Genomic DNA, 57,671 nt, shown 5'->3' with positions numbered 1-57,671 from the left:
ATTACCTGGCCAAGCCCATCGACCTGGATCGCCTGTTTTCCCTGATTCGCGTGTGGCTGCCCAAAATGGAACGTATTTGAATGGACCGACTCAATTGAGCACTTCCATCCACCCGTCAGGTTGTACCGATGGCGCCTGAACCGAACACCGATATTGAATTGCGCTTGTTGATCGACGCGATTTATTCGAAGTACAGCTATGACTTCCGTGATTACTCGGGCGCGTCGGTCAAACGGCGGGTCAGTCATGCCCTGCGCCAGTTCGAATTGAAGACGATTTCAGCGTTGCAGGAGCGGGTGTTGCACGATCCGTCGGCGTTCATGCAATTGCTGCAGTTCCTGACGATCCCGGTGAGCGAGATGTTTCGCGACCCGTCGCACTTCCTGGCCATTCGCGAGGAAGTGGTACCGCTGCTCAAGACCTATCCGTCGCTGAAGATCTGGATCGCCGGCTGCAGCACGGGCGAAGAGGTCTACTCGATGGCGATTCTGCTGCGCGAAGAAGGCCTGCTTGACCGCACGATTATCTACGCCACGGACATTAACCCGCGGTCGCTGGAAAAAGCCAAGCAGGGTATTTTCGCCATGGAAAACATTCGCGGTTACAACGAGAATTACCTGAAGGCCGGTGGCAAGCGGGTGTTCTCCGAGTACTACACGGCCGCCTACGACTACGCGATCTTCGACAAGAGCCTGCGCGAAAACGTGACGTTCGCCGACCACAGCCTGGCGACCGACAGCGTGTTTTCCGAGACCCAGTTGGTGTCGTGTCGCAATGTGCTGATCTACTTCAACAAGAAGCTGCAGGACCGCGCATTCGGCCTGTTTCACGAATCGCTCTGCCATCGTGGCTTTCTGGTGTTGGGCAGCAAGGAAACCCTGGATTTCTCAGGCTACAGCAAGCAGTTCGAACCCTTGGTCAAACCTGAGCGGATCTACCGCAAGTCATGAAAACAGCGTTTCCTGATGTCGGCCCCGAGGCCGACCCGGTCCCCGCGCCATTACCCGCGGTCGACGCCATTGTGGTGGGTGCCTCTGCGGGCGGCGTTGAGGCATTGCTGAAGATCTTCACCCTTTTGCCCAAGGGCTACCGCTTGCCCATCATCACTGTCCTGCATGTGCCCGACGAGCGTCGCAGCCAGTTGGCGGAAGTGTTCACCGCGCGCCTGCGCATCCCGGTGAAAGAAGCCGACGACAAGGAAGCGCTGGCGCCGGGTACGCTGTATTTCGCCTCACCGGGGTATCACCTGTCCGTGGAAGCGGACATGACGTTTTCCTTCAGTCAGGAAGAGCGCGTGTTTCACTCCAGACCCAGTATCGACATCCTCTTCGATTCGGCGGCCGATGCCCTCGGCCCCCGCCTGGCCGGTGTGTTGCTGACCGGCGCGAACAGCGATGGCGCAAACGGTCTGGCGCGGATCAGGCATGAGGGCGGACTGACGGTGGTGCAAGACCCTGACACCGCTCAGGCCCGCACCATGCCCGAAGCGGCCCTTGCCTTACAGACCCCGGATTACCTCCTGCCTTTGCACGACATTGGCCTATTGCTTGTCGAGCTGGAACGAACCGCATGCTGAGTGAAATTAAAGCCAAACTGTTGATTGTCGACGATTTGCCGGAGAACCTGCTGGCCCTCGAAGCGCTGATCAAGCGCGAAGACCGTCAAGTGTTCAAGGCGTTGTCCGCCGACGAGGCGCTGTCGTTGTTGCTGGAACACGAGTTCGCCATGGCGATCCTCGACGTGCAGATGCCGGGCATGAACGGTTTCGAACTCGCGGAAATGATGCGCGGCACCGAGAAGACCAAAAACATCCCCATCGTGTTCGTCAGCGCCGCCGGCCGCGAACTGAATTACGCGTTCAAGGGCTACGAAAGTGGCGCCGTGGACTTTTTGCACAAGCCGCTGGACATCCACGCGGTGAAAAGCAAGGTCAACGTGTTCGTCGACCTCTATCGCCAGCGCAAAGCACTCAAGCAGCAGCTCGAAGCGCTGGAGCGCGCGCGGCAGGAGCAGGAGGCGCTGCTCACCCAGTTGCAGTCCACCCAGAACGAGCTGGAGCACGCGGTGCGTATGCGCGATGACTTCATGTCCATCGTCTCCCACGAAGTGCGCACGCCGCTCAATGGCCTGATTCTGGAAACCCAGCTGCGCCAGTTGCACCTGGCCAAGGACAACGCGTCGGCGTTCACCATGGACAAGCTCAAGGCCATGGTTGATCGGGACGAGCGGCAGATCCAGAGCCTGATCCGCCTGATCGAAGACATGCTCGACGTGTCGCGCATCCGCACCGGCAAGCTCTCGATCCGCACCAGCGCGTTCGACCTGGCCGAGCTGGTGGTCAACCTGGTGGAAAGCTATTCGGCGCAGATCGCGGCGGCCGATTGTGTGGTGACGCTGCACGCCAGCGAACCGGTGATTGGTGTCTGGGATGAGTTCCGGATCGAGCAGGTGGTGGCGAACCTGTTGACCAACGCCTTGCGCTACGGCGCGCACAAGCCGATCCACGTCAAGGTCTACGCCCACGGCGATGAGGCGAGGGTGGACGTGGTGGACAACGGCATCGGCATCAGCGCGGAAAACCAGAAACGCATCTTTCAGCAGTTCGAACGGGTCTCGGCTAAACATGCGGTGGCGGGGCTGGGGTTGGGGTTGTTCATTTCCGAGCAGATTGTCGCGGCGCACGCCGGGTCGATCAGCGTGGAAAGCGAAGAAGGCAAGGGTTCGTTGTTCCGCGTGAGCCTGCCCCTCTGACGCTGCGCTCGACCGATGCTGCCTGTCAGACAGCCACCGGATGGCGGCGTGCAGATGGGCGGAAAAGTGTTCGACAATTTATCTGAAATATCGCGCAACCTCCGCCAGCCGGGGCTGTCGTACATGCAGCTATCTATAGATCAAAGGCGTTCCAATGAGCTCTGATGCAGAAAATGTCGTACTCATCGTCGAAGACGAACCGTTGATTCTGATGCTGCTGGCCGACTATCTGTCCGGCGAGGGCTATCGGGTATTGCAGGCGGAGAACGGTGAGCAGGCATTCGAAATCCTCGCCACCAAACCCCACCTGGATCTGATGATCACCGACTATCGCCTGCCAGGGGGGATTTCCGGGGTGATGATTGCCGAACCCGCCGTCAAATTGCGGCCCGAGTTGAAGGTTATTTTCATCAGCGGCTACCCGGCCGAAATCGTCGAGTCCGGCAGCCCCATCGCCGCCAAAGCTCCCATTCTCGCCAAACCCTTCACCATGGACACCCTGCATTCGCAGATCCAGCGCCTGCTGAACTAAGCCCCGCACGCCAATCCTCAACGATGATGATCGTCCCCACGCTCTCGTGGGAGTGCACGCCCGCGACGCTTTGCGTGGAATGCCAAGGACGCAGAGCGTCCGGTGCGGCGTTACCACGCGGAGCGTGGGAACGATCAAGGAGTGTCAGGCACAACGATTCGCGGACACGTTTGCGCCTACAGAATAGATGATCGTTCCCACGCTCTGCGTGGGAATGCACGCCTGCGACGCTCTGCGTCGAATGCTGAGGACGCGGAGCGTCCGGTGCGGCGTTACCAAGCGGAGCGTGGGAACGATCAACCTGTAGGAGCCAACTTGTTGGCGAACGGGTTTTGCGTCAAACGTTGCTCAAACCCTCAGCTTTGGATCATCTCCCGCACCTTGGCGGTGAGGTTGTCGAAGGCGAAGGGCTTGGTGATCATCTGCATGCCGGTGTCGAGGAAGCCGGCCCTGACGGCGGCGTGTTCGGCGTAGCCGGTGATGAACAACACTTTCAGGTCCGGCCGCAGTTGCCGGCCGATTTCCGCCACTTGCCGACCGTTCATACCGGGCAGGCCGACGTCGCTGATCAACAGGTCGATCCGTTGATCCGACTCCAGCACCGGCACCGCACTGGTGCCATCGCTGACTTCCAGATACGCATAGCCCAACTCACTCAGCACTTGGCTCACCAGGGCGCGCACGGCCGGGTCGTCCTCGACGATCAGCACCGTTTCGCCCGGCTTGGCCTGCACCGCATCGCTGGCGATAGACGGTGCGGTCTCCTCTTTATTGCCGTGGAAGCGCGGCAGGTACAGGCGCACGGTTGTCCCTTCGCCCACGGTGCTGTCGATGGCGACATGGCCATGTGATTGCTTGGCGAACCCGTAAATCATCGACAGCCCCAGGCCGGTGCCCTGGCCGATGGGCTTGGTGGTGAAGAACGGGTCAAAGGCGCGACGGATCACGCTTTCCGGCATGCCGCTGCCGGTGTCGGACACGGCCAGCACCACGTAATCCCCGGGCAGCAGGTTCTCGTAAGCATTGGTGAACGTGCGATCCAGATGCCGGTTGTAAGTCTCGATTCTCAGCATGCCGCCGTCGGGCATGGCGTCACGGGCGTTGAGCACCAGATTGAGCAGGGCGCTCTCCAGCTGATTCGGATCGGCCTCGGCCGTCCACAGCTGTTCTCCCAGGTTCATCTCCAGCCGGATGCTTTCGTTCAGGCTGCGGTTGAGCAGTTCGCCCATGGAATGCACCAGCCCGTTCATCTCCACCGGCTTGGAATCCAGCGATTGCCGACGCGAGAACGCCAGCAGGCGATGGGTGAGGGCGGCGGCGCGGTTGGCTGACGTCACGCCCAGGTCGATCAGGCCGTCCAGGTCCTCGGTCCGACCACGAGCGACCCGCCGGCGCAGCAATTCCAGGCTGCCGATGATGCCTGTCAGCATGTTGTTGAAGTCGTGGGCGATGCCGCCGGTGAGCTGGCCCACCGCTTCCATTTTCTGCGACTGACGCAGCACTTCTTCGTTCTGCCGAAGCTGCGAGGTGCGCTCCTCGACTTGCTGCTCCAGCGTTTCATTGAGCTGCAACAGCTGGGTTTCTGCCAGCTTGCGCTCGGTGATGTCGGAACTCACCCCGGCCAGCCGACTGACCCTGCCGTTTTTGCCCCGGATGGCCCGGGCCCGCACATCGACCCAGTTCAACGAGCCGTCCGGCCACACGTTACGAAACTCCATCACGAAATCGGCACCGGTTTCCAGGCTGTGCTGCAACGCCGCCCGCATGCGCGGCTGGTCGTCGATGTACACGGCTTTGAGCCAGTCCTGATACGCGAATCCAGCGTTTTCGTCGCAGCCATAATGGGATTTGCTGGTGGCTGAGCATTCCAGCTTCAGGAACTCGGTTTCCAGTTGCCACGAGCCCAAGCGGCCCGCCGTGAGCGCATCCTGCAGGCGCCGTTCGCTTTCGAGCATGTCTTCCAGACGACTGCGCGCCTCGTACTGGCGACGACGGCTGCGCACGGCGGTGGTCACCAGACTCACCAGCGTGGCCGGATGAAACGGACGCTCAAGGAACGTAACGTTGCCCAGCAGGCTGCCAAAGCGCGCCGACGGGTTTTGCTCCGGTCCGCCGTGGTGGGTGAGCAGCACAATGGGCAGGTCGGACCACGCCGGTTGACCGGCCAGGTGCGTGAGCAGTGGCTGGATGTCGGCGCCGCGCAGGGCCTCGTCGGCGATGATCGCCATTCCGGCACCGGAGGCCAGTTCCTTGCTCAGGTCGTCCAGGTCGTGGGTGATCAGCGCAGGAAAACCAGCCTCCTGCAGAATCATCAACGCGATCTGGCTGTCCCGGCCACGAGGCGCCAGGATGATTGCACGTTCGGATAACAGTCCCGGGGTACTCACGCGTCCTCATCCTGCAACAATGGATTGCTTTCACCTAAATATTGAGGCACGCCGCGCAGGACGCCCTGAAACTCGCTGAGCGGCTCGCCGATCCGCAGGCCTTTGCTGCTGATGCGGTATTCGCGAATGGTGGATTCGTGGGTGCCGGTGCGTTTCTTGATGATGGAAATCGCCCGGCGCACCTGGCCCAGTGCTTCGAAGTAGCGCAACAGGATCACATTGTCGGCCAGGTACGTGATGTCCACCGGGGCGCGCATGTCGCCCACCAGGCCGTGCTGTGCCACCGTCATGAACGTCGCGGCGCCCTGACGGTTGAGGTACAGCAGCAGTTCGTGCATGTGCAGCACCAGCGCGTTCTCTTCCGGCATCGCCGCCTGATAGCCGTTGAGGCTGTCGATCACCACGGTGCGGATGCCTTTCTGGTCCACGCTGCGACGTACGCGATGGGAAAACTCCCCCGGCGACAGTTCAGCGGCGTCCACTTGCTCGATCACCAGATTGCCCGTGGCTTGCAACGCCTCCAGGTCGATGTTCATCTTCTTCACGCGCTCGAACAGCAGGCCCATTTCCTCGTCGAAAATGAACAGCCCGACCTTCTCGCCGCGGGCTACGGCCGCCGCGGCGAACACCAGAGAGATCAATGATTTGCCGGTACCGGCCGGGCCGAGGATCAAGGTGCTCGAGCCGCTGTCGATGCCGCCGCCCAGCAAGGCGTCCAGCTCACCGATGTGGCTGCTCAGTTGATGGCGTTCAAATCGATTGCGGTGTTCGGCGGCCACCAGGCGCGGGAAGACGTGAATGCCGTCGCCCATGATGGTGAAGTCGTGATAACCGCCGCGGTACTTCTGGCCACGGTATTTCACCACCCGCAGGCGGCGACGTTCAGCGCCGTAATTGGGGGTGAGCTCTTCGAGCCGGATCACACCGTGGGCGACACTGTGGACGGTCTTGTCCAGGGCCTCGGTGGTCAGGTCATCCAGCAACACCACGGTGGCGTCGTAGCGGGTGAAGTAGTGCTTGATCGCCAGAATCTGCCGGCGGTAGCGCAGGGAGCTTTGGGCCAGCAGGCGGATTTCCGACAGGCTGTCGATCACCACGCGTGTGGGCTTGACACGCTCGACCACGTCGAAAATCTGCCGGGTGGCTTCGCCCAGCTCCAGGTCAGAGGAGTAGAGCAGGCTCTGCTGGCGCTCGGCGTTGAGCAGGTTCTCAGGAGGGGTCAACTCAAAGATCGTGATGTTGTCGTCCAGCTCCCAGCCATGGGAACGGGCGCCATCACGCAGTTCGTTCTCGGTTTCGGACAGCGTGATGTACAGGGAGCGCTCGTCCTGTGCGGCGCCCGCCAGTAAAAACTGCAGCGCGACGGTGGTTTTGCCGGTTCCGGGTTCTCCTTCGAGCAGGAAGACGTGGCTGCGGGACAGGCCACCTGCGAGGATATCGTCCAACCCGGCAATGCCGGTTGCTGCTTTAGTAATAGTCAAGAATCGCCCTCTTGCGACCTGAGAAATAAGCGAGCATCGATGACTCTTTCGATGCCCAGGCTGCGGTTTACCTGCGCGCTTTGCGAAGGCTGGCTGCCAGATCACTGGACCTCGCCTGTACCGCAGCGTTCAGTATATTTCACGGCGCTGGGGCTGGCCGGGTATTGCGTCCGGCAAATGGCACATGCGTGGCCTGCGGTGCGCCGCGGGCCCTTGCTATAGTCCAGCGCGAGCCCTTTGTTTCCCCTGACTTCCAAGGAATGCCATCGTGTCAGACTACACCGCGTTCACGGTCCGATTGACCGATCATATTGCCCACGTGCAAATCAACCGGCCGGACAAAGTGAACGCCATGAATGCGGCGTTCTGGCGCGAAATCATCGAGATCTTCGACTGGGCCGACAGCACCGACGAGGTGCGGGTGGTGGTGCTCAGCGGCGCCGGCAAGCACTTTTCGTCCGGCATCGACCTGGCGCTGCTGGCCTCGGTGGCCAATGAGATGACCCAGGACGTGGGCCGTAACGCGCGTCTGCTGCGGCGCAAGATTCTGCAGATGCAGGCTTCTTTCACCGCGGTGGATCGGTGCAGCAAGCCGGTGCTTGCGGCGATTCAGGGGTATTGCATCGGCGGCGCCATCGACCTGATTTCCGCCTGCGACCTGCGTTATGCGGCAGACGATGCGCTGTTTTCAATCCGCGAGATCGACATGGGCATGGCCGCCGACGTCGGCACGTTGCAACGCCTGCCGCGCCTGATTGGCGACGGCATGATGCGCGAGATGGCCTACACCGGCCGCAACGTGGACGCCGCCGAAGCCCAGCGCATCGGGCTGGTCAACCGCACGTTTGCCGACCTGCCGCAGTTGCTGGACGGGGTGTTCGCCATCGCCCGGGACATCGCGGCGAAATCCCCCATCGCCATCCACGGCACCAAACGCATGATCAGCTACATGCGCGACCACCGGATCGATGATGGCCTTGAATACGTTGCCACATGGAACGCTGCCATGTTGCAATCCCCGGACCTGAAGCGGGCGGTGATGGCTCACATGAGCAAGCAAACGCCCGTCTTCGACAATTGATAGCAGACTGGCCTGCGCTGCGTGACGCATTGACGCTTACGCGTTGTATCCGTGTGGCCGGTTTGCCCCAGAGGAGTTTTTTCATGACGCGCCCCAGGCGTTGGAGCACCGCTGTCCTTGATACTCAGGCGGCCGGTGGCATGGCCGTGGTCCACGGCGATCAGGGTTTCCTGCTGGATGACAACGGCGTGATGTTTCCCCGGGAATGGCTCTCGCGTCAGGATTTGCCGGTGGTGAGCGAGCACGGGATCGGGCATTTCGACGGGGAGCCGGTTTACCTGCTGGTGCTGGAAAAGTCGGTGCCGGTGGCAGGCGCCGGTTGGCAGACGCTGCGCCAGTTCATGCTCAGCGATGACGCTGACCTGTATCAGGTGCTCGGTTACGCGGCGCAAATCAGCACCTGGGCCCGGGAGCATCGTTTTTGCGGCAACTGCGGACGCCCGGCGGTGCAGGTGCCCGGCGAACGGGCGATGTATTGCAGTCACTGCGAGTTGCGCCATTACCCGCGCATTTCACCGAGCATGATCGTGCTGATCACCCGGGGCGACGAGGTGTTGCTGGCCCGGTCACCGCGCTTTGTCACCGGTGTCTACAGCACCCTGGCCGGTTTCGCCGAGCCGGGTGAGTCCGCCGAAGACTGCGTGCGCCGCGAGGTGATGGAAGAGGTGCAGATCACGGTCAAGAACATCCAGTACAAGGGCAGCCAGTGCTGGCCGTTCCCGCACTCGATGATGCTGGGCTTTCACGCCGAATACGACAGCGGCGAGATCGTGCCCCAGCCTGACGAGATCGAGGACGCGCAGTGGTTCAGCATCCACGACCTGCCGCCGCTGCCCGCCAGCCGGTCCATCGCCCGTTACCTGATCGAGCTGTATCTGGCGCAGCGGTCAGGCGCTGCCGAACCCGTATTGCCAGGCTAGGCGAACCAGTGCTGCCAGGCTAAACGTACGGTCAGTCCAAGCACGACGGTAATGAAGACCGGGCGGATGAACTTGGCGCCGCCCTTGATCGCCGACCGGGCACCGAAAGACGCGCCGGCCATCACCGCCAGGCCCATGCACAAGCCCAGTGCCCAGTCCACCTGGCCGTTGAAGGCGAAGATCGACAGCGCAGCGGCGTTGCTGACGAAGTTCATGCTGCGCGCCACGCCGCTGGCCTTGACCAGATCGATGGGGTAGATCAGCAGCGTGCTGACAGTCCAGAACGCCCCGGTGCCAGGGCCTGCCACGCCGTCGTAAAAGCCCAGGGCCACCCCTTGCGGCAATTGCCACTTGGTTTTGATCGGCGCGTTGCTGTCCAGCGGGGCCTTGGGCGTGCCGCCGAACAACAGGTACAGGCCGCAACCGAACACAATCACCGGCAGCATCTGGTTCAGCCATTCGGCCGGCAGGTAATGGGCGACCACCGCGCCGATCAGCGCACCGACGGCGGTGCCGATCAGGGCGTGCTTCCACTGAGCCGGATGAAACAGCTTGCGGCGATAGAAGGTGAAGCCGGCGGTGGCCGAGCCGAAGGTCGAGCTGAGCTTGTTGGTGCCGAGCACCAGATGCGGTGGCAGGCCCACGGTGAGCAGGGCCGGTGTGGTCAGCAGGCCGCCGCCTCCCGCGATGGCGTCGATGAAACCGGCAATGAAAGCCACGACGGCAAGCACTGCCAGCGTGGTGAGGTCAACACTGAGTTCGAAAGGCATGGGATGGCTTATTTGGCAGTCGGGCAGAAGGGTTGCCCGGAAGGGGGGCATTCTACCTGTAAGCGTGCCTGAATCGCAGATCGTCGTGTCTGTTTGCAGGAGCGCGCTTGCCCGCGATTATGGTTTGTCTGACTGAACCCGGTTGCCTGGCACATCGCAATCGCGGGCAAGCGCGCTCCTACAGGGTCAGCGTACGGCACGGGGGTGAGGCCGAGCGCGGTCATTGTGGGAGCGGGGAGTGCCAGCGTCACTGTCGGCAGCGCGCTGGCTCAAACCTCATCCAGCGCCACCCACCGTTGTTCGCCGGCCGCCAACCGGATCGCCGCCGCCAGCCGTTCCACCTGCCAGGCTTCTTCGAAGTCCGGGCCGTCGTTACCCTGGCCGCAAACTGCCTGAATCAGCGCGTGCACTTCAAGTGTCTTCAATTCGTTGTAACCGAGCTGATGCCCCGGCGCCGGGCAGAAGGCGGCGTACCCGGGCAGCGCCGGACCAGCCAGCACCCGTTGAAAGCCGTCGCGCTCACCCACGCGGCACACCCGCAGTTCGTTGAGGCGCTCCTGATCGAACGCCAGCGTGCCTTGGGTGCCACTGATCTCGAAGCTCAGGTGATTCTTGTAGCCGTGCTTGAGCCAGCTGCTGCTGAACGTGCCACGGGCGCCGTTGGCAAAGCGCAGCAGGGCGTGGGTCTGGTCATCGATGGCGATCTCACGGCGTTGCTGGCTACCGGTCGAGGCCGGGCGTTGCGTGTGAACGGTGTTGGCATCGGCGCAGACCGACGCGATATCGCCCAACAGGTAACGGGCCATGGCCAGCAGGTGACTGCCCAGGTCGGCCAGCGCACCACCGGCGAGGGCGGCATCGCAGCGCCAGGACCAGGGCGACAGCGGATCGCCCATGAAGTCTTCGCTGAACTCGCCCTGAAAACTGATGATCTGCCCCAGTTCGCCGCTGTCGATCATCTGCCGGGCCAGACCGATCATGGGGTTGTGCTGGTAGTTGTAGCCGGCCCGGGTGACCACGCCGGCTGCCTTCGCCGCCCGCTGCATCTGATCGGCCTGCTCAAGGCTGACGGCCAGCGGCTTCTCGCAATACACCGCCTTGCCAGCCTCCAGTGCGGCCATCGCCATGGGGAAGTGCAAGTGATTGGGCGTAGTGATCGCCACCAGACCGACCTCGGGGTCGCTGATCAGCTGTTCCCATTGCGCGTGACTGCGCGCGAACCCCCAGCTCTGGGCGCAGTGCGCGGCCCTGGCGGCGTCCGCATCGGCCAGGGCCACGAGTTTGAGCTGCACCGGCAAATCGAAGGTGGAACGGGCGTTGTGGAACGCCATCGCATGGGCCCGGCCCATGAAGCCGGTACCGATCAGGCCAACGCCTAGAACAGGAAGAGATTCGCGCATGACAGCGTCCTTGGGGGATTGTTGTTGTGCGCAAAATGTAGGGGGTGAGGGGGTTGGGATGGAATCTTTATTCCATCACAAAGACCTCAGGTTAGCCTCAGCCGAACTCGCACTGTAGGAGCGCGCTTGCCCGCGATGCGGTGTATCTGTGACCACAACATTGCCTGACACGCCCCAATCGCGGGCAAGCGCGCTCCTACAGGGTTCAAGCGAGATACCCCCCATCCACATTCAACGCCACGCCCGTGGTGTAGCTCGACGCCTCACTCGCCAGATACAGCACGGCGCCGGCCATTTCGCCGGGGGCGGCTACGCGCTTGAGCGGGATCTGGGCCAGTGCCACGTTGAGGATCTTCTCGTTGCTCACCAGCGCCGAGGCGAATTTGGTGTCGGTCAGGCCTGGCAGCACAGCGTTGCAGCGGATGCCGAACGGCGCGCATTCCTTGGCGAAGACCTTGGTCATGTTGATCACCGCCGCTTTGGTCATCGAATAGATCCCCTGGAACGCCCCCGGCGACACGCCATTGATCGACGCCACGTTGATGATGCTGCCGCCGCCGTTTTCCCGCATCAGCTTGCCGGCTTCCACCGACATGAAGAAATACCCGCGGATGTTCACGTCCACGGTCTTCTGAAAGGCGCCGGGGTCGGTGTCCAGCACGTTGCAGAACTGCGGGTTGGTGGCGGCATTGTTCACCAGGATGTCCAGCCGCCCGAATTGCTCGCGGATCTGCGCGAACGTGGCGCTGATCTGCTCCAGTTCGCCGATGTGGCAGGCCAGCGCCGTGGCCTGGCCACCGTCGGCGATGATCGCGTCGGCCACGTGCTGGCAGCCGTCGATCCGGCGGCTGGAGACGATGACGTGGGCGCCCTGTTGGGCCAGCAGCCTGGCGATGGCTTCGCCGATCCCGCGGCTAGCGCCTGACACGAAAGCGATCTTGCCGTCGAGATCAAACAGTGGGGTCTTGGACATAGGGGTTCCTCAAGAAAGTGTTGGCAGCCCGTTCACAGCGCGGAGCGGTCGATGACCTGCAGGGCCATGGTTTCCAGCAGGGCGTTCATCTGGATGAACGGCGCAAAGCGTTTGTCCTGGGTCTGGCCGTGGTAGTAGCGGTAGTAAATCTGCTGCACGATCCCCGCCAGACGGAACAGACCGTAGGCGTAGTAAAAGTCGAAATTGTCGATCCGAATCCCGGCGCGCTCGGCGTAGTACGCGACGAATTGCGCCCGGGTCAGCATGCCCGGCGCATGGCTGGGCTGGCGGCGCATCAACTGCACCGGGGCCGGGTCATCCGCCTGAACCCAGTACGCCAGGCTGTTGCCCAGGTCCATCAGTGGATCGCCCAGTGTGGTCAGTTCCCAGTCCAGCACGCCGATGATCTGCATCGGGTGGTGCGGGTCGAGGATAACGTTATCGAAGCGGTAGTCGTTGTGCACCAGGCTTGCGGTTGGGTGATCGGCAGGCTGCTTGTCATCCAGCCAGCGCGCGACGCTTTCCCAACCGGGCGCATCCGGGGTGCGGGCTTTGTCGTAGCGCTCGGTCCAGCCGCGGATCTGCCGCGCGACATAACCCTGGGGTTTGCCCAGATCGCCCAGGCCGCAAGCGTGGTAATCCACCTGATGCAAGTCCACCAGCCTGTCGATGAAGCTCTTACACAGGGCTTCAGTCTGGCGTGCATCCAGATTAAGTTCGGCGGGCAGATCGGCACGCAGGATGATGCCGTTGAGCCGTTCCATCACATAGAACTCGGCGCCGATCACCGCTTCATCGGTGCAGTGCACGTAGGCGGTCGGGCAGTACGCAAACGCGTCCTTGAGCTGGTTCAGGATCCGGAATTCGCGGCCCATGTCGTGGGCGGTTTTGGCCTTGTGACCAAACGGCGGGCGACGCAACACCAGTTCTCGTCCGGGGTAGGTGAGCAAATAGGTCAGGTTCGAAGCGCCGCCGGGGAACTGGCTGATGTCCGGCGTGCCGCTGAGCCCCGGGATGTGGGCCTTGAGGTACGGGTCGATCCGCTCGGCGTCGAGGGCTTCGCCGGGTCGAGCCGGTGTGGACAGGTCGGTGAGGGCCATGGGTATCCCTGCTGATTATTATGGTGGGCCAGTATCATTGACTAATCTAATGCGCCTGCGACCGGGCTCACAAGGCGAACGCGGTGTTATTGGCGCGGGTGTTACGGGCCGATCATCCGCTTTGATCCGCGTGGCCCATAAACCCCGGAGCAAAAAAAACCGAAGCCCGCAAGCTTCGGTTTTGTCTGTCGCGCGGCGATTAAACCGGGAACAGCTCGCTCAGCTTCATCGCCAGCATCATGTCGCCTTCGGCGCGCAGCTTGCCGGCCATGAACGCCTGCATGCCGTCGGTTTCGCCGCTGACGATGCCCTTGAGGGTTTCGCTGTCCATGACCAGGGTCACGTTGGCGTCGGGGTTTTCGCCTTCCTGCAGGTCGCAGGTGCTGTCTTTGACGATCAGCGAGTAGTGCTTGTCTTCGTCGGTGATGTTGAAACCGAAGACCAGGTCCAGGCCCGCAGCGGCACTTGGGTTGAACTTGGCTTTCATGGATTGAACGGCGTCGGCTACGGAAGTCATGGTGGAGTCCTTATTGAGTGTGAGTGCTGGCACCTTGCAGGTGCGATTGGCCGGGCTCAGCGGTAGGTGATGAGCTCCGGCGCCTTCATCAGTTGCAAGTGCGCGTGACTGTTGAAGGAAGCCAGTGACACCTCGGGGCCCCGAAACTTCAGGTGGTTGAGCGAGGTGTTGACGATTTGCCAGTTGAGTTCAAACGCCTGGGGCGCGGGCATGTGCGTGATCAGGTGGAGCAGGGCAGTGATGGTGCCGCCGGAGGTGAACACCGCGATGCGGTCGTCGGGGCCGGCGCTGTCGAGAATGCCGTCCAGCCCCGACTTGACCTGCGCGGCGAACGCCAGCCAGCTTTGCAGGGCCGGGGTGTCGTGTTGTCCGCCGAGCCAGCGGCCGATGATCAGGGCGAACAGGCGCTGAAACTCGGCCCGGTTGTGCGCGGCGTTGCGCATCACGTCGAGGGCGTCGGGTTCGTCCGCCAGCATGGCCGGCAATAAAGCGCGAATCACCGCTTCGGCGTCGAATTCATTGAAGGAGGGGTCGGTTTCCAGCATCGGCGTCGGCAGGCCGTGGCGGGCGTACTGCGCCAGGGTGCTTTCGGCGGTGTGGCGCTGGCGGAGCAGGCTGCCGCTGATGCAGCGGTCAAAATTCAGGCCCAGGGCAATCAAGTGTTCGCCGAGCACCTGCGCCTGACGGTGACCGTTGGGCGACAGCACGTCGTAGTCGTCCGCACCAAAGGAGGCCTGGCCATGTCGTATCAGATAGATGCTGCCCATGCCCGCGTCCTCCGGCGACGGTGAAAGTGCTGGGAGGTTATGAGCAGGGCACGGGGTCTGTCAATGAAAAAACATACGCTTGTTTGAATCGTGGTCAGGGACGATCTTTGACCCTGGCGCCGCTGGCTCGCCGCCCTGCACGCCGGTATGCTGAGCCCATTCTGTTTGTCCTGTCTGTAAGGAGCATCTGTGGAGTTTCTGTCTGATTACGCCAGCTTTCTGGCGAAAACGATCACCCTGGTGATCGCGATTGTCGTGGTGCTGGTGGCGATTGCGTCCATGCGCGGCAAAGGCCGGCGGCGCGGCGGCGGCCAGCTGCAGGTGGTCAAGCTCAATGACTTCTATAAAGGACTGCGCGAGCGCCTCGAGCAATCGCTGCTGGACAAGGACCGGCTCAAGGCCCTGCGCAAGGTCCAGGCCAAGACCCTGAAAAAGGACGCCAAAGACGCCAAACAAGGCAAGCCAGCCACCGACAGCAAGCCGCGGGTCTACGTGCTGGATTTCGACGGCGACATCAAGGCGTCCGCCACCGAGAGCATGCGCCACGAAATCACCGTGCTGCTGACCCTCGCCACGGCCAAGGATGAAGTGGTGCTGCGCCTGGAGAGCGGCGGCGGCATGGTTCACAGCTACGGCCTGGCGTCTTCGCAACTGGCGCGCATCCGTCAGGCGGGCATTCCGCTCACCATCTGCATCGACAAGGTCGCGGCCAGCGGCGGCTACATGATGGCCTGCATCGGTACGCGGATCATCAGCGCCCCCTTCGCGATCCTCGGCTCCATCGGCGTCGTGGCCCAGCTGCCCAACGTCAACCGCCTGTTGAAGAAGCACGACATCGATTTTGAAGTGCTGACCGCCGGCGAGTACAAACGGACGCTGACGGTGTTCGGCGAAAACACCGACAAGGGCCGCGAGAAATTTCAGCAGGACCTGGACATTACCCACGCGCTGTTCAAGAACTTTGTCGCCAGCTACCGCCCGCAGTTGCAGATCGACGAAGTCGCCACCGGTGAGATCTGGCTTGGCATGGCGGCGCTGGAAAAGCAATTGGTGGACGAACTGAAAACCAGCGACGAATACCTCTCCGAACGCGCCAAGACCGCCGAGGTGTTCCACCTGCACTACGTCGAGCGCAAGAGTCTGCAGGAGCGGGTAGGGCTGGCTGCGACCGGTTCCGTGGATCGGTTGGTGACCGGTTGGTGGTCGCGTTTGACCCAGCAGCGGTTTTGGTAGGACGACTTTATCTGTAGGAGCGAACTTGTTCGCGAAGTGATCTGGGAGCTGTACGCGCTCTACCGCTTCGCCAACAAGTTGGCTCCTACAGAGTGAAGCAGTAGCGCAGTAAAAAGCCCCGGCTTCTCACGAAACCGGGGCTTTTTTTTGCGCCTGTCAGCGAACGATCAACGCCGCCGGAACAACGGCAATGGCTCGTCCGTTGCAGCCTGGTACGTCACCGAAAAGTCGTTCAGACCTTGCAGTGCTTCGTACGGGTCCTTGTCAGCGCGGATCGCGAACGCATCGAAGCCGCAGCGATGCAGGTAGAACAACTGGTCGCGCAACACGTCGCCGATGGCCCGCAGCTCGCCCTTGAAGCCGTAGCGGTCGCGCAGCAGGCGCGCGTTGGAGTAGCTGCGGCCGTCGGTGAACGCCGGGAAGTTCAGGGCAATGACCTGAAACTGATTGGCGTCGTCACCGATTTCCTCGGCTTCTTCGTCGGCGTCCAGCCACACGCCCAGGCCGCCGTCACGGGCCTTGAGCGCGTGGGCGTGTTCACGCCACAGCGCCAAGGGCACGATCAGGTCATCGCAGTTGGACAGCCCGTCAAACGTCGTGTCCTTGGGCAGCAAGTGCCAGGTCTCGTCGATGACGGCGTTGTTTTTAATGATTCGCTGCATAGACGCGCTCCTTGAAAGGGTCGATGCCGATACGCTGGAAGGTGTCGATGAAACGCTCGTCTTCGGTGCGTTTTTCAACGTAGACGTCGATCAGCTTCTCGATCACATCCGGCATCACGTCCTGCGCGAACGACGGGCCCAGGATCTTGCCCAGGCTGGCGTCACGGCTGGCACTGCCACCCAGCGACACCTGGTAGAACTCTTCGCCTTTCTTGTCCACGCCCAGAATGCCGATATGACCCACGTGGTGGTGGCCGCAGGCGTTCATGCAGCCGGAGATGTTCAGGTCCAGCTCGCCGATGTCGAACAGGTAATCCAGGTCGTCGAAACGGCGCTGGATGGATTCGGCGATCGGGATCGACTTGGCGTTGGCCAGGGAGCAGAAATCACCGCCCGGGCAGCAGATGATGTCGGTCAGCAGGCCGATGTTCGGCGTGGCGAACCCTTGCTCACGCAGTTCGCCCCACATGGCGAACAACTGGCTTTGCTCGACGTCCGCCAGGATGATGTTCTGCTCGTGGGAGGTGCGCAGCTGGCCGAAGCTGTAGCGGTCGGCCAGATCAGCAATGCCATCCAGTTGCTTGTCGGTGGCGTCACCCGGCGCAACGCCGGTGGGCTTCAACGACAAGGTCACGGCTGCGTAGCCCGGCTTCTTGTGCGCCAGGACGTTGCGCGAGCGCCAGCGGGCAAAACCGGGCTGCTCTTTATCGAGCTGGGCCAGTTCGGCGCTGTAGTCGCTCAACGCTTTGTAGTCAGGGTCGACGAAGTGCTTGGCCACGCGCTGGACTTCTGCGTCCGTCAGCGTGGTCTGGCCGCCGCGCAGGTGAGCCATTTCAGCCTCGACCTTCTCGGCGAACACTTCAGGCGTCAGCGCCTTGACCAGGATCTTGATACGCGCCTTGTACTTGTTGTCACGACGGCCATAGCGGTTGTACACCCGCAGGATGGCGTCGAGGTAACTCAACAAGTCTTGCCACGGCAGGAATTCATTGATGAACGCGCCGACCACCGGCGTCCGGCCCAGGCCACCGCCGACCAGGACCCGGAAGCCCAGCTCGCCGGCACCGTTGAGCACCGGCTCAAGGCCGATGTCGTGGACTTCGATGGCGGCACGGTCAGTGCGGGAACCGTTGACGGCAATTTTGAATTTGCGCGGCAGGTAGGCGAATTCCGGATGGAAGGTCGTCCATTGGCGGACGATTTCACACCACGGACGCGGGTCGACCACTTCGTCAGCCGCCACCCCGGCAAACTGATCGGTGGTGACGTTGCGCAGGCAGTTGCCGCTGGTCTGGATCGCGTGCATCTGCACGGTGGCCAGTTCGGCGAGAATATCGGGAATGTCTTCCAGCGCAGGCCAGTTGAACTGGACGTTCTGGCGGGTACTGATGTGCGCGTAGCCCTTGTCGTAATCACGGGCGATCTTCGCCAGCATCCGTGTCTGACGCGAGGTCAATTGGCCGTAGGGGACAGCCACGCGCAGCATCGGCGCGAAGCGTTGGATATAAAGGCCGTTCTGCAGGCGAAGCGGGCGGAACTCTTCTTCGCTCAGCTCACCGGCCAGGTAGCGGCGGGTCTGATCTCGGAACTGCTTGACGCGGTCCTCGATGATCCGCTGATCGTACTCATCGTATACGTACATGGTGGTCCTGTTCTCAGGCGGTTCACTGTTTGGGCGGGCCGGAATGCAAGGCGTTGCCGCTCGCTGTTCCAGGCCGCCTAACAAATCTGCGCGCACGGCCGCGCACTCCCAACGGAGCCGGTGGAAGATACCCGGTTTTGGTTATGCGCAAAAGTGATGTTTGAATATATGAAAAGAACCAAAAGTGCTAAGCCACGCTGTCGCTTGTCTCAAGCCAACTTGTGCTATGGGCAAGGCTCGACTTTACTCAGGACGGGACCGAGGTCAATGACGTCGGTCGCTTTCATCTGCAATCACCCATAAGACCGACAAGAGGCGATGCAATGAGGAACCACCCTAAAACTGCCAAATCCGACAGCCATGTGGATGCCTGGGCCATTTTTTTCATCATCGTGCTGGTGGTGGGGACTGCGGTGTTCTGGGTCAGCCACCAGTAGCCGAAAAACTACAGCACCCGCGGTATTCATGATCGTTCCCACGCTCCGCGTCGATGGTCGTTCCCACGCTCCGCGTGGGAATGCCGTTGCTGACGCTCCGCGTCAAAGGGACGCGGAGCGTCCGGAGAGCTGTTACCACGCGGAGCGTGGGAACCATCAGCCTTGTAGCAGACGCTTACTCCTCATATCCCAGATTCGGCGCCAGCCAGCGTTCGGTCACGCGCAGGTCTTGCTGTTTGCGGGCGGTGTAGCTTTCGACCTGATCTTGCCCACGGCGAAGCACTGCGCCTGTCTTGCTGCAGCAGCGTCAAGTCTCCCTCTGCGCACGTCGACACTTCAATCTGACACATCAGAAGTTCAGCGCGCGGCTAAGCGCGACTCTGAGGCTGGGATGTATCCACGCTTAAACGTATGTACGGTGCGCAAATAGACAAAATGTTTATTATGGTAATCCGTTATTGAGCAATAAGTCGTCACTGCTGATCATTAAAGTTCGCGCCGTCATATATATTCTTCTGTAAATGTAGCTTCGGATGTTTGCCGCATGGCCTGTCAGTGTTTTCCGTGGGAAATATCCTGATATGTGTAAGAAGTTTCTTGATATGAAAAGGTGGATGGATTTTTCATATGTCAGTGATTAGCCTTCGTGTTCAACGGCACAGACAGCCTAGGCAGCAGTGGTTGATTGGCCTCGGTCTGTAAGGCCATGGGTTCACCTTTCAGTTTCTGAACGCCCACCGTCCGCAACTCGCACCATTAAGCACAGCATCAGAAGCGGTGGTGAAAATACCTTGCTTTCAATTGTGCTCAATATGCGATCTTCAAACTTCGGATCAGTACGGAATATATGACGTTCGTCACAGGCATGGAAACATTGAATTGCGCCTGAAGCGCGTGCCAGTTATTTAATATAAATCACACCCCCATGCCGTATGGGTGTGCGGTACGGGTGCCGAAACTCTTCAATGACTAAACACTTCAACTGTTCGCGGTGACATATGAATCGAGAAAATCACGAGCAATCCGGTACCGCTACGCTTGATATAGACCTCATTTTGCAGGACAGCTATTTGCAGATCGTTGAATTACGTCTGGGTTGCGCGGTGCCCGATAGCCTCACGTTGCGCCAAAAGTGTATTGCGCAGGTCGAAGACGCGCGCAGTGCATTACAGGAAGCTGGCCTGGGCGCACGCAGTGTCCATCTGATCAGCCATGCGCAATGCGCATTGCTTGACGAAGCCGTACTGGCCAATGCCGAGGACAGCGTCCGACATGCATGGGTCGATGAACCGTTGCAGGCGCGGTTCTTTGGGCACCATCAAGCAGGTCGCATTCTGTACGAGGAGATGCGTCAGGTGCTGCGCGAGCCTGCGCCGGACCCTCTTGTCTTGACCGTTTACAAGCGGGTGATGATGTTGGGCTTCCTCGGCTGCCATCGAGCGCTGGATGCCGAAGAGCGTGTGAGCTTGATGAACCGACTGGACGCATTCATCGCGCCGCTGACGCAGGAGCAACCGGCGCTGGTGATCGGCGTTAGCCAGCCTTCACGCGATTACCAGCGATGGCTAGGTTCGCCGTTCCTACAGGCAGTGGGCACCAGTCTGGTATTGGCAGTCATGTGGTGGGTCATGAACCGGTCGCTTACCCACGCTATCGCCACCCTTGGCCAAGGAGGCGTCTGACCATGGCTGACCCACTGCAGGCCTTTTTTGATCACAGTCGTCACACACTGCACGTCGATGCACTTGATGACGCACTCAATGTGCTGACCTTCACCGGTGAAGAACAGCTCAGCCAGCCGTTCATCTACATCATCGAATTCACCTCGAAGACGCGAAGTATCGGTGCCGAACAGATGCTCGGCAAAAAGGCCCGGCTGACACTGCACACCGCATCGAACTTATTGCCCAAGGTTATACGCGGTTTGCCGGTGCCGACCATCGAGCCGTTGCGCACCCTTCGTGGTGTGGTCACAGGCTTCAAGTGCGTGTCCACTTCCAGAGACGAGGCACGCTACGAACTCACGCTTGAACCGCGCATGGCCTTAATGTCCCGCGGGCATCAGTACCGTCTTTACCAACACCTGTCAGTGCCGGAGATTGTCGACAGCATTCTGCGCAGCCGCCACGGCATGGAGGGGCAGGATTTCGTGTTCACCCTCACCCGTGAATACCCTCGGCGAGAGCAAGTGATGCAGTTCGGCGAAAGCGATCTGGCTTTCATCTCGCGCCTGCTGGCCGAAGTGGGCATCTGGTTTCGTTTCGCCCACGACACCCGCCTCAACATCGATGTCATCGAATTTCACGACGATCAGCGCCACTATCAATGGCCACGGACCGAAGTGCCGTGTCGCGCGCTATCGGGGCTGGACAGCAATGATCAGGATGCGGTGTGGCAGCTGCAGTCCAGCCATCAGGTGGTGGAGAAACACATTCACTTTCGTGCCTACGACCCACGGGACGTGCACGCCTGGCTTGACGGCGAAGTCGACCAGAGCCGCCGCGCCACCACCACCTATGGCGAGGCCTATCACTACGCCGAACCCTATACGGTGCAGGGCAACGCGCTGGATCAGGACGAAGACCTTGAAAGTGAAAGCGGCTTTTTCTATGCCCGGTTGCGGCACGAACGTTATCTCAACGCCCAGACGCGCTTAAGCGGCGTCAGTAGCAGTGCGGCCTTGGCGCTGGCGCAAATCCTGAACGTAACCGGCGACGCACCCAAGGCGTTCGAGCCAGGCGCAGTAATCACCCGCCTGAGTCTAAGCGCGGCCCGTGACCGCAGTTTCGAGGTCATCTTCGAAGCCATTCCCTGCAGCGAAACCGTTTGTTTTCGTCCCCACGTCCCGCCCAAGCCGCGGCTCGCAGGCACGGTTGCCGCGCGCGTCACCAGCGTGATCGCCAACGACCCCTATGGCCACATCGACGGGGAAGGGCGCTACAAGGTCAACTTCCTGTTCGACCGAGACACGTGGGCGCCTGGTCATGAAAGCGCGTGGCTGCGTCTGGCCCGTCCTTATGCGGGCGACATCCACGGCCTGCACCTGCCGCTTATTGCCGGCACCGAAGTGGCCGTGGCCTTCGAACACGGCGACCCCGACCGGCCCTACATAGCTCATGCCCTGCACGATAACCGGCATCCCGACCCAGTCACCCTGGCTGATCGGGACTTCACCCGCAATGTGCTGCGCACGCCGTCCAATAACAAACTGCGCATGGAAGATCAGCGCGGTAAGGAACATGTCAAGCTCAGCACCGACCACAGCGGCAAGAGCCAGCTTAATCTGGGCCATCTGGTGGATGCCGGAAAGCAGAAGCGCGGTGAAGGCTTCGAACTGCGTACTGATGGGTGGGGCGCCATTCGGGGCGGGAAGGGGCTGTTCATCAGTGCCGATGAACAGGCCCGTGCGCAAGGGCAGCAGTTGGAAATGGCCTCGGCCATTGCGCACTTGCAGCAGGCAGTCGAGCAGATGCAAGGGCTGTCTCAAGATGCCCAGGCGAGTAAGGCCGAGCCCGCGGGTGTGCAGACGCAACTGGATTTTCTCCAGCACAATCTCGAACAGCTCCATTCAGCCGTACTGCTGCTCAGCGCACCGCAAGGCATCGCCCTCACCAGCGGCAAGCATGTGCAACTGGCCGCCCAAGACAACCTGATGCTCAACGCCGGGGGCGAGGCCGACATCGGCGTGGTCAAGCGCATGTTCATCGGCGTAGGGCAAGGGTTGAGCCTGTTCGTGCGCAAGCTGGGCATCAAGCTGATTGCCAACCAAGGCCCGGTCACCGTGCAGGCGCAGAACGACACGCTGGAGTTGTTGGCCCGTCAAGGACTGAGCATCACCAGCACAGAAGACGAAATCCACATCGTCGCCAAGAAGAAGATCGTGCTCAACGCTGCAGGCAGTTACCTGATCCTTGAACAAGGCCTTATCGAATCGGGGACGGCGGGAGATCACGTGCTCAAGGCCGCGAATTTCCGCTACAAAAAGGGCGCGGCCACCATGGCCGCCGACCATCCCGACTACCCGCAACAGCTCACCCGCCAACCCATGCGTTTCAAGCTGGCAGCAACGCCCAACCATGCGGGTGGCTGGGCCCACATGCCCTACAAGGTTTACGCAAATGGCGGCTTGATCGGCGAGGGCGTCATGGACGGCAGTGGCCATGTCGAGATCGACCATCAGGCGGCGACGCAGGAGTACCGGCTGGAACTGGCGAACGGCGTCAGCTACCGGATTCCCGCCCCTGCCGCCTACAGCAATGCTGAACAGGGAAAGCTGGCCAACCAGGGGTTGCACAACCACCGTTCAGACCCCGCCACCCCCGTCAATCAACCCGCCACGCACACCGACCACCGCACGCTGTATGCCGCCGTGCTCAACAACACCGCCGATCAGGAAGAGGAGGCCCCATGACCCAGCCCGAAATCGTTGCGCCCATTGCATTCCAGGACACCGAGACCGTTACCCTGTGCGCCCCGTGGTACGTGCAGGACACCGAGTACGGGCCTGCGTTGGCGACCTACAAACCGTTGGTCAACGGCCAGGAGACCTTTCGTGCCGTGCACCGGGCTATTGCAGGCGCGACCAAGTCGGTGGACATCATCTGCTGGGGGTTTCAGCCGTCGATGTATTTCATCCGCAACGGCGGTGAGCATCCCTGCATCGGTGAGCTGCTGATGGAAAAGGCCAAGCAGGGCGTGAAGGTGCGGGTGTTGGGCTGGGAGATGCCGTTCAACACCGCAGGCCTGGCCGGTGAGGCGAACCTGCCGGGCAAGGGGCGTCTACCGATTGGCGATCGCGCGATGCAAAGCGCCACTGACGATCAGTACGCCTACGACCGCAAGTGGTTCGCAATCTGTTCCATAGCAGGCATTCCTGCGCCGTTGCGGCGCAACTCAGAGGTGCCAGCCTACGCCAGTCGTGGCTTCAGCCTGTTCGATCGTGCGGAGATCATTCACCAGGCCAGGTACCACGGCTCCGATCCGAACCTGAGCGCCGGCACACTTGCGGCCCTTGGCGGAGCGGTCACCCACCATCAGAAAACCGTGCTGGTGGACTATGAAGCCCCTGAGCTGGCGGTGGGTTTCGTCATGGGCCACAACACCCTCGACGAATATTGGGACACCGACGCACATTCGGCGCTCAACCGCGACAAAGCCGGCAAACCTGCGCCCAACGCAGGCCCTCGCGGCGATACGCCGCGTCAGGACATCTCAAGCCAGGTGGCCGGGCCGATTCTGGAACACCTGCACCACAACTTCGCCACCGCCTGGTTCGACGCCACAGGTGAAGACCTGATGACCACTCGCGATGCCATGGCCTTGGGCAAACGCTTGAAATGCCCGCCCAACGAGCACCGGCATTTCGCTCAGATCCTGCGCACCCAGGCCCAGGAAGGCCGACGCGACATCGAGAAGCTCTACCTGCAAGCGGTGAACAACGCCACGGGCTTCATCTACATCGAAAACCAGTATTTTCGCTGGCCGCCGCTGGCCGAACTGATCAAGAAGGTCGCAGCCGCCCAGACCCATGGCGGGCGCGACCCCGGCAAGCACGGCGCTTTGCACCTGTTCGTGATCACCAATGTCACCGACGATGGGATCGGCAAAGGCACGGTCAACACCCAGCGCATGCTCGACAGCCTGGGGCGCGGCGACACCATGCCGAAAATCACCCAACTGCAACGCATCGAAGCAGCCAGGGCAAAAGCCGCAGTACAGGAGCCGGACCTGGGCGAACTGATCGAAGACCAGGCGCTGACCCTCTTGACCGGGCTGTTGACCGGGCGTGACAGCGCGATCAGCGAAAAGGCCCGCGAACAGCAGCGCGACGCCCAAAGCTCGGCGGCCTTTCGGATGGCTGTGCTCGAAGACCGGATCAAGGCCATCCAGCAAGAAGTGCTCAAACCCGAGGACATCCCCAACCTCAAGGTCCACATCTGCTCACTGGTGGCGCCTGACTCACCGGCTGGCAACTGGATGCCGGTGTACATCCACTCCAAGCTCATGATCATCGACGACGTCTTCACCACCCACGGCTCGGCCAACATCAACACTCGCAGCATGCAGGTGGATAGCGAATTGAACATTGCCCATGAGTGGGCGAGCACGACGCGGGATTTGAGGAGGAGGTTGTGGGACCTGCATACGGCGGGGAAGGGGGTGCAGGATGATCCGGAAGCGGCGTTCCAGGCTTGGCAAGACATCATTGATAAGAACAAGACACTCCAAGACGGCGAGTTCAAAAGCGAGCCTTATGCGCCGCTCGTCGAGTTTCATTACGCTCCTGCCAAGTTGACGGACCTCGACTGATGCGGCGATTACTGCTGCTTGCCTGCCTCACCCTTGCCGCCTGTGACGGCGGCAATGGGCTACCGCCATCCCCGGACAAGGACTTTCCGATGAAATCACTCGCCGCCATCAAGGACAATCTCGCCTTTACCTGCCAACATGAAGTTATCCCCCCGTCCAGTGCCGACAGCGATGTGCTGTTTCAGTACGCCCGTTACTTGCAGAAGAACAATCAGCTGAAACAGGACGCGAATACAGATCTTGAAATCGAGAGGCTGTACCGCATCGCCGCCGAAAATGGTCATCCCAAAGCCAGTATCAACCTGCAGAACGGCAGCCTGCGCGGCAAGTTCAAACTGCGAGGCCATGAGCTCCTGCGCTTCAGTCAAGACTTGATCGATGTCAACGTGGCCACGGGTTACTACTTCGTGTCGCTGTTTCTGAAAAACGGCATTGCCGATCTTAATCAGGACATCGAAATGTCGCTGCGCTACCTGCGCAAGGCCGCCGACGAGGGCAGTGCGCAAGCCCAATACGAAATCGGGGAGGCACTGGCGCCGAGCAGCAGGGCGCCGGATGTCGCGCGACATATGCGCCGTTGCGCAGCTGAACAAGGACAGGGGCGAGCCGCCCGCGCGTTGGGCGTCGATTTGCAGACTAAGAAGCAATACCGTGAATCGCTGGAAGCACTTCAGTTGGGAGTTGCAGCGGGTGATGACTCTTCTGCAGGCCGTCTAGGCGAGGGGTTTGGAGGGCCTGAGCCGACCAACGAACTGTATTACATGGGTCTGCAAGAAGACTTGGAACGCGCCGCACGCTACAAAACCATCTGGCGCATCCTGACCAGATATTCCTACGCCCACCCCAAAGTCCCCGAAATCAACGACATCCTCCCGCTGCCACCGGCCAAACTGCCGCCGTGGGACGGCAAGCTGCAGTGGCTGGAAGCCCGCGAAGCCAACGTCCCGCCCGAAAAACCTTCGCCGGAACTGATTCAGCGCCTGACCCAGGACCTGAAACTCGACCCCGCCACCGGCAGGCCGATGCCGGGCGCAAAAGGCTTTAGCCAGGCGCATCTTTCTGCCGACAGTTGCCTCGCCGGCAGCCCGTGCCCGGTCAGCGGTTACTGGCAGGTCGTCGAGCACTCGGCGCTGCACACGCCTGGCGGTCAGCCGATCATTCGTCATTTCGAGCAAGGCGATGTTTTTCCCGTTGAGCGGATGCGTTATCACGAAGATCGCATCTGGCCGCTGCCCAAGGCCGTCCGCGAAGGCCCGGTGCAAGTGATGTGGAGGCTGGCATGAAGAGCCGCGCCTGGGTGTGGTCATGCCTGTTGCTCGCGGGTTGCGACTCGCCAGAAGCCAGGCATGAGAACAGCGCATCGGTGCCGTCGCTTGGTGCGATTAAGGACAAGCTGGCCTTTACCTGCAAACACGAGCTTATCCCTCCGGCCAACGCCGACAGCGATGTGCTCTTCCAGTACGCCCGCTGGTTGGAAAAAAACAACCAGCTGAAACAGGACCCGAATACCGACCTTGAAATCACTCGGCTGTACCGAATCGCTGCCGAAAATGGCAATCCCAAAGCCAATATCAACCTGCAGAACGGCAGCCTGCGCGGAAAATTCAAACTGCGAGGCCATGAGCTCTTGCGCTTCAGTCAAGACCTGATCGATGCAAACGTCGCCACGGGGTACTACTTTGTTTCGCTGTTTCTGAAAAACGGTATCGCGGACTTGAAACAGGACATGGAAATGTCGCTGCGTTTTCTACGCAAAGCCGCCGATGAGGGAAGTGCGCAAGCCCAATACGAAATCGGTGATGCGCTGGCGCCTAGCGACAGGGCGCCGAATGTAGCGCGACAAATGCGCCGTTGTGCCGCTGAGCAAGGGCACGGTCCCGCAGCACTACAGCTAGCAATCAACCTCCAAGGTAGACGGGAATATCGAGATGCTTTGGAGGTGTTTCAACTCGGCGTCGCCGCAGGTAATTCAACCTCTGCTAGTTTTTTGCAAGGTGGATTTTCAGGCCCGGAACAAGCGAATAATTTAGATTATCTTGGTCAGCAGTCAGACCCTGAACGAGCCGGACGCTACAACAAAATCTGGAACATCCTCGCCGACTATTCATACGCCCACCCCAAAGTCCCCGAAATCAACGACATCCTCCCGCTGCCACCGGCCAAACTGCCGCCGTGGGACGGCAAGCTGCAATGGCTGGAAGCCCGCGAAGCCAATGTCTCGCCTGAAAAACCCTCGCCGGAGCTGATCCAGCGCCTGACCCAAGACTTGAAACTCGACCCCGTCACCGGAAGGCCGATACCTCAATCAACCTCGCTGACCCGATCAGCCGAGCTGAAAAAGGATTTCACATGAAAGGCATCATCCGCATCGGCGACAAAACCACCGGCGGCGGCACGGTCAAAACCGGCTCGGAGTCGATGATATTTGACGGTCTTGGCGCCGCGCGCGTAGGCGACAGCGTCTTGTGTCCACTGCCAGGCCACGGTGCAACGAGGATTGCCCAGGGCAATTCGGGATTCAGCGACGATGACGTGCCCGTCGCGTTTCACGGTGACCCTTGCGAGTGTGGCTGCACGTTGATTACTTCGCTGCCGGAAGCGACGGCGAGCTGATGGGGCTGGGTGTTTTTTCAAAACCCGAGCGGACGTGCTAGCGAGGGGTCATACCTGAGACACTGCATTATCGCTTCGCCAACAAGTTGGCTCCTACAGAATCCGCGGCATGAGGGTTTGATGATCGTTCCCAGGCTCGGCGTGGGAATGCCGTTGCTGACGCTCCGCGTCAAAGGGGCGCGGAGCGTCCGGAGAGCGGTTACCACGCGGAGCGTGGGAACCATCAAACCCGCAACGGCTTTTACTCCTCATACCCCAGATTCGGCGCCAGCCAGCGTTCGGTCACGCGCAGGTCTTGCTGTTTGCGGGCGGTGTAGCTTTCGACCTGATCCTTGTCGACCTTGCCCACGGCAAAATACTGCGCCTGTGGGTGGGCGAAGTACCAGCCGCTGACCGCTGCGGCCGGGAACATCGCGAAGTGCTCGGTCAGGAACACGCCGCTGACGCCCGGCTTGCCGTCGCCCTGGGTCGGGTCCAGCAGGTCGAACAGCTGCGCCTTTTCGGTGTGATCCGGGCAGGCCGGGTAGCCGGGGGCAGGGCGGATGCCGACGTATTTCTCTTTGATCAGCTCATCGTTGTCCAGGGTCTCATCCTTGGCGTAACCCCAGTGCTCTTTACGCACCTGCTGGTGCAGCCATTCGGCGCAGGCCTCGGCCAGACGGTCGGCCAGGGCCTTGACCATGATCGCGTTGTAATCGTCGCCCGCGTCCTGATACGCCTTGGACACTTCCTCGGCGCCGATCCCGGCGGTGGTGATGAAGCCGCCGATGTAGTCGGTGACGCCGCTGGCTTTCGGTGCGACGAAGTCGGCCAGCGAGAAGTTCGGCTTGCCGTCGGTCTTGATGATCTGCTGGCGCAGGTGATGCAGCTTGCTCAGGGGCTTGCCGTCATCGCCGTAGACTTCCAGGTCGTCGTTATCGACCTGATTGGCCGGCCAGAAACCAAACACGGCACGGGCACGAATCAGTTTTTCGTCGATCAGCTTGCGCAACATCTCCTGGGCGTCGTGGAACAGCGACGTGGCGGCTTCACCCACCACCTCATCGGTGAGGATGCGCGGGTATTTGCCGGCCAGGTCCCAGGAAATAAAGAACGGCGTCCAGTCGATGTACTCGGCCAGCACGTTGAGGTCTATGTCTTCCAGCACCTTGGCGCCGGTGAACGTCGGCTTGACCGGCACGTAGGCGGACCAGTCGAACTGCGGCTTCTTGGCTATCGCCGCGCCGTAGCTCAAACGCTCGGTGCGCGCGCTACGGGCCGAGGTGCGTTCGCGCACTTCGACGTATTCCAGCCGGGTTTTCTCGATGAACGCCGGCTTCAGTTCCTTGGACAGCAGCTGCGTGGCAACCCCCACCGCGCGGGACGCATCGGTGACGTAGATCACGGCGTCGTTGCTGTACTTGGGCTCGATCTTCACCGCCGTGTGGGCCTTGGAGGTCGTGGCGCCGCCGATCATCAGCGGCAGGTGGAAGTCCTGACGCTGCATTTCCCGAGCGACGTGCACCATCTCGTCCAGCGACGGGGTGATCAGGCCGGACAAACCAATGATGTCGCACTTCTGTTCTTTGGCCACCTGCAGGATTTTCTCCGCCGGCACCATCACCCCCAGGTCGACGATGTCGTAGCCGTTGCAGCCCAGGACCACGCCGACGATGTTCTTGCCGATGTCGTGCACGTCGCCCTTGACCGTGGCCATGAGGATCTTGCCCTTGGCTTCGGGCTTGTCACCTTTCTCCGCTTCGATGAACGGAATCAGGTGCGCCACGGCCTGCTTCATGACCCGGGCAGATTTCACCACCTGGGGCAGAAACATTTTCCCCGAACCGAACAGGTCGCCGACGATGTTCATGCCGGACATCAGCGGGCCTTCGATGACCTCGATGGGGCGCTTGAAAGTCAGTCGCGATTCTTCGGTGTCTTCGACGATGTGGGTGGTGATGCCCTTGACCAGTGCGTGCTCCAGCCGCTTGTTGACCTCCCAGCCGCGCCATTCCTCGGTTTCCGCTTCCTTGACGCTGCCGTCGCCTCTGTACTTGTCGGCAAGGGCCAGCAATGCGTCGGTGCCTTCCGGCGTGCGGTTGAGGACCACGTCTTCCACCGCGTCACGCAGTTCGGCCGGGATCTGGTCGTAGATCTCCAACTGGCCAGCGTTGACGATGCCCATGGTCAGCCCGTTGCGGATCGCGTACAGCAGGAACACCGAGTGAATCGCCTCGCGCACCGGGTTGTTGCCACGGAACGAGAACGACACGTTGGACACGCCACCGGAGGTCAGGGCGTGGGGCAGGTGGTCGCGGATGTAGGCGCAGGCGTTGATGAAGTCGACGGCGTAATTGTTGTGCTCCTCGATACCGGTGGCGATGGCGAAGATGTTCGGGTCGAAGATGATGTCTTCCGGCGGGAAGCCTACGTCGTTGACCAGGATGTCGTAGGAGCGCTTGCAGATTTCCTTCTTGCGCGCCTCGGTGTCGGCCTGACCGTCTTCGTCAAAGGCCATCACCACCACGGCGGCGCCGTAGCGCTTGCACAGTTTGGCGTGGTGAATGAACTGCTCCACGCCTTCCTTCATGCTGATGGAGTTGACGATGCCCTTGCCCTGGATGCACTTGAGGCCCGCTTCGATCACCTCCCACTTGGAGGAGTCGATCATGATCGGCACGCGGGAGATGTCCGGCTCACCGGCAATCAGGTTGAGGAAGGTCACCATGGCCTTCTTCGAGTCCAGCATGCCCTCGTCCATGTTGATGTCGATCACCTGGGCGCCGGCTTCCACCTGCTGCAGGGCGACTTCCAGGGCTTCGGTGTAATTGTCTTCACGGATCAGGCGGGCAAAGCGCGCGGAGCCGGTGATGTTGGTGCGCTCGCCGACGTTGACGAACAACGAGCTGCGATCAATGGTGAACGGTTCCAGGCCGGACAGGCGACAGGCCTTCGAAATGTCCGGGATCACCCGCGGCGCGTAGCCCTTTACCGCGTTGGCGATGGCCTTGATGTGCCCGGGCGTGGTGCCGCAGCAGCCGCCCACAATGTTGAGAAAGCCGCTCTGGGCGAATTCTTCGATCACCGCCGCCGTCTGGTTCGGCGCTTCGTCGTATTCGCCGAATTCGTTGGGCAGGCCGGCGTTGGGGTGCGCGGAAATGTGGGTGCTGGCCTTGTTCGACAGCTCTTCCAGATAAGGACGCAGCTCGCTGGCACCGAGGGCGCAGTTCAGGCCCACGGAAATCGGCTTGGCGTGGCTGACCGAGTTCCAGAACGCTTCGGTGGTCTGCCCGGACAGGGTGCGCCCGGACGCGTCGGTGATGGTGCCGGAGATCATGATCGGCAGCTCGAACCCCACCTCTTCGAACACGCCTTGCACGGCGAAGATCGCGGCCTTGGCGTTGAGTGTGTCGAAGATGGTCTCGATCAGGATCAGGTCGGCGCCGCCTTCGATCAGGCCTTTGGTGGCTTCGGTGTAGTTCTCTACCAGCTCGTCGAAGGTGACGTTGCGGTAGCCGGGGTTGTTGACGTCCGGCGACAGCGAACAGGTGCGGCTGGTGGGGCCGAGCACGCCGGCAACGAAGCGCGGTTTGTCCGGTGTTTCCAGGGTCTTGGCGTCGGCGACCTTGCGCGCCAGGCGGGCGCCTTCGACGTTGAGTTCGTAGACCAGCGCTTCCATGCCGTAGTCGGCCTGGGACACCTGGGTGGCGTTGAAGGTGTTGGTTTCCAGGATGTCGGCGCCGGCGTCGAGGTATTCCTTCTCGATGGCGCCGATCACGTCCGGGCGGGTCAGGATCAGCAGGTCATTGTTGCCCTTGATGTCGCTGGGCCAGTCGGCGAAACGCTTGCCACGGTAGTCTTCTTCTTCCAGGCGATAACTCTGGATCATCGTGCCCATGCCGCCGTCGAGGATCAGGATCCGCTCTTTAAGTGCCTGCTGGAATGCTTGAAGACGCGCGCTGCGATCTGACATAGGTCTACCCGGATGAAGAAAAGCTGAAAATGAAGAGCTGGAAACAAGCGGTAATACGAAGCGCGAAATGATAGCAAACCTGCGCCGTTTTAAACCGTTCGCGGTTTTACATGAATCTGGTTCATGTTGAGGGGATGTCTGTCCATGTTGGAGCGAGGCTTGCCCGCGAAGCGCTGGGTGCCATCACAAATGCTCCAAAACAGAACACCTTCGCGGGCAAGCCTCACTCCAGCAAAGAACACCGGTCGATCCGGTATGAGCGTTTGTTCAGTCAATTTTTTATAACGGTCTGACGACGCCTTCGCGGGCAAGCGCGCTCCTACAAGTGTTGGGTTTGCGTCTTAAACCCTTACAGAACATGGCCTGCCGCCATTATTCGTGCGGTCGGAGGCGGCGAACCTTTTGCGCCATCAGGCAGTCCGAACCTGCGAGTCGTCCTGAATCGTTGGCGTTGAACAGGCCATGCCGAAGGGCTGTGTTGTAGTTTCCAGTGTAGGTAACAAGAGGTTAGCGATGTTGATTTCGGTTCAAGCCCTGCGGGCACTCGCCGCGTGGGCCGTAGTGTGTCATCACTTCATGCAGATTTTCTTCGACTTCCACCCGAGCGGTCCGCTGGGTGAGTTCTTCTCCTCCAAGGGCGCGGTCGGCGTCGACATCTTCTTCGTCATCAGCGGCCTGGTCATCTACCTCTCGACCCTCGACAAAGACATGCCGGCCGGGCGCTTCATGCTTAACCGCATCATCCGGATCGTCCCCGCCTATTGGCTGTATACGCTGGTCATGGGTCTGCTGGTGGTCGTCGCCAGCCCGCTGTTGCCGCATCAAGTGGTCGACTGGCAAAGCTTCATGCTCTCGCTGCTGTTCATTCCTTCGGAGAATCCGGGTGGCTATGGCTTGTACCCGACCCTGAACGTCGGCTGGACACTGAACTACGAGATGCTGTTCTACGTGCTGTTTTCCCTGGTGTTCCTGTTCCAGCAACGCCATCGCCCGCTGATCATCGCGGCAGCGTTGTTCGCCGTCAGCGATGTGCTGGGGCGCTCGGGCTTGATCAGCCGCTTCTACGCCAACGACATCGTGTATGAGTTTCTGCTGGGCATCGGCATCGGCATGGTTTACCGAAGGGGCTGGATCAGCCAGCGGTTGTGGCTGCCGCTGGTGGCCATCGGCGCGGCGCTGTTCACCATCAATGCGCTGCAGCCCAGCAATCGCTTCCTTAACTGGGGTGTGCCGAGCGCGGTGATTGTGGTGGCGTGTATTTCCCTTGAACCGTATTTCCGTGGCAATCGCTTCCTGAAAACCATGGGCGATTGTTCGTATTCGGTGTATCTGTTGCACGTGCTGGTGCTGTACGGCGGCTGGTTGCTGACCGAGCGGTACGGCCTGAACCCGTACGCCGTGTTTGCGGTGTGCGTGCCGATCATTGCGCTGGGGGCCCTGGCCAGTTACGAAGTGATCGAGAAGGGGCTGTATCGCCGGATGAAGGGCTGGCTGGATAACCGACGGCTGGCGAAGGAAACGGCGCTTTCCTGAGTAGGCGTGGGTGTTCTTTACCTGAGTAGAATACTAGGACTTTGTCAGTTGCTTCCGATTGGCGTAAACTGCCGCCACGTCTGCGAGGAATTTTCATGACCGCTATTACTATTACTGATGCCGCCCACGATTATTTGGCCGACCTGCTGGAAAAGCAGAACACGCCGGGCATCGGCATCCGCGTGTTTATTACCCAGCCTGGCACCCAATACGCTGAAACCTGCATTGCTTACTGCAAGCCAGGCGAAGAGAAACCCGAAGACAAGGCCATCGGCCTGAAAAACTTCACGGCCTGGATCGACTCGTTCAGTGAAGCGTTTCTGGACGACGCGGTTGTCGACTACGCCACCGACCGCATGGGCGGCCAGCTGACCATCAAGGCGCCCAACGCCAAAGTCCCGATGGTCAACGCCGACAGCCCGATCAACGAGCGCATCAACTACTACCTGCAAACCGAGATCAATCCGGGACTGGCCAGCCACGGCGGCCAGGTCAGCCTGATTGACGTCGTCGAAGAAGACGACGCCAACATCGCGGTGCTGCAGTTCGGTGGGGGTTGCCAGGGTTGTGGTCAGGCCGACGTCACGCTCAAGGAAGGCATCGAGCGCACCTTGCTCGAACGCATTCCCGAGCTGAGCGCCGTGCGCGACGTGACCGACCACACGCAAAAAGAGAACGCTTACTACTGAGTGGTGGAGCGCCTCAACGAAAAAGCCCCGACTGGTTCGGGGCTTTTTTGTGGGCGAAGGCTTTTGTAGGAGGGCGCTTGCCCGCGATTGCGTCCTGCCAGACCACCTGATGTTTGATGACACACCGCCATCGCGGGCAAGCGCGCTCCTACAGTCGCTCAGCAGCTACGGTCTGAACAGATGCGCATGCCCCGCGCGGTACAGCGCCGACTCACTGAACACCTCATTGCCCAGCACACGCCCCACCAGGATCAATGCCGTGCGCCGAAAGCCTTTTTCCTGCACCTTCGCCTCGATGTCAGCCAAGGTTCCGACCACCCAGCCCTGATCCGGCCAGCTGGCGCGGTGCACCACGGCAATCGGGCAGTCTGCGCCGTAGTGCGGCGTCAACTCGGCCACGATCCGGCCGACGTGCTTGACTCCCAGGTGAATCGCCATGGTCGCCTTGTGCTGTGCCAGCTCGCCCAGCGCTTCGCCGTCGGGCATCGGGGTGCTGTCGGCGTAGCGGGTCAGGATCACGGTCTGGGAAATGTCCGGCAGGGTCAGTTCGGTGCCGAGTATCGCCGCGCACGCCGCAGTGGCCGTCACCCCGGGGATGATCTCGAACGGGATCTGCAATGCCCGCAGGCAACGAATCTGCTCGCCAATCGCGCCGTACAGGCTAGGATCGCCGGAGTGGACGCGCGCCACATCCTGGCCCTGTTCATGAGCGGATTTCATCAGCGCGATGATCTGCTCGAGGTGCAATTCGGCGCTGTTGGTGACCTGAACCGCCTGATGGCCTTCCAGCACGGCTTCCGGGACCAAGGAGCCTGCGTAGATGATGACCGGGCAACTGCGGATCAGGCGTTGGCCCTTGACCGTGATCAGTTCCGGGTCGCCGGGGCCTGCGCCGATGAAAAAAACGGTCATGGTGAATTCCTTGAACTGTAGGAGCGCGCTTGCCCGCGAATGGGAACGTTCTGCAACCGATGTATCGCCTGACACTACGCAATCGCGGGCAAGCGCGCTCCTACAGGAGTCCGGCAAGGGCGAACGTAGCGTCGCGGGTTTTGCAGCGGGTGATCAATAAACGATGCGGGGCGTTGAGCAGCTGCGAAGCTAACGCCAGCGCCGCGCTTTCTGCGACGCCATAACAACCGGTGGCCTCGAACGCAGCCATCGAACGATGGCTCAACTGCGGCTCGAACCTGGCCAGTTCATCGGCGCTGAATACCACCAGCGGCAGCCCCAGCGCTTCGGCCAGCTCAACCAGCCCCGGCTCCGACGATTTCAGGTTGATGGAGGCGAGGGCGGTGATGGCTTCAATACGAAGGCCGTGGTCCGTGAGGCTGCTTTCAATCAAAGCCTGCAGCGACCCGGCCGAACAACCCCGCCGGCATCCAATGCCCGCCACCAGCGTCGGCGGCAGGCGGGTAGCGGTCATGCGGCCTGTGGCAGTTCGGTGGCGCGCAACTCAGGGTTGTTACGACGGAACAGCCAGGCGCTGATCAGGCCCATGGCCACCCAGAACACGAAATTGGTCAGCAGCGAGGCCGTTTTGAACTGCGCCGCCAGGGCTTCCGGGGCCAGGCTTGAATGAACGACGGGCTGCGGCGCGCCGATGACATGGGGCACCACCAGAATCGCAACGGCCAGTGCCTTGAGCGCCCAATGCCGACCGAACACGATCAGCGACAGGCCAACGGCCGTCGACGCCGCCGCGCCAATCCACCAGAACTGACGCTGAGTCAGGTCCGCAGCCGCAGTGCCGGGCAGTTCGGGCGGCAGGCCGAGGGTCGGCGCCAGGACGAACACCGCAAAACCTGCCAAACCCCAGAGTGCGCCCTGAGACGTACGAGCCGGCGCGCGCAGGGTGTACAGCGCCGCAAGCATCAAGGAGAAGCCGACTGCCACCACCAGATTGCCGCCCGCGGTGGAGGTAACCCGCTGCCAACCGTCTTCCGGTTCCCAGGCTTCGGCATCATGCACATGGCCGGGCATGGCGCCGTCGGCATGTTCGTGGGCTTGAGCGGCTTGAGCAGCCGGGGCTTTTTCGTAGGTCTCCGCCAGATGAATCAGCGGCCCGACCCACAAACTCTGCAGCACGGTTAGCAACAGGGCCGCGATCAGCCCGGTGAACCCGGCCGTTTGCGCGATACGCTTGAACATGGCGTCAGGCCTCAATGGCACGGAAAGGCAGAGCTGTGACGGGTGTCGTGCGCCGCGTTGTGCACCGCGTCGATGTGCGAGAAGCCGGCGAAGTAGACCAGGAACGCACCCAGGATCATTGCGCTGACGGCAGCGGTCAGGCGTTGGCTTTGGGTGGCGGTAGCGGTAGCGGGGGTGCTGGAAGCTGCATGGGTGGTGGTGCTGATCGACATGGCGCGTCCCTCTGAAAATATCAGCGAGCAGGAAAGCGCAGGGAAACCCGCTGACAGGCGTCAGCAGAGACTCAACAGCGCCCGCCCACCGCGGGTTTGTTAGGTGTCAGTTGCGGGCCGGTCTCCGGGCTTGCGAGGGGCAGAACGCGCGCGGCGTGCACCTCCAAGAGTCGCCTTCCCATGCCCCATGCCAACAGCCATGACAGACACAGTGGATTGACTCTTCTCTCGCTTACCGTTGCGGGGGCAGCGCCGGACTTGCACAAGCCTTGCGGCCGATACGCACCGGTTTCCCGTTTCACCCTGTGAGGGGCACCCGTAACAAGGCGTGTAGGAAAGCATGGTAAGGGTGCTTCGTCAATCGACGGCCTCCTCGCGGAGGGGGCTGCTGTCGCAGGGCTTGTCCGACCGAGGTCTCGCCGGCATTCCAGTTCCCGTGTAGCGGTGAGCTTGCTCGCGATAGCTGTTTCAGGCGCGGGCGATGTGTCGAATGTGCGGCCGCCATCGTGAGCTAGCTCACTTCTACATGGTCTGACGCCGTATCGAACATCGATACCTCACGGGTGAATTACGACCCCATGACACCGATTACGACGTGTGTACGGACATCGCCTTGCGTGCTGCGTCATATCGCCTATACCTAGCACCATATCGTTAATCGATACGGGTGAATCTTGAAAATAACCGACGTCTTTCACTGCCTCTGGCAGGAAAATGCCTGCGGTCCGTCACTGGCGGCGCGCTTGCCGACACGTACCCGTTGCGTAGTAATCGGCGCGGGCTACACCGGTCTGTCTACCGCGCTGGCGTTGAGCGAGGAGGGCGGCGCCCAGGGTGAGGTGGTGGTCATCGACGCAATGGCCATCGGTGCAGGCGCTTCCGGGCGCAATGGCGGGCAGGTGATTCCCGGCCTCAAGCTCAACCCGGACGAACTGATCGCGCGGTTCGGCCCGGCGCGGGGGGCGGCGATGGTGGAACTGGTGGGGGACGCGTCCGATTACGTGTTCCGCCTGATCGACCGGCTCGGCATCGCCTGTGGCGCACAGCAGAACGGCTGGCTTCAGGCCGCCCACAACGAGCACGCCCTCAGCCTGCTGCAGGCCCGTGCCGCGCAATGGCAGGCGCGTGGCGCCGGCGTTGAGATGCTCGATCGCCCGCAAGTCGCCGAGCGGCTGGGTACCGCTATCTATCAGGGCGCGCTGCTGGACCGCCGGGCCGGACAGCTTCAGCCGTTCGAGTACGTGCACGGACTGGCCGCCGCCGCCCGGCAACGTGGCGTGGCCATTTTCGAGCACTGCGCAGCACTCAGCCTGCGTCGCTCAGCGTCGGGCTGGACCGTGCTGACCGCCGGCGGCGAGATTCAGGCCGAGCAGGTCATCATCGCCACCAACGCCTATTCCTCCCCGTTATTGCCCGCGCTGCCCCACACCTACGTCACCTTGTGGAGTTTGCAGGCGGCCACCGCGCCGCTGCCCGCCGAGTTGCAGGCGCAGGTGCTGCCCGACGGGCTGCCGGTGTCCGACACTTTTCGGGTGCTGCGCTATTTCCGCAAGACCGAGGACGGCCGCTTTGTGCTGGGCACTCGCGGGGCGTTCCGCGATGCCTTGAATGAGCACGATGTGGCCCGCGTGCACCGGGAAATGCTCGACATCTACCCGATGCTGGCCGGCACCCCGATCACCCACTGCTGGTGCGGACGGGTCGCGGTACCGGCGGCAAGCATTCCGTTGCTCAGCCAGCCGGCACCCGGTCTGACGGTCGCCCTGGGCTATTACGGGCGGGGCGTGGCCATGGCCACCCGCATGGGCGCACTGGTCGCCGATCTGGTGCAGGGTCTGCCGCCAGAGGAGAGCATTTACCCGGTCACGCCCTTCAAAGCCATGCCGGCTGCGCCCCTGCACCGCAACGTCGCCCGGGTCGCGGCCAATGTCATGCGCCTGCAAGACCTGTTCGAACGCCGGGCGCGGGGAGGTCACCGATGAGCCGCCCCCAGACCTCGAGCGTGGCAGTCTCCGCGCCTGTTGTGGTCACGCCGCGGCGCTCCCGGGCCCGGCTGTTCGACGCGCTGCTGAACCTGCCGGGCGGGCTGATCACCTGCACCCTGATTCTGTTTGCCCTGGGCCTGCTGCTGTACATGAGCGTGCGGGTCAACGACGGGCAGATCATCGGTTCGGCGTTTACTCTGGATAACCTGTCCTCGGCGCTCACCGACCCGTTGACGCGCCTGGTGTTGCTGCGCTCGATCATCCTGTCGGCGATTGTCACCCTGGCGACGGTGGCGCTGGCGTTTCCCGTGGCCTACTACCTGGCGTTCAGGGCCGGTCGCTGGCGTCATCTGCTGTTGTTTCTGGTGACGCTGCCGTTCTGGACCAGCTACTTGCTGCGGGTCTTTGCCTGGAAAATCGTCCTGGCCTACAACGGCGTGCTCAACTCGGCGTTGATGCTGCTGGGCATCACCGATGCGCCGTTGACCGGTTTGCTCAATACCCCGGCCACAGTGGTGGTGACGCTGGCCCACGCCTACGCCGCGTTCGCGGTGCTGCCGTTGTACATCTGCCTGCAAGGGCTGCCGAAGAACCTGTTCGAAGCCGCCGCCGACCTGGGCGCGAGGCCTTATCAGGGGTTCCTGCGGGTGCTGCTGCCACTGTCGGTGCCGGGGATTCTGTCGGCGGCGCTGGTGGTGTTCGTGCCCACGGTGGGGGACTACGTGACCCCGGCGCTGGTGGGCGGGCCCAACAGTTCGATGATCGGTACCCTGATTCAGGCGCAGTTCGGCAAAGCCAACGATTGGCCGGCCGGTGCGGCGCTGGCGGTGATCAGCATGATCGCCATTGCCCTGGTCGTGATGGCGGCGCGATGGATCATCACCCGCTGGAGCACCCGCACATGAACCGCTACCTGAGCCGCCACGGGTTGCTGGCCTACGTCGCGGCCTATCTGGTGTTTCTGTACCTGCCGACGCTGTTGATCCCGGTGTTTTCGTTCAACGATTCCATCGCGCCCGTCTTCCCGCTCAAGGGCTTCACCCTGCAGTGGTATCAAACCCTGCTGGACGACCCCCGCCTGCGCAACGCCGCGCTGAACAGCCTGATGGTGGCGAGCATCGCGGCGGCCGTCGCCACGGTGGCGGGGTGTCTGATTGCCTACGCCGACCTGCGCCGCAGCACGCCGCTGGCCCGCAGTATTTCGCTGCTGGCGCGGTTGCCGATCCTGCTGCCCGGCGTGGTGCTGGGCATCGCCTTGCTGGTGGGCGTCAACCTTATTGGCCCCGGCCCATCGCTGGGCTCGATCGTGGTCGGGCACGTGTGCTTTTGCCTGCCGACCACGGTGGTGGTGATGCGCAGCCGTTTCGCCGCGTTCCCGCGCAGCCTCGAAGACGCGGCCATGGACCTGGGCGCGGACGAGTGGACCACCTTGCGCCGTGTGGCCTTGCCCCTGGCGCTGCCGGGCCTGCTGTCCGCGTTCATGCTGGCCTTCATCACCTCGTTCGACGAGTTCATCGTCGCGTTCTTCCTGGTGGGCACCGAGCCGACCCTGCCGATTTACATCTGGAGTCAGCTGCGCTTTCCCAAACAACTGCCCAGCGTCATGGCGCTGGGCACGGTGATCCTCGTGGTTTCCGTGATCCTCGCTGCGTTCGCCGAGCATGTGCGACGCCGCGGCACCCGTTCCTCTGCCCCTTCCATTACGAAATAGCTCGGAGGTCTCATGAACATTCGCATGACCGATTCACGCTCTTGGGTGCTGGGGTTGAGCGCATTTGCGCTGGGCCTCACGTTTTTCCAGCAGGGCGCCCAGGCCGCCGACAGCGGCAAGCTGACCTATTTCACCTGGTCCGGGTACGAGTTGCCGCAGTTCCACAGCGATTTCGAAAAGGCCCATCTGGGGCAGGTCGATATCTCGGTGTTTGGCGACGATGACGATGCGCTGTCCAAGGCGCGTGCCGGCTTTCACCCTGACCTGGCGCACCCGTGTTACGACAAGATCGAGCGCTGGAAGCAGGCCGGCCTGATTCAGCCGCTGGACCCTAAACGCTTGAAGAACTGGGATCAGGTATTCCCCGTGCTGCAGAAGCTGCCGGGCATCGTCGATGCCGACGGCAAGGTCTGGATGGTGCCGTGGGACTGGGGTAACACCTCGATCCTGTACCGCACCGACCTGGTGAAAAACCCCGAGGCGACCTGGAAGATGTTCTTCGATCCCGCGTCGCCCTACGCCGGCAAGATGGCGACCATCGACGCCGTTCACGACACGCCGCTGGTGGCTGCCTTGCTGGCAGGGGTCGACCCGTTCAAGAAAATGGACGAGAGCCAGCTCGATAAGGTGGGCGCGATGCTGCGTCAGCAACGGCCGTTGATGTCCTCGTACACCACGGACATGACCTCGGTGGAGCAAAGCCTGGCCAGCGGCGAACTGGTGGCGGCCATGGCCTGGAACGCCTCGGCCACGGCGCTGAAAAAACAGAACGTGCCGGTGGCGTTCATGAAACCCAAGGAGGGCATGTTGACCTGGGTCTGCGGCATGGTCCTGCTCAAGGACGCCAAACACGTGGACCTGGCCTATGACTTCATCAACGCGCGCCTGAACCCGGAGTCCGGGGCCAGCCTGATCAACGAATACGGCTACGGCAGTGCCAGCAAAGCCGCCTTCGCCAAGGTGCCGCCGGCCAGGCTCGAAGAACTGTCCCTGCCCAACGACCCGGAAACCATGCTGCGCGAGACCGTGCTGACCAAGCCGATTCCCAGCAACGACGACCTGGCCAAGTTGTTTGAGCGGGTCAAGGCGGGTGGGTGAGGCCATGCCGGGTCTCGGCTGTTGATTCTGCCCGGAGGGCGTGGGAGTCCAGCTTGCTGACGATCTGCCGCGTAGCGGTAGTAGAACCAGATAACGCAGTGCATCAGGCCTATGGCGGTGTCAGGTTTTGCAGCCAGTGCCTGGCAAATCGTCGGCAAGCCGGACTCCCACGCCTGCGGCAGAAGCCCGTTCAACGTTGATGAGGGAATTATCGTGACAAACCCCTGTGTGGTCAGCCTCAAAGGCGTCAGCAAGCGCTACACCGAGAGCATTCTGAGCGTGGACAACATCGACCTGGACATCGCCAGCGGTGAGTTCATCAGCCTCCTCGGGCCGTCCGGCTGTGGCAAGACCACCACTTTGCGCCTGATCGCGGGATTCGAGGGGCCGACAGCGGGGCGGATTTTCATCGATGGCCAGGACCTCACTGCCGCGCCGCCGTACGGGCGTCCGGTGAACACGGTGTTCCAGGACTACGCGCTGTTCCCGCACCTGAACGTCAGCGACAACGTCGGTTTCGGTCTGAGCCTGGCCGGGGTCGGTGCGGCCCAAGCGCTCACGCGAATCCGCGACATGCTGGAACTGGTGGGGCTGGCCGACAAAGCCCGTGCGCGGGTGCAGGATCTATCAGGCGGACAGCAGCAGCGGATTGCCATGGCCCGGGCGCTGGTGTGCCGGCCACGGGTGCTGTTGCTGGATGAACCGTTGTCGGCGCTGGACGCGCACCTGCGCCAGCACATGCAGGTCGAGCTCAAGCGCTTGCAGGCGCAGTTGGGCACCACCTTCGTGATGGTGACCCACGACCAGACCGAAGCCCTGTCGATTTCCGACCGCATCGCGGTGATGCGCAACGGTCGCATCGAGCAAGTGGCCGGCCCCGCCGAGCTGTACGACCAGCCGGCGACCCCCTTCGTCGCTGGTTTTATCGGGGCCAGCAACCTGCTGCCGGGTGAGGTGACCGGCAGTGACGCCGCGTTGTTCAGCGTGCGGGTCGGTGCGATGCACATGCTGGCGCGCAGCGACACACCGCTGCGCAGCGGGGACCCGGTCACCGTGTCGTTGCGTCCCGAAGACCTGCGCATGGAGGCACGACCCGCAGAGATCGACGGGGCAATGACCCAGGCCACCGTGCTGCAGACGCTGTTTCACGGGCGCTCCCTGCGCATTCAGGTCAGCGTGCCCGGCGTCGACACCCTGACCCTGGACTTGCCCCGGGACGGCAATGCCCAGCATCACGCCGCGCTCAGGCCCGGCGACGGCATTTACCTGAGCGTCGCGCCGGGGGTGGCGCGGGCGTTTCCTGCCGCGCGGCCCTGAGCCGGCCGCGCTTTGCACTCTTTTGACAGACTGAGGATTCGGACATGAGCACGACGTATCAGGCACTGGCGCAACGCAGCGCCGCCCAATGGCAGCAGCGTTTGAGCGGTTTCGACTACCGCATCAGCAACTTCATCGACGGCGAGCCCTGTGCCGCGCTCAGTGGCGAGACGTTCGAGGTGGTCAACCCAGCCACCGGCAAAGTCCACGGCACGGCGCCCCGCAGCGCCGCCGCCGACGTCGATGTGGCAGTGAAAGCCGCGCGCCGGGCGTTCAAATCCGGCAGCTGGTCGCGGCTCGCACCCCGGGACCGCATGGCCGTGCTGTACCGCTTCGCCCGCCTGATCGACGAAAACGCCGAGGCGTTCGCCATGCTCGACGTGCTGGACATGGGCAAGCCGATCACCGACATGCTGGAAGTCGACGTGCCGTATTCGGCGCTGTCGTTCCAGTTCTTCGCCGAAACCATCGACAAGCTGGAAGGCGCCGTCACCAGCACCACGCCCGAAGCGCTGCATTACATTCTGCGGCAGCCGCTGGGGGTGGTGGGGCTGATCGTGCCGTGGAATTACCCGCTGCTGATGGCCGCCTGGAAACTCGCCCCGGCGCTGTCCATGGGCAACTCGGTGGTGCTCAAGCCCGCCGAGCAGTCGCCGTCCAGCGCTGTTTTGCTGGCAAGCCTGTTCATGGAGGCCGGCGGGCCACCGGGGGTGTTCAACGTGGTCCAGGGCTTTGGCCATGAAGCGGGGGCGGCGCTGGCGTTGCACATGAACGTCGACAAGATCGGCTTCACCGGTTCGGTGGAGGTGGGCAAGAAGATGTTCATCTACGCCGGTCAATCGAACATGAAGCGCGTGACCACCGAATGCGGCGGCAAGAGCCCGCAGATCATCCTGGCCGACGTTGCCGACCTGGACCGCGCCGTCAGTTACGCGGTCAACGGCATTTACGCCAACCAGGGCGAGGTGTGCAACGCCGGGTCCCGGCTGCTGGTGCAGGACAGCATCTACGACGAGTTCATCGAGCGTTTCAGCGCCGTGGCCCAGGGCCGATACCTGCCCGGCGACCCCTTCGATCCGGGCACCCGCATGGGGTCGATGGTGTCGTTCGAGCAGCAGAAAAGGGTGCTGGGTTACATCGACAAGGCCAACGTCGAGGGCGGGCGGCTGGTGTTTGGCGGCGGCATTCCCAAGGGCCTGGAGCAGGGCGCCTACGTCAGTCCGACCTTGTACGCCGACATCAGCCCGGAGATGACCCTGGCCCGGGAAGAAGTGTTCGGTCCGGTGGCGGCGGCCATTCGCGTCACCGGCCTGGAGCATGCGCTGGAGATCGCCAACGATTCGATCTATGGCCTGGCGGCGTCGGTCTGGACCCAGAACATCGACAAGGCGCTGACCTTCGCCCGGGACGTGGAAGCGGGGATCGTCTGGGTCAATTGTTTTGATCACGGCGACATGACCCAGCCGTGGGGCGGGTTCAAGCAGTCGGGCAACGGGCGTGATCGCTGCCTGGAAGCGCTGACCCATTACTCCCAGACCAAATCGGTGTGGGTGCACCTGGGCGGTTGACGCTTCGGGTGCGTCCGGTACAGTCGCGGCCGTCATCAGTGATCGCGCCGTCGACGCCGCCATAGGCCCGCCATCCCGGTGACCGTCACCTATAACAACAGCCATTATTTGCGAGCGCCTCATGCCGTCAGAGCCTACGCCCCACGACACACTGCCCCCGCAAGCGAGCGACAGCGACACGCTATCGCCACAGCAGTCGCCGCTGTTCGCCAGCACCCTGGCCCGCGGGCTGGAAGTGATCATGGCGTTCCGCGCGGGCAACCCGAGCATGAATCTGCCGGAGATTGCCGCCGCCACCGGCATCACCAAAAGCGCGGCCCAGCGGTTTGCATTCACCCTGGAAACCCTGGGCTATCTGCGCAAGGATCCGCACAGCAAACGCTATCAACTGACCCCGCGGGCCTTGTCCCTGGGCTTCGGCTATTTGCAGACCGACAGCCTCATCGACCGCGCCTCGCCGTACCTGCACCAGCTCAACCGCGAATGCCACGAGAGCTGCAACCTGTCGGAGCCCGACGGCCACGAGATGGTCTTCGTCGCGCGCTTCCCCAGCCACAATCAGGTGATGATTCCCATGCCGCTGGGCCTGAGCCTGCCGATGTATTGCACCGCATCGGGCCGTGCGTACCTGTCGCGCCTGGCACCGCAGGCCTGCGCCGAGCTGCTGGACGCCATGCCTCGGCCGTCGCACACCCACGCCACCGTGACCGAACTCGATGCGCTGCTGAGCAAGATCGGCGAGGCCCGGGAGGAGGGTTACAGTGCCATCGAGGGTGAGTATTTCCTGGGTGATATCAGCCTGGCCGCGCCGATTGTCGATGCGGGCGGCATGCCGCTGGGCGCGATCAATATCTCGGTTCCGGCCAGCCGCTGGAGTTTCGAAGACGCCCGCAAGGCCTTCGCCCCAGCGCTGATCCACACCGCCCACGCGATTTCCAGCGCGGGCTGGAGTCAGCGTTCGGGCGGGTTTCGGTAGTCTGGTTTTAGGGCCGCTTCGCGGCCCATCGCAGGCAAGCCAGCTCCCACGGCCTGCGGCCAGAATCAAAAGCCTATCGTAGGCATGCCTCGCTCCAGCAAGGTTGACGGAGTTTGAGCAAATGCGCTTCTGCCGTAGGCGTGGGAGCTGGCTTGCCTGCGATCTGCCGCGCAGCGGTAGCAAAACCGGTGCACGCGGTCTGTCTGACACCCCGCCGCCATGAACGCCCCGCCATCGACCGAGCATTGACCTGACCCTGACCACTGCGTAGCCTTGCGCAGTCGAGGTTCGCCGGGCTGCTTGTCAGCCGGCGCTAAGAAGGGAATGCGGTCGATGCCGCAGCTGCCCCCGCAACTGTAAACGGTCATGTTCATTGCACAGCCACTGCGCACAGCGGGAAGGCGCGATGAATGCCTGTCGGGTTTCACTCAAACCCTCAGCGCCACCGTAAGCCAGGAGACCTGCCTCGACCGGACCTCGCGTCCACGTATTCTCACTACAACCGGGCGGGGTGATCCGGTGGCGAATCGAACGGCCAGCGGTCCTGCTGCGCGGTTCTCGTCCCTTTTGCCCGCCGTCAAGCTCAAGGGTATCCGATGAAAACGCTGGCCAAACTTCCCGTCACTATCGTCACCGGCTTCCTCGGCTCGGGCAAAACCACCTTGCTGCGGCACATGCTGGACAACGCCGAAGGGCGCCGCATCGCGGTGATCGTCAACGAGTTCGGCGAGCTGGGCATCGACGGCGACCTGCTCAAGCAATGCACCATCGGCTGCACCGAAGAAGAAGCCAACGGCCGGGTCTACGAACTGGCCAACGGCTGCCTGTGCTGCACGGTCCAGGAAGAATTCTTCCCGGTAATGCGTGAACTGGTGGCCCGTCGCGGCGACCTCGATCACATCCTCATCGAAACCAGTGGCCTGGCGCTGCCCAAGCCGTTGGTGCAGGCCTTCCAATGGCCGGAAATCCGTAACGCCTGCACCGTCGACGCGGTGATCACCGTGGTCGACAGCCCGGCGGTACTGGCCGGCACCTTCGCCGCGTTCCCCGATCAGGTCGATGCCCAGCGCAAACTCGACCCGAACCTGGACCACGAATCCCCGCTGCACGAACTGTTCGCCGACCAGTTGGCCAGCGCCGACCTGGTGATCCTCAATAAAGCCGACATGCTCGACGCCGAATCACTGGCCGCCGTGCGCACTGAAGTGGCCGAAGAGCTGCCGCCGGCGGTGAAGGTCATCGAGGCCAGCAACGGCCAGCTGCCCATCAGCGTCCTGCTGGGGCTGGGCGCCGAGTCCGAGCTGCACATTGACAGCCGCAAGACCCATCACGATCACCACGAAGGCGGCGACCCTGACGACCACGATCATGATGCGTTCGATTCCATTTCCATCACCTTGCCCCAGGCCGATGAACGCCTGTTGCTGGACGCGTTGACCCAGGCAGTCGTGCAGCACGGCATTCTACGGGTCAAGGGCTTCGCGGCGATTCCCGGCAAACCCATGCGCCTGCTGGTGCAGGGCGTCGGCACGCGCTTCGATAAACACTTCGACCGCGCCTGGAAAGCCGATGAACAGCGCGTCACCCATCTGGTGCTGATCGGTCAGGAACTGGATGCCACGGTGCTGGAAACCCAGTTGCGCGCGGCGCTCACGCCGGTGGCGGTGGAAGGCTAAGGCATGCACCTGCTCAGAACCCAGCCCGGCGGCTTCGTCCCGGACGACAGCATCGCTGACCTGGGGCAAACCCCCGCCGAGCTGGTGATTCTGTGCAGCGGTGACTCGAATCTGGCCCTGCTCGCCGAAACCGCGCAGCAGCTGCCGGACGACTACCCGAGCCTGCGGCTGGCCAACCCGATGCAGGTGCAGAATCACGCCTCTGTCGACCTGTACGTGGACGAGGTGCTGCGCCACGCCAAGGTCATCCTGATTTCCCTGCACGGCGGCATCGGCTACTGGCGGTATGGCGTCGAGCGCTTGGTTGAGCTGGCGGCCAAAGGCGTGAAGCTCATCCTCGTGCCCGGCTGCGATCGGCCGGACCCCGAGCTGAGCGACCTGAGCACCGAATCCGCCGATGACCGCGAGCGGCTCTGGCATTACCTGCGTCAGGGCGGGAAGCACAACGCGCTGTCGCTGTTTCACTTCATGGCCACGCGCTGGCTGGGCGGTGACTATCCCTGGACCGAGCCACAGACGCTGCCGCGCACGGTCATTTACCACCCGCAGAACGCCAACGCTGACCTGGCTCGCTGGCAGGCTGACTGGCGCGCGGATCAGCCAGTCGCCGCCGTGCTGTTCTATCGCTCCCACCTGCAAGCCGCCAACACCGGTTTTATCGACGTGTTCTGCCAGCGGCTGCTGGCTCAGGGCCTGAATCCGTTGCCCATGGCGGTGGCCAGTCTCAAAGAGCCAGCGTGCCTGACGGCAGTGCAGGACTGGATGGACGAAACCGGCGCCGAGATCATCCTCAACACCACCGGTTTTGCCCAGTCCAGCCCGGAAGCGCCGCATCTGCGGCCGTTTCGCCGCAACATCCCGGTGATCCAGGCCATCTGCGCCCAGGACAACGAGCCCGCGTGGCAGGCCAGCGAGCAAGGCCTGGGCCCTCGTGATCTGGCGATGCACATCGCGCTGCCGGAGCTGGACGGGCGGATCATCAGCCGGCCCATCAGCTTCAAGGACCTGGCCTGGTACAGCGAGCGCAGTCAGTCGGACGTGGTGTGTTACCGCGCCCAACCCGAGCGCATGGATTTTGTCGCCGAACTGGCCCGGCGCTGGGTACTGCTGGGGCGCCTGCCCAATCAGGACAAGCGCATTGCACTGATCCTCGCCAATTACCCGACCCGCGACGGGCGGATCGGCAACGGCGTGGGGCTCGACACCCCGGCGGCCGCGTTGAATATCCTGCGCGCCCTGCAACAGGAGGGCTACCCGCTGGCGCCGTTGCCCGATACCGGCACCGCGCTGATCCACGCCTTGCTGGGTGGCGTGACCAACGACCCGGAAGGTCGCGATCAGCGGCCATGCCACCAGAGCATGGCCATGGACGAGTACCTGGCCGCATTCGCCGATTTGCCGCCCGCTAATCAGCAGGCGGTAATGGAGCGTTGGGGCGCGCCGGACACTGACCCGATGTGCCGCGGCAACCGGATGATGGTGGCGGGCTTGCGTTTCGGCCTGACCTTCATCGGCATTCAGCCAGCCCGGGGTTATGACGTCGACCACAGCGCGGTCTACCACGACCCCGACCTGGTGCCGCCCCACGGCTATCTCGCGTTCTACTTCTGGCTGCGCAAAAGCTACGGCGCCCACGCGGTGATCCATGTCGGCAAGCACGGCAATCTGGAATGGCTGCCAGGCAAGGGCGTCGGTTTGTCCGAGCACTGCTGGCCGGATGCGATTCTCGGCCCGATGCCCAACATCTATCCGTTCATCGTTAACGACCCGGGCGAGGGCGCTCAAGCCAAGCGTCGGACGCAGGCGGTGATCATCGATCACTTGATGCCACCCCTGACCCGCGCCGAGACCTACGGCCCGTTGCGCAATCTGGAACTGCTGGCCGACGAATACTACGAAGCGCAGTTGCTCGATCCACGCCGTGCACGTGAGTTGCAAAAGGACATTCTCGGTCTGGTGCGGGAAACCCACATCGACCGCGAGCTGGCGCTGGAAGAGGGACTGGACTGCGACGCGGACGCGGCCATCTGGTTGCCACGCCTGGACACCTATTTGTGTGATCTGAAGGAATCGCAGATTCGCGACGGGCTGCATGTGTTCGGCGAATCGCCGGTCGGGCGTCTGCGCATCGACACCTTGCTGGCGCTGTTGCGTATTCCGCGAGGCGACGGCAAGGGCGCGCAAGCCAGTTTGTTGCGCGTGTTAAGCAAAGCGTTCGCGCTGGGCATCGACCCGCTTGACTGTGTACTGGGGGATCCGTGGACCGGCCCGAAACCTCATGCATTACATGAAGTGAGTCAGGACCCGTGGCGCACGGTGGGCGATACCCGAGAACGTCTTGAGATGTATGCGGCGCGTTTGATCGAGCGTGCGCTGGATGAATCAGGCGCGGCTGAATCGTTTGAAAACAACGAGTTGTCGTCACTAATTAATAATCTGCTTGAGGTCGTCGCGCCGCGTCTGGACGCTTGCGGCCCTGCGGAAATGCAGGGCTTGCTGGATGCGCTGAGTGGGCGTTTCGTCCCCGCCGGCCCCAGCGGTGCGCCGAGTCGCGGTCGGCTGGACGTGCTGCCCACGGGGCGCAATTTCTTTTCAGTGGACGTGCGCAACCTGCCGACCACCACCGCCTGGCGCATCGGTTTCCAGTCGGCCAACCTGCTGCTGGAGCGCCACCTGCAGGACAACGGCGATCACCTGCGTCAGCTGGGATTGTCGGTCTGGGGCACGGCGACCATGCGCACCGGCGGCGATGACATTGCCCAGGCGATGGCGTTGATGGGCGTTCGCCCGGTGTGGGCCACGGGCAGCCAGCGGGTGGATGATTTCGAGATACTGCCCCTGAGCCTGCTCGACCGTCCTCGAGTCGACGTCACGCTGCGGGTGTCGGGGTTCTTCCGCGATGCCTTCGCCAACCTGATTCGCCTGTTCGACGCGGCGGTGCAGGCGGTGGCCGCGCTGGATGAGCCTGACGACCTGAACCCGCTCGCCGCCAGGGTGCGTGAAGAGCGCGCCGGATTCGAGCAGGCCGGAGACAGCCCGGAGCAGGCCGCGCGGCAAGCCGGCTGGCGAATTTTCGGGGCCAAACCCGGCGCGTATGGCGCGGGCGTGCAGAACGCCATCGACGGACGCCTCTGGCAGACCCGGGATGATCTGGCCGAGGTCTACCTCAATTGGGGCGGCTACGCCTATGGCGCCAGTGACGAAGGCACGCCGGCGCGGGAGCGCTTTGCCCAGCGTCTGAGTCAGGTGCAGGCGGTGCTGCAGAACCAGGACAACCGTGAGCACGACGTGCTGGATTCCAACGACTATTACCAGTTCCAGGGCGGCATGCTGGCGGCGGCGGAAAGCCTGAGCGGCAGCAAAACCGCGAGCTACCACGGCGACCACAGCCAGCCGGACCTGCCGAAGATCCGCACGCTCAAAGAAGAGCTGAACCGGGTGGTGCGCTCACGAGCGGCCAATCCGAAGTGGATCGAAGGCGTCAAGCGCCACGGCTACAAGGGCGCTTTCGAAATGGCCGCGACCGTGGATTTTCTGTTCGCCTTCGACGCCACCACCGAGCTGATCGACGACCATCAATATGCGCTGCTGGCCGATGCCTATTTGCTGGACCCCGCGACCCGCGAGTTCATCGAACAGCACAACCCGGCGGCCCTGCGGGACATGACCGAGCGCATGCTCGAAGCCCAGCAGCGCGGGTTGTGGCAGGAGCCGGGGGAATACAAAGAGGCGCTGGAGAATTTGTTGCTTGATATCGAAGAAAGCTGACGCCTGCATAGCCCTGTAGGAGCTGACGAGCCGCCGAAGGCTGCGAAGCGGTTCATCAGCCGACCCCGATGCGCCAGACATCGCATCTGATCGCAGCCTTCGGCGGCTCGTCAGCTCCTACAGGGGCCAGCGTTGGATCCGGATACCGTTCGAGCGGCGGACGCGGGCTCTCACAGGCTTTGTGTCGCACCCAATTACTGCAGAGAGTTTGAGATGACCGACACCCCGCATTTCCCCTTGGCCGCTGTCGTCGGCGCCGATCCGTTGAAGCTCGCGCTGTGCCTGACGGCCATCGACCCAAAAATCGGCGGGGTGCTGATCGAAGGGCCACGGGGGATGGCCAAATCCACCCTGGCCCGCGGGTTGGCGGACCTGCTGGCCAGCGGTCAGTTCGTCACCTTGCCGTTGGGCGCCACCGAAGAGCGGCTGGTAGGCACACTGGACCTGGATGCGGCGCTGGGCGAAGGCCGTGCGGCGTTTTCCCCCGGCGTGCTGGCCAAGGCCGACGGCGGCGTGCTGTACGTGGATGAAGTCAATCTGCTGCCGGATCACTTGGTGGACCTGCTTCTGGACGTGGCCGCCAGTGGCATCAACCTGGTGGAGCGTGACGGGATTTCCCATCGCCACCCGGCGCGCTTCGTCCTGATCGGCACCATGAACCCGGAAGAAGGCGAGCTGCGGCCGCAGTTGCTGGACCGTTTCGGGCTGAACGTGGCGTTAAGCGGACTGACGGCACCGGCCGAGCGTGGCCAGATCATTCGTCGTCGGCTGGATTTCGATGCGTCGCCCGAAGCGTTCTGCGAACAGTGGACCCAGCAGCAGGACGCGTTGAAGGCCCGTTGCGAGCGGGCGCGTGGGCTGGTCCCGGCGATTGCGCTGGATGACCGCAGCCTTGAGATGATTACTGAGCGCTGTTTTGCCGCCGGCGTCGACGGCCTGCGCGCCGACCTGGTGTGGCTGCGGGCGGCCCGGGCCCATGCGGCGTGGCGGGGCGTCTCGGCCATCGCCGAAGAAGACATCGATGCGGTGGCCGAGTTTGCCTTGCGTCATCGCCGTCGCGCGTCAGCTGACACGCCACCGCCGCATAGCCCGCCACCGCCACCTCCGTCGATCGAGCCTTCGGACGCACAGGCGCCGCAAACGCCGCCACCCGCTCCTCAGGGTGAAGGCAACTGGGGCGCGTTGCCCGCGCAACCGGTCGCCACCGGCACACGCCGGGACGTGCCGAGCTGGCCAAAAAAGCCCTAGGCATTCGCCCCCGTTCGACCAAGGGGGCGAATGCCCAGCCTCGGCCTGGTCGGCTCAGCCGCGGAAAAAGCGGTGCAGCCCGGGCCGGCAACGAGGGCGCGATTGCCTGGCTGCCGACCTTGCTGCGCGGGCGGCCCCGAACCCGCGCCGATCTGATCCGCCAGCCTCGCAGCGCACGGCCCAACGCGCTGTGGCTGGTGATCGTCGACGCGTCGGCGTCCACCCGGCGGCATCAGGCGTTGAGTCAGGCAAAAGGGGTGTTGGCGCAGCTGTTTGACGATGCCTATCGCGCCCGGGCGCGGCTGGCCTTGCTGACGGCCAGTGGCGGTACGCCGCGCTGGCAGCGACAGGGCCTGAAAGCGAGCCCGGCCTTGCAGCCCTGGCTGGAGGCCTTGGGCGCGGGGGGCGGCACGCCGCTGTTCGACGCGCTGGAGCAGGCGAGTACGTGGTTGCGTCAGCGGCAGAAGCGACACCCGGCAGAATCACAGCGGGTGCTGGTGCTCACCGACGGGCGCATCAAGCAGATGCCGCCACTGGCCGGGTTTGACTGCCCGAGCCTGGTGATCGATATGGAACTGGGGCCGATACGGCTGGGCAGGGCGGCCGACATCGCAACGATGATCGGCGCGGAGTATCGGCACGTTCGTGAGCTGTGAGGTTCAAGCTGCAAGCTGCAAGCTGCAAGCTAAAAGCTAAAAGCTAAAGCGGATCTCGCTCTTGCTTGCAGCTTGCAGCTTGCAGCTCAACGCTCCTTCAAGCCGGCATCGTCCACGGCGCGAGGCTATAGCCTTCGCCGCTGATCTGCGCGCGGGCTTGTTCGAGCAAGGCGGCCAGTTGTTTCGGGTCGGAATAGGTGCTGCTGGGAATCTGTGCACGACCGATGCGGGTGCTGGTGCGGTCGACGACGGTCAGGCTCAGTTCGCCGTTACCGTCTTGAGGGGCCCAGGCCACGCAGCGAAAGGGATGAAAGGCGTGGCCAGCGATGAGCAAAGCTTCGTTAAAGCGCAAAGGGGCGTTCATGGCGTTTCCTCAAATGCCCGTATCAAGACTAGGCCCTGCGGCGGGCGTCCCGCTGGGTTGGTTACTTGTACTGATGACGGCACAGGGGCACCGAGTCACACCCCGCCCTGAAAATAATTTCCCCCCCGCACCGTCGCGCCGCAGTGACCACGGGCTTGCGTGCCCTTGGGGCAGATTGTCGCAGGTCCTGTCACGCGGCCTGTCCAACCCCACACTGACCCCCCGATGCCCTCGACGCACTAAGTCCGTTTTGATCTGAGCCTTATAGATAATCGTTCCAAGAGCGCGTCAATAAAGTTGCTAATGTACGTGCCAGGGTCGCCAAGACACTGTTTCTAAAATGGTTTTGCGGTGCGTCTCCTCCCAATCCCTGGCGTCAAGGAAACTATATGCATGAGCTGGCACCTACGCGTCGCTTGTTAATTGTCGACCCTTGCAATGAAAGCCTCGGCTTGATCCCCGGCTTGCGCGCTGCAGGTTGGGAGGTCGACAACTGCACCCTGCAGTCCGCCGCGTCTCGTCCCTGTGACGTTGGCCTTATTCGATTGATGCCCCAGCATTTCGAGCGCCCCGAGGTGGTCAAGGACCTCATCACCCGCAGCCATACCGAATGGATCGCGGTATTGACCCCAGATGACCTGCGCCGCGAGCAGATCGGTGATTTCGTCTGCGAGTGGTTCTTTGATTTTCATACCCTGCCGTTCGACGTCGCCCGGGTCCAGGTCACCCTGGGCCGCGCCTACGGGATGGCGCGCCTGCGGGCGCAAGGCGCCAGTTACGGCAACGGGCCGGAGCACCAGATGCTCGGCGAAAGCCGCCCGATCCGGGAACTGCGCCGGCTGCTGACCAAACTGGCGCCCACCGAATCCCCGGTGCTGATTCGCGGCGAAACCGGCACCGGAAAGGAGCTGGTGGCGCGCACGCTGCACCTGCAGTCCCAGCGTCGACACAAGCCGTTCGTGGCGATCAATTGCAGCGCCATCCCCGACCATCTGCTGCAGCCCGAGCTGTTCGGTTATCAGTACGACGGGTTTTCCGGCAATCAGCCGCGCAAGATGGGACGCATCGAAGCGGCCAACGGCGGGACCCTGTTTCTCGACGAAATCGGCGATCTGCCGCTGGATGTGCAGGCCAATCTGCTGCGGTTTCTGCATGACCGGCATCTGGACATTGGCGGGGAATCGGTGCCGATCGATGTCCGGGTGCTGGCCGCCACCCACATCGACCTGGAAGCGGCGATCCGCAAGAAGCTGTTTCGCGAAGATCTGTATTACCGGCTCAACGTGTTGCAGGTCGGCACGGCGCCGTTGCGCGAGCGGCACGGGGACCTGGCGCTGCTGGCCAACCACTTTGCCCATTTCTACAGCCAGGAGACCGGGCGCCGGCCGCGCAATTTCAGCCAGGACGCTCTGGTTGCGATGGGCAAGCATGATTGGCCGGGCAACGTCCGTGAGCTGGAAAACCGCGTGCGTCGAGGGTTGGTGCTGGCCGAGGGCAGGCAGATCGAGGCGTTTGACCTCGGCCTGCTGGGGGAAGAAGAAATCAGCTCCAGCATGGGCACGCTGGACGACTACAAATCCCGCGCCGAACGCCAGGCCCTGTGCGATGTGCTGACCCGGCACAGCGACAACCTGAGCGTGGCGGCCAAAGTGCTGGGGGTGTCGCGGCCGACGTTTTATCGGTTGCTGCACAAGCATCAGATTCGCTAGAGGGCTTTCAAGGAAGATGCACCACCCGTGGGAGCGGACCTGTCCGCGAAGCATGGGTCCAGACGACGCAGGTGCGGCGGGCACGCTGGCGTATTCGCGGACAGGTCCGCTCCCACAGGGGCCGCGTCATCCCACCTGTTTAATGAGCCTGTCGACGATTTGAAACGCCTGCTCGCGCCGCTCGCTCCAACTTCCACCGACCACTTGATAGACCTGATCGTGGCGGTCCAGCCAGCGTTGGCTGGCGTCGAAAAACGCCTGGCGTTCGGCGAGTGCCGGTTGGCAGCGCTGGCCGTCGCCGATCCACTCGACGCCTTCAGCCGCCAACAGCAGGGTCAGGTCGTAATGCCGCGCCAGCAAGGCTTCTTCCAGCCAGTCCGGGCAATCCCCGAACAGCGTCTGGCTCCAGAGCCTGTTGCTCAGCAGGTGGGTGTCCAGAATCAAGAGCTCAGGGGCGCGGGCACGGGCCGCGTCCTCCCAGGCCAGCTGTCCCCGGGCGATGGCGGGGATGTCGGCGTAGCACGTGTCGCGCTGCACCTGATCGATGAAATGCCGCACGTACTCGCCCACGCACTCGCCGCCGAACTGTTGCTGCAACTGGGCGGCCAGCCAGCTTTTGCCGCTGGACTCGGGACCCGCCAGGACCAGGACTTTCATCGTGTCATCCGCGGGCCAGGGCCGGGTCAGCGCGCCAGTCACGCCAGCCCTGCACGGCGAGCAGGGTGAACAGCGCGTACAGGGCCGCGGTGAGGTAGAGGCCCTTGTAGACAAACAACCCGACGAAAATCACGTCCAGCACAATCCACAGCGGCCAGCATTGCACGCGTTTTTGCGCCATCCAGACCTGCGCCACCAGGCTGAACCCGGTGAGGGCGGCGTCCAGCCACGGCTGCGCCGCGTCGGTGAAGTGCGCCATGGCTGCGCCCAGTGCCAGGCTGACCAGCGCGCCGGCGCCAAGGCTGACCAGCAAGGCGCCGTTGCCCAGCACGCTGACGGTTCGGCCATTGGCGACCTGGCCGCGGCGGGTCCATTGCCACCATCCGTACAGCTGCAAGACCGCGTAGACCACCTGCAGCAGCATGTCCGAATACAGTTTCACGTCGAAGAAGATCCAGGTGTAGAGCAACACCATTACCAGCCCGATGGGCCAGCACCACGGGTTTTGTTTGACTGTCAGCCAGACGGCAATCACGCCGAGCGCGGCGGCAAACAGTTCAAGCCCTGACATGGCAACTCCTGTGGATTCGGGGGATCGAGTGGGTACATCACGCGGCAAAAGCCGGGCGCGATTGTAAGCGCTTTATGGCGTCGGGTGGAGCGCAGATCCGCGCAAGTGATCTGCCGCGCGCGCGGATTGGCACCGCGCGACTGCGGGCCGGCCAACGTCAAAACTTACGCGCCATTATTCATGCTAGAGCGTTGGCGCTGAAGGTCTGCTAGCATCGCCGCGCTTGCGTGTCGGAGCGGGCTTTCTGAACCTTTCATGCAGTGTTGACGTTCGATCATTTATGGTTCGCGGCGATCGCAAATTAAATAAACATGGGCCGTGTCATGAGCACGGTCCGCTGGGGGAATGATGGATCTATGGACCGCCGCACAGGCGCTGATACTTGGGGTTGTTGAAGGCTTGACAGAGTTTCTGCCGATTTCCAGCACGGGCCACCAGATCATCGTTGCGGATTTGATCAATTTTGGCGGCGAGCGGGCAGCGGCATTCAACATCATCATCCAGCTGGGGGCGATCCTGGCGGTGGTGTGGGAGTTTCGGCGCAAGATCTTTGAGGTCGTGGGCGGCTTGACCACCGACCCCAAGGCCCGGCGCTTCACCGTCAACCTGATCATCGCCGTGTTGCCGGCCATGGTCCTGGGCGTCCTGTTCGCTGACTTGATCCACGAATACCTGTTCAATCCGATCACCGTGGCCGCAGCGCTGGTCATCGGCGGCTTCGTGATGCTGTGGGCCGAGCGCCGCCAGCACGCAATCCACGCCGAAACCGTGGATGAAATGACCTGGGCCGACGCCCTGAAAGTCGGTTTCGCCCAGTGCCTGGCGATGATTCCAGGCACCTCGCGCTCGGGCTCCACCATCATCGGCGGCCTGCTGTTCGGCCTGTCGCGCAAGACCGCCACCGAGTTCTCGTTCTTCCTGGCCATGCCGACCATGGTCGCCGCCTCGGTGTACTCGGGCTACAAGTACCACAGCCTGTTCCAGCCGAGCGACTTCCCGGTGTTCGCGGTGGGTTTCATCACCTCGTTCATCTTCGCCATGATCGCCGTGAAGGGCTTGCTCAAGTTCATCGCCAGCCACAGCTACGCGGTTTTCGCCTATTACCGGATTGCCTTCGGCCTGTTGATTCTGGCGACCTGGCAGTTCGGCTGGATCGACTGGTCCAACGCGCAAGGGTAACCGGCCATGGAACAGCGGGTGCCTGACGGCAGCAAACGTGCGACCAGCGTCCGGCCTCGACCGGCGGTGCGCTTCCTGCGCACCAAGTTGGTTGTGTGCCTGCTGCTGTGTGCATTGCCGGGGTACGGCGTGATCGCGTTGTGGCTGAGCGGCGGATCATGGCTGCCGGCGGCGGTGTACGGGCTGATGAGCGTGCTGGCGTTTTTGCTCTATTGGCACGACAAGCACCGCGCCCGCATCGACGGCCGACGCACCCCGGAGAAAGTCCTGCACGGGGTGGAGCTGCTGGGCGGGCGGCCGGGGGCGTTGCTCGGCCAGCAAGCGTTCCGCCACAAGACGCGCAAGGTGTCTTATCAGGTGGTGTTCTGGGGCATCGTGGTGCTGCATGAATTGTTCTGGATCGATCGATTGGTGCTGGGCGGCAATTTGATCGCGCGGCACCTGTATTGATCCGGTCAGAGCTTTAGCGCGATCTGGGTTTTCTTCGGCAGCTTGCCGACCACCAATTGGTGGGAGCGGGTGAGCAGGTCGCGCAGTTCAGCGTCGCCCAGGGCGTAGGGCACGGCCACGCTGATCCAGTGCGCGCGGGCCAGGTAGGGCGCCGGTCGCACACCCGGACGGTCGACGTAACCTAGAAACAGGTCGCTGGCGACCTTGAACGACAAGCCCTTGCCGGACAGGTCGAGTACCGCGAACATTTTGTTCCCGGCAATCGAAAACACCCGCATGCCGCCCCATTTGTAGTCTTCGCGGGCGCCGGGCAGGCTCAGGCAAAACTGTGCGACGTCTTCGGGTTTCATCGTTTCTCCTTCGAGTGCGGCGATCATGATGGGTCGTACCTTACGCGGTCCTGAACTGACTCCCAAACATGTGTGGGTGACGCGGTCACTTGTAGGAGCTGACGAGCCCGTGGGAGGCTGCGGGGTCGCGCTCGACCGATGCGGTGGGTCTGACACGACTCGGGATTGGATCGGGCGAATATCCGTTATCGGAGGTGTTGCTGATATCGGTTCCGCCCTTACGGCGGGTCACTTTTGCCAAACGCCGCAAAAGTAACCAAAAGGTCTCGCTCCCGT

General features: G+C 62.5%; 50 protein-coding genes and 2 riboswitches (1 of these 52 running past the window's edge). Of the genes, 30 read left to right on the top strand and 20 right to left on the bottom strand.

From position 1 onward, the window contains the following. The 5 genes from ABQX22_RS22405 to ABQX22_RS22385 form a co-directional block, all read left to right on the top strand. Window positions 1-80, top strand: the end of a protein-coding gene (locus tag ABQX22_RS22405; protein WP_349802059.1) for a response regulator. 3,418 nt of this gene lie to the left of the window's left edge; 80 of the gene's 3,498 nt are visible here — the last part of the coding sequence; the start codon falls outside the window, past its left edge; the stop codon is at window positions 78-80. Window positions 81-128: 48 nt separating this feature from the next. Further along, the gene (locus tag ABQX22_RS22400; protein ID WP_349802058.1) at window positions 129-950 is read left to right on the top strand and encodes a CheR family methyltransferase; all 822 of its coding nucleotides are present in this window, start codon (window positions 129-131) and stop codon (window positions 948-950) included. Then, window positions 947-1,576 carry a chemotaxis protein CheB gene (locus ABQX22_RS22395; protein ID WP_349802057.1) on the top strand — a complete coding sequence of 210 codons (630 nt, stop codon included), beginning with the start codon at window positions 947-949 and terminating at the stop codon, window positions 1,574-1,576. Before ABQX22_RS22400 ends, ABQX22_RS22395 begins: the two co-directional genes overlap by 4 nt. Then, entirely contained in the window at window positions 1,570-2,751 is a 1,182-nt protein-coding gene (locus tag ABQX22_RS22390) for a hybrid sensor histidine kinase/response regulator (protein WP_349802056.1), read from the top strand. Before ABQX22_RS22395 ends, ABQX22_RS22390 begins: the two co-directional genes overlap by 7 nt. A 154-nt stretch (window positions 2,752-2,905) precedes the next feature. Further along, window positions 2,906-3,283, top strand: coding sequence for a response regulator (locus ABQX22_RS22385; protein ID WP_349802055.1), 378 nt, complete (start codon window positions 2,906-2,908; stop codon window positions 3,281-3,283). Window positions 3,284-3,639: 356 nt separating this feature from the next. On the opposite strand, the gene ABQX22_RS22380 is transcribed toward ABQX22_RS22385, so the two are convergent. Further along, window positions 3,640-5,670 carry a hybrid sensor histidine kinase/response regulator gene (locus ABQX22_RS22380; protein WP_349802054.1) on the bottom strand — a complete coding sequence of 677 codons (2,031 nt, stop codon included), beginning with the start codon at window positions 5,668-5,670 and terminating at the stop codon, window positions 3,640-3,642. Next, a complete protein-coding gene (locus ABQX22_RS22375) occupies window positions 5,667-7,151 on the bottom strand; it encodes an ATPase domain-containing protein (RefSeq protein ID WP_349802053.1) in 1,485 nt (494 codons plus the stop codon). Before ABQX22_RS22375 ends, ABQX22_RS22380 begins: the two co-directional genes overlap by 4 nt. A gap of 268 nt (window positions 7,152-7,419) precedes the next feature. On the opposite strand from ABQX22_RS22375, the gene ABQX22_RS22370 reads away from it, so the two are divergent. After that, entirely contained in the window at window positions 7,420-8,232 is an 813-nt protein-coding gene (locus ABQX22_RS22370) for a crotonase/enoyl-CoA hydratase family protein (RefSeq protein ID WP_349802052.1), read from the top strand. Window positions 8,233-8,315: 83 nt separating this feature from the next. Continuing rightward, complete coding sequence (nudC, locus tag ABQX22_RS22365) at window positions 8,316-9,152, top strand: NAD(+) diphosphatase (protein ID WP_349802051.1); 837 nt, start codon at window positions 8,316-8,318, stop codon at window positions 9,150-9,152. Here the strand turns inward: nudC and ABQX22_RS22360 are convergent. From ABQX22_RS22360 to ABQX22_RS22335, 6 genes are all read right to left on the bottom strand, one after another. After that, a complete protein-coding gene (locus ABQX22_RS22360; RefSeq protein ID WP_349802050.1) occupies window positions 9,149-9,922 on the bottom strand; it encodes a TSUP family transporter in 774 nt (257 codons plus the stop codon). The two genes, nudC and ABQX22_RS22360, sit on opposite strands and share 4 nt — an antisense overlap. A gap of 269 nt (window positions 9,923-10,191) precedes the next feature. Further along, window positions 10,192-11,322, bottom strand: coding sequence for a Gfo/Idh/MocA family protein (locus ABQX22_RS22355; RefSeq protein ID WP_349802049.1), 1,131 nt, complete (start codon window positions 11,320-11,322; stop codon window positions 10,192-10,194). Window positions 11,323-11,527: 205 nt separating this feature from the next. Further along, complete coding sequence (locus tag ABQX22_RS22350; protein ID WP_349802048.1) at window positions 11,528-12,295, bottom strand: SDR family oxidoreductase; 768 nt, start codon at window positions 12,293-12,295, stop codon at window positions 11,528-11,530. A gap of 32 nt (window positions 12,296-12,327) precedes the next feature. Then, window positions 12,328-13,395 carry a phosphotransferase family protein gene (locus ABQX22_RS22345; protein WP_349802047.1) on the bottom strand — a complete coding sequence of 356 codons (1,068 nt, stop codon included), beginning with the start codon at window positions 13,393-13,395 and terminating at the stop codon, window positions 12,328-12,330. Window positions 13,396-13,594: 199 nt separating this feature from the next. Beyond that, entirely contained in the window at window positions 13,595-13,912 is a 318-nt protein-coding gene (locus ABQX22_RS22340) for an SCP2 sterol-binding domain-containing protein (RefSeq protein WP_349802046.1), read from the bottom strand. Between the two features lie 56 nt (window positions 13,913-13,968). Then, a complete protein-coding gene (locus tag ABQX22_RS22335) occupies window positions 13,969-14,679 on the bottom strand; it encodes a histidine phosphatase family protein (RefSeq protein ID WP_349802045.1) in 711 nt (236 codons plus the stop codon). A gap of 189 nt (window positions 14,680-14,868) precedes the next feature. Between ABQX22_RS22335 and sohB the strand changes: the two genes are divergently transcribed. Beyond that, entirely contained in the window at window positions 14,869-15,912 is a 1,044-nt protein-coding gene (gene sohB / locus ABQX22_RS22330) for a protease SohB (protein WP_349802044.1), read from the top strand. Between the two features lie 167 nt (window positions 15,913-16,079). Here sohB and ABQX22_RS22325 read toward each other — a convergent pair whose 3' ends face one another. Beyond that, complete coding sequence (locus ABQX22_RS22325) at window positions 16,080-16,574, bottom strand: DUF934 domain-containing protein (protein ID WP_349802043.1); 495 nt, start codon at window positions 16,572-16,574, stop codon at window positions 16,080-16,082. Further along, entirely contained in the window at window positions 16,558-18,216 is a 1,659-nt protein-coding gene (locus tag ABQX22_RS22320) for a nitrite/sulfite reductase (protein WP_349802042.1), read from the bottom strand. The genes ABQX22_RS22325 and ABQX22_RS22320 overlap by 17 nt, the downstream gene beginning before the upstream one ends. 1,435 nt (window positions 18,217-19,651) lie before the next feature. Between ABQX22_RS22320 and tssL the strand changes: the two genes are divergently transcribed. From tssL to ABQX22_RS22290, 6 genes are all read left to right on the top strand, one after another. Beyond that, window positions 19,652-20,335, top strand: coding sequence for a type VI secretion system protein TssL, short form (tssL, locus tag ABQX22_RS22315; protein WP_349802041.1), 684 nt, complete (start codon window positions 19,652-19,654; stop codon window positions 20,333-20,335). A gap of 2 nt (window positions 20,336-20,337) precedes the next feature. After that, the gene (locus ABQX22_RS22310) at window positions 20,338-23,064 is read left to right on the top strand and encodes a type VI secretion system Vgr family protein (protein ID WP_349802040.1); all 2,727 of its coding nucleotides are present in this window, start codon (window positions 20,338-20,340) and stop codon (window positions 23,062-23,064) included. Then, the gene (locus ABQX22_RS22305) at window positions 23,061-24,962 is read left to right on the top strand and encodes a phospholipase D-like domain-containing protein (protein WP_349802039.1); all 1,902 of its coding nucleotides are present in this window, start codon (window positions 23,061-23,063) and stop codon (window positions 24,960-24,962) included. The genes ABQX22_RS22310 and ABQX22_RS22305 overlap by 4 nt, the downstream gene beginning before the upstream one ends. Window positions 24,963-25,051: 89 nt before the next feature. Next, on the top strand, window positions 25,052-26,245 hold the full coding sequence (locus ABQX22_RS22300) for an SEL1-like repeat protein (protein WP_349802038.1): 1,194 nt from the start codon (window positions 25,052-25,054) through the stop codon (window positions 26,243-26,245). Beyond that, window positions 26,242-27,315, top strand: a complete 1,074-nt coding sequence (locus tag ABQX22_RS22295) for an SEL1-like repeat protein (protein ID WP_349802037.1) — start codon at window positions 26,242-26,244, stop codon at window positions 27,313-27,315. Before ABQX22_RS22300 ends, ABQX22_RS22295 begins: the two co-directional genes overlap by 4 nt. Beyond that, entirely contained in the window at window positions 27,312-27,575 is a 264-nt protein-coding gene (locus tag ABQX22_RS22290) for a PAAR domain-containing protein (protein ID WP_349802036.1), read from the top strand. The genes ABQX22_RS22295 and ABQX22_RS22290 overlap by 4 nt, the downstream gene beginning before the upstream one ends. Before the next feature lie 241 nt (window positions 27,576-27,816). Here ABQX22_RS22290 and metH read toward each other — a convergent pair whose 3' ends face one another. Continuing rightward, window positions 27,817-31,527: a methionine synthase gene (metH, locus tag ABQX22_RS22285; RefSeq protein WP_349802035.1), complete on the bottom strand. Its 3,711-nt coding sequence runs from the start codon at window positions 31,525-31,527 to the stop codon at window positions 27,817-27,819. A gap of 513 nt (window positions 31,528-32,040) precedes the next feature. Here metH and ABQX22_RS22280 point away from each other — a divergent pair. Beyond that, entirely contained in the window at window positions 32,041-33,060 is a 1,020-nt protein-coding gene (locus tag ABQX22_RS22280) for an acyltransferase family protein (RefSeq protein ID WP_349802034.1), read from the top strand. A gap of 95 nt (window positions 33,061-33,155) precedes the next feature. Beyond that, complete coding sequence (gene nfuA / locus ABQX22_RS22275) at window positions 33,156-33,749, top strand: Fe-S biogenesis protein NfuA (protein WP_349802033.1); 594 nt, start codon at window positions 33,156-33,158, stop codon at window positions 33,747-33,749. 165 nt (window positions 33,750-33,914) lie between these two features. Here the strand turns inward: nfuA and cobM are convergent, their stop codons facing one another. The 4 genes from cobM to ABQX22_RS22255 form a co-directional block, all read right to left on the bottom strand. Beyond that, window positions 33,915-34,661, bottom strand: a complete 747-nt coding sequence (cobM, locus tag ABQX22_RS22270) for a precorrin-4 C(11)-methyltransferase (protein ID WP_349802032.1) — start codon at window positions 34,659-34,661, stop codon at window positions 33,915-33,917. A gap of 100 nt (window positions 34,662-34,761) precedes the next feature. Continuing rightward, window positions 34,762-35,175: a cobalamin biosynthesis protein gene (locus ABQX22_RS22265; protein ID WP_349802031.1), complete on the bottom strand. Its 414-nt coding sequence runs from the start codon at window positions 35,173-35,175 to the stop codon at window positions 34,762-34,764. After that, complete coding sequence (locus ABQX22_RS22260) at window positions 35,172-35,900, bottom strand: CbtA family protein (RefSeq protein ID WP_349802030.1); 729 nt, start codon at window positions 35,898-35,900, stop codon at window positions 35,172-35,174. Before ABQX22_RS22260 ends, ABQX22_RS22265 begins: the two co-directional genes overlap by 4 nt. 11 nt (window positions 35,901-35,911) lie before the next feature. Next, window positions 35,912-36,112 (bottom strand): CbtB domain-containing protein, encoded by a 201-nt coding sequence (locus ABQX22_RS22255; protein ID WP_349802029.1) that lies wholly within the window; start codon window positions 36,110-36,112, stop codon window positions 35,912-35,914. Between the two features lie 98 nt (window positions 36,113-36,210). Beyond that, a riboswitch (cobalamin riboswitch) is annotated at window positions 36,211-36,447 on the bottom strand. A gap of 339 nt (window positions 36,448-36,786) precedes the next feature. Between ABQX22_RS22255 and ABQX22_RS22250 the strand changes: the two genes are divergently transcribed. From ABQX22_RS22250 to ABQX22_RS22200, 11 genes are all read left to right on the top strand, one after another. Further along, window positions 36,787-38,094, top strand: coding sequence for an NAD(P)/FAD-dependent oxidoreductase (locus tag ABQX22_RS22250; RefSeq protein WP_349802028.1), 1,308 nt, complete (start codon window positions 36,787-36,789; stop codon window positions 38,092-38,094). Then, window positions 38,091-39,002 carry an ABC transporter permease gene (locus tag ABQX22_RS22245; protein WP_349802027.1) on the top strand — a complete coding sequence of 304 codons (912 nt, stop codon included), beginning with the start codon at window positions 38,091-38,093 and terminating at the stop codon, window positions 39,000-39,002. The genes ABQX22_RS22250 and ABQX22_RS22245 overlap by 4 nt, the downstream gene beginning before the upstream one ends. Then, complete coding sequence (locus ABQX22_RS22240; RefSeq protein WP_349802026.1) at window positions 38,999-39,808, top strand: ABC transporter permease; 810 nt, start codon at window positions 38,999-39,001, stop codon at window positions 39,806-39,808. Before ABQX22_RS22245 ends, ABQX22_RS22240 begins: the two co-directional genes overlap by 4 nt. 24 nt (window positions 39,809-39,832) lie before the next feature. Then, the gene (locus ABQX22_RS22235) at window positions 39,833-40,906 is read left to right on the top strand and encodes an ABC transporter substrate-binding protein (RefSeq protein ID WP_349802025.1); all 1,074 of its coding nucleotides are present in this window, start codon (window positions 39,833-39,835) and stop codon (window positions 40,904-40,906) included. A gap of 213 nt (window positions 40,907-41,119) precedes the next feature. Further along, window positions 41,120-42,223 carry an ABC transporter ATP-binding protein gene (locus ABQX22_RS22230; protein WP_349802024.1) on the top strand — a complete coding sequence of 368 codons (1,104 nt, stop codon included), beginning with the start codon at window positions 41,120-41,122 and terminating at the stop codon, window positions 42,221-42,223. Between the two features lie 44 nt (window positions 42,224-42,267). After that, complete coding sequence (locus tag ABQX22_RS22225; RefSeq protein ID WP_349802023.1) at window positions 42,268-43,791, top strand: aldehyde dehydrogenase; 1,524 nt, start codon at window positions 42,268-42,270, stop codon at window positions 43,789-43,791. A gap of 121 nt (window positions 43,792-43,912) precedes the next feature. Next, complete coding sequence (locus ABQX22_RS22220) at window positions 43,913-44,767, top strand: IclR family transcriptional regulator (protein ID WP_349802022.1); 855 nt, start codon at window positions 43,913-43,915, stop codon at window positions 44,765-44,767. A 267-nt stretch (window positions 44,768-45,034) separates the two neighbouring features. Continuing rightward, a riboswitch (cobalamin riboswitch) is annotated at window positions 45,035-45,250 on the top strand. A gap of 113 nt (window positions 45,251-45,363) precedes the next feature. Continuing rightward, the gene (gene cobW, locus ABQX22_RS22215; RefSeq protein WP_349802021.1) at window positions 45,364-46,443 is read left to right on the top strand and encodes a cobalamin biosynthesis protein CobW; all 1,080 of its coding nucleotides are present in this window, start codon (window positions 45,364-45,366) and stop codon (window positions 46,441-46,443) included. A 3-nt stretch (window positions 46,444-46,446) separates the two neighbouring features. After that, the gene (gene cobN / locus ABQX22_RS22210; protein ID WP_349802020.1) at window positions 46,447-50,211 is read left to right on the top strand and encodes a cobaltochelatase subunit CobN; all 3,765 of its coding nucleotides are present in this window, start codon (window positions 46,447-46,449) and stop codon (window positions 50,209-50,211) included. 213 nt (window positions 50,212-50,424) lie between these two features. After that, the gene (locus ABQX22_RS22205) at window positions 50,425-51,459 is read left to right on the top strand and encodes an ATP-binding protein (RefSeq protein ID WP_349802019.1); all 1,035 of its coding nucleotides are present in this window, start codon (window positions 50,425-50,427) and stop codon (window positions 51,457-51,459) included. Between the two features lie 119 nt (window positions 51,460-51,578). Beyond that, window positions 51,579-52,115, top strand: coding sequence for a vWA domain-containing protein (locus tag ABQX22_RS22200; protein ID WP_349802018.1), 537 nt, complete (start codon window positions 51,579-51,581; stop codon window positions 52,113-52,115). Between the two features lie 97 nt (window positions 52,116-52,212). Here ABQX22_RS22200 and ABQX22_RS22195 read toward each other — a convergent pair whose 3' ends face one another. Beyond that, window positions 52,213-52,479, bottom strand: coding sequence for a hypothetical protein (locus ABQX22_RS22195; RefSeq protein ID WP_349802017.1), 267 nt, complete (start codon window positions 52,477-52,479; stop codon window positions 52,213-52,215). A 389-nt stretch (window positions 52,480-52,868) separates the two neighbouring features. Here ABQX22_RS22195 and ABQX22_RS22190 point away from each other — a divergent pair, with 389 nt between their 5' ends. Beyond that, the gene (locus ABQX22_RS22190; protein WP_349802016.1) at window positions 52,869-54,188 is read left to right on the top strand and encodes a sigma-54 dependent transcriptional regulator; all 1,320 of its coding nucleotides are present in this window, start codon (window positions 52,869-52,871) and stop codon (window positions 54,186-54,188) included. Between the two features lie 126 nt (window positions 54,189-54,314). Here ABQX22_RS22190 and ABQX22_RS22185 read toward each other — a convergent pair whose 3' ends face one another. Both ABQX22_RS22185 and pnuC read right to left on the bottom strand, forming a co-directional pair. Further along, window positions 54,315-54,845 (bottom strand): AAA family ATPase, encoded by a 531-nt coding sequence (locus ABQX22_RS22185; RefSeq protein WP_349802015.1) that lies wholly within the window; start codon window positions 54,843-54,845, stop codon window positions 54,315-54,317. Window positions 54,846-54,849: 4 nt separating this feature from the next. Next, window positions 54,850-55,416, bottom strand: coding sequence for a nicotinamide riboside transporter PnuC (gene pnuC, locus ABQX22_RS22180; protein ID WP_349802014.1), 567 nt, complete (start codon window positions 55,414-55,416; stop codon window positions 54,850-54,852). A gap of 348 nt (window positions 55,417-55,764) precedes the next feature. Between pnuC and ABQX22_RS22175 the strand changes: the two genes are divergently transcribed. Further along, on the top strand, window positions 55,765-56,595 hold the full coding sequence (locus ABQX22_RS22175) for an undecaprenyl-diphosphate phosphatase (protein ID WP_349802013.1): 831 nt from the start codon (window positions 55,765-55,767) through the stop codon (window positions 56,593-56,595). A gap of 6 nt (window positions 56,596-56,601) precedes the next feature. Then, entirely contained in the window at window positions 56,602-57,045 is a 444-nt protein-coding gene (locus ABQX22_RS22170; protein WP_349802012.1) for a DUF1294 domain-containing protein, read from the top strand. Between the two features lie 5 nt (window positions 57,046-57,050). Here ABQX22_RS22170 and ABQX22_RS22165 read toward each other — a convergent pair whose 3' ends face one another. Both ABQX22_RS22165 and ABQX22_RS22160 read right to left on the bottom strand, forming a co-directional pair. Next, window positions 57,051-57,395, bottom strand: a complete 345-nt coding sequence (locus tag ABQX22_RS22165; RefSeq protein WP_349802011.1) for an MmcQ/YjbR family DNA-binding protein — start codon at window positions 57,393-57,395, stop codon at window positions 57,051-57,053. Window positions 57,396-57,480: 85 nt separating this feature from the next. Beyond that, window positions 57,481-57,671, bottom strand: a 191-nt coding sequence (locus ABQX22_RS22160; RefSeq protein WP_349802010.1) for a hypothetical protein, incomplete at its 5' end; no start/stop codon positions are given.

Source organism: Xanthomonas sp. WHRI 1810A (genome assembly GCF_040202885.1).
Lineage (GTDB): Bacteria > Pseudomonadota > Gammaproteobacteria > Pseudomonadales > Pseudomonadaceae > Aquipseudomonas.
The sequence above is the reverse complement of the archived record's forward strand: the minus strand, read 5'-3'. Positions and strand labels throughout refer to the sequence as shown.

Coding starts and splice junctions, on each gene's coding strand:
- ABQX22_RS22400 (WP_349802058.1), top strand. CDS start 129: ATGGCGCCTGAACCGAACACCGATATTGAATTGCGCTTGTTGATCGAC.
- ABQX22_RS22395 (WP_349802057.1), top strand. CDS start 947: ATGAAAACAGCGTTTCCTGATGTCGGCCCCGAGGCCGACCCGGTCCCC.
- ABQX22_RS22390 (WP_349802056.1), top strand. CDS start 1,570: ATGCTGAGTGAAATTAAAGCCAAACTGTTGATTGTCGACGATTTGCCG.
- ABQX22_RS22385 (WP_349802055.1), top strand. CDS start 2,906: ATGAGCTCTGATGCAGAAAATGTCGTACTCATCGTCGAAGACGAACCG.
- nudC (WP_349802051.1), top strand. CDS start 8,316: ATGACGCGCCCCAGGCGTTGGAGCACCGCTGTCCTTGATACTCAGGCG.
- ABQX22_RS22360 (WP_349802050.1), bottom strand. CDS start 9,922: ATGCCTTTCGAACTCAGTGTTGACCTCACCACGCTGGCAGTGCTTGCC.
- ABQX22_RS22355 (WP_349802049.1), bottom strand. CDS start 11,322: ATGCGCGAATCTCTTCCTGTTCTAGGCGTTGGCCTGATCGGTACCGGC.
- ABQX22_RS22350 (WP_349802048.1), bottom strand. CDS start 12,295: ATGTCCAAGACCCCACTGTTTGATCTCGACGGCAAGATCGCTTTCGTG.
- ABQX22_RS22345 (WP_349802047.1), bottom strand. CDS start 13,395: ATGGCCCTCACCGACCTGTCCACACCGGCTCGACCCGGCGAAGCCCTC.
- ABQX22_RS22340 (WP_349802046.1), bottom strand. CDS start 13,912: ATGACTTCCGTAGCCGACGCCGTTCAATCCATGAAAGCCAAGTTCAAC.
- ABQX22_RS22335 (WP_349802045.1), bottom strand. CDS start 14,679: ATGGGCAGCATCTATCTGATACGACATGGCCAGGCCTCCTTTGGTGCG.
- ABQX22_RS22325 (WP_349802043.1), bottom strand. CDS start 16,574: ATGCAGCGAATCATTAAAAACAACGCCGTCATCGACGAGACCTGGCAC.
- ABQX22_RS22320 (WP_349802042.1), bottom strand. CDS start 18,216: ATGTACGTATACGATGAGTACGATCAGCGGATCATCGAGGACCGCGTC.
- tssL (WP_349802041.1), top strand. CDS start 19,652: ATGAATCGAGAAAATCACGAGCAATCCGGTACCGCTACGCTTGATATA.
- ABQX22_RS22310 (WP_349802040.1), top strand. CDS start 20,338: ATGGCTGACCCACTGCAGGCCTTTTTTGATCACAGTCGTCACACACTG.
- ABQX22_RS22305 (WP_349802039.1), top strand. CDS start 23,061: ATGACCCAGCCCGAAATCGTTGCGCCCATTGCATTCCAGGACACCGAG.
- ABQX22_RS22300 (WP_349802038.1), top strand. CDS start 25,052: ATGAAATCACTCGCCGCCATCAAGGACAATCTCGCCTTTACCTGCCAA.
- ABQX22_RS22295 (WP_349802037.1), top strand. CDS start 26,242: ATGAAGAGCCGCGCCTGGGTGTGGTCATGCCTGTTGCTCGCGGGTTGC.
- ABQX22_RS22290 (WP_349802036.1), top strand. CDS start 27,312: ATGAAAGGCATCATCCGCATCGGCGACAAAACCACCGGCGGCGGCACG.
- metH (WP_349802035.1), bottom strand. CDS start 31,527: ATGTCAGATCGCAGCGCGCGTCTTCAAGCATTCCAGCAGGCACTTAAA.
- ABQX22_RS22280 (WP_349802034.1), top strand. CDS start 32,041: ATGTTGATTTCGGTTCAAGCCCTGCGGGCACTCGCCGCGTGGGCCGTA.
- nfuA (WP_349802033.1), top strand. CDS start 33,156: ATGACCGCTATTACTATTACTGATGCCGCCCACGATTATTTGGCCGAC.
- cobM (WP_349802032.1), bottom strand. CDS start 34,661: ATGACCGTTTTTTTCATCGGCGCAGGCCCCGGCGACCCGGAACTGATC.
- ABQX22_RS22265 (WP_349802031.1), bottom strand. CDS start 35,175: ATGACCGCTACCCGCCTGCCGCCGACGCTGGTGGCGGGCATTGGATGC.
- ABQX22_RS22260 (WP_349802030.1), bottom strand. CDS start 35,900: ATGTTCAAGCGTATCGCGCAAACGGCCGGGTTCACCGGGCTGATCGCG.
- ABQX22_RS22255 (WP_349802029.1), bottom strand. CDS start 36,112: ATGTCGATCAGCACCACCACCCATGCAGCTTCCAGCACCCCCGCTACC.
- ABQX22_RS22245 (WP_349802027.1), top strand. CDS start 38,091: ATGAGCCGCCCCCAGACCTCGAGCGTGGCAGTCTCCGCGCCTGTTGTG.
- ABQX22_RS22240 (WP_349802026.1), top strand. CDS start 38,999: ATGAACCGCTACCTGAGCCGCCACGGGTTGCTGGCCTACGTCGCGGCC.
- ABQX22_RS22235 (WP_349802025.1), top strand. CDS start 39,833: ATGACCGATTCACGCTCTTGGGTGCTGGGGTTGAGCGCATTTGCGCTG.
- ABQX22_RS22225 (WP_349802023.1), top strand. CDS start 42,268: ATGAGCACGACGTATCAGGCACTGGCGCAACGCAGCGCCGCCCAATGG.
- ABQX22_RS22220 (WP_349802022.1), top strand. CDS start 43,913: ATGCCGTCAGAGCCTACGCCCCACGACACACTGCCCCCGCAAGCGAGC.
- cobW (WP_349802021.1), top strand. CDS start 45,364: ATGAAAACGCTGGCCAAACTTCCCGTCACTATCGTCACCGGCTTCCTC.
- cobN (WP_349802020.1), top strand. CDS start 46,447: ATGCACCTGCTCAGAACCCAGCCCGGCGGCTTCGTCCCGGACGACAGC.
- ABQX22_RS22205 (WP_349802019.1), top strand. CDS start 50,425: ATGACCGACACCCCGCATTTCCCCTTGGCCGCTGTCGTCGGCGCCGAT.
- ABQX22_RS22195 (WP_349802017.1), bottom strand. CDS start 52,479: ATGAACGCCCCTTTGCGCTTTAACGAAGCTTTGCTCATCGCTGGCCAC.
- ABQX22_RS22190 (WP_349802016.1), top strand. CDS start 52,869: ATGCATGAGCTGGCACCTACGCGTCGCTTGTTAATTGTCGACCCTTGC.
- ABQX22_RS22185 (WP_349802015.1), bottom strand. CDS start 54,845: ATGAAAGTCCTGGTCCTGGCGGGTCCCGAGTCCAGCGGCAAAAGCTGG.
- pnuC (WP_349802014.1), bottom strand. CDS start 55,416: ATGTCAGGGCTTGAACTGTTTGCCGCCGCGCTCGGCGTGATTGCCGTC.
- ABQX22_RS22175 (WP_349802013.1), top strand. CDS start 55,765: ATGGATCTATGGACCGCCGCACAGGCGCTGATACTTGGGGTTGTTGAA.
- ABQX22_RS22170 (WP_349802012.1), top strand. CDS start 56,602: ATGGAACAGCGGGTGCCTGACGGCAGCAAACGTGCGACCAGCGTCCGG.
- ABQX22_RS22165 (WP_349802011.1), bottom strand. CDS start 57,395: ATGAAACCCGAAGACGTCGCACAGTTTTGCCTGAGCCTGCCCGGCGCC.